General features: G+C 71.0%; 54 protein-coding genes, 3 tRNA genes and 1 pseudogene (2 of these 58 running past the window's edge). 33 read left to right on the plus strand and 25 right to left on the minus strand.

Going from position 1 to position 56,577, the window contains the following annotated elements:
* On the minus strand, positions 1-836 hold the 5' portion of the coding sequence (locus ACFY2A_RS20925) for a PfkB family carbohydrate kinase (RefSeq protein ID WP_387173816.1). It extends 118 nt beyond the left edge of the window; the window shows 836 of its 954 coding nt (coding positions 1-836); it begins with the start codon at positions 834-836; the stop codon falls past the left edge of the window.
* 449 nt (positions 837-1,285) lie between these two features.
* Positions 1,286-1,636 (minus strand): hypothetical protein, encoded by a 351-nt coding sequence (locus ACFY2A_RS20930; protein WP_387173818.1) that lies wholly within the window; start codon positions 1,634-1,636, stop codon positions 1,286-1,288.
* Between the two features lie 85 nt (positions 1,637-1,721).
* Here ACFY2A_RS20930 and ACFY2A_RS20935 point away from each other — a divergent pair, with 85 nt between their 5' ends.
* The 6 genes from ACFY2A_RS20935 (at position 1,722) to ACFY2A_RS20960 (ending at position 9,324) form a co-directional block, all read left to right on the plus strand.
* Positions 1,722-2,435: a transporter substrate-binding domain-containing protein gene (locus tag ACFY2A_RS20935; RefSeq protein ID WP_387173820.1), complete on the plus strand. Its 714-nt coding sequence runs from the start codon at positions 1,722-1,724 to the stop codon at positions 2,433-2,435.
* On the plus strand, positions 2,432-3,484 hold the full coding sequence (locus tag ACFY2A_RS20940) for a cation diffusion facilitator family transporter (protein WP_387173822.1): 1,053 nt from the start codon (positions 2,432-2,434) through the stop codon (positions 3,482-3,484). The genes ACFY2A_RS20935 and ACFY2A_RS20940 overlap by 4 nt, the downstream gene beginning before the upstream one ends.
* A gap of 253 nt (positions 3,485-3,737) precedes the next feature.
* Positions 3,738-4,964, plus strand: a complete 1,227-nt coding sequence (locus ACFY2A_RS20945) for an MFS transporter (protein WP_387173824.1) — start codon at positions 3,738-3,740, stop codon at positions 4,962-4,964.
* Positions 4,965-5,207: 243 nt separating this feature from the next.
* On the plus strand, positions 5,208-6,206 hold the full coding sequence (locus tag ACFY2A_RS20950; protein ID WP_387173826.1) for a trehalose-6-phosphate synthase: 999 nt from the start codon (positions 5,208-5,210) through the stop codon (positions 6,204-6,206).
* A gap of 546 nt (positions 6,207-6,752) precedes the next feature.
* Positions 6,753-7,331, plus strand: coding sequence for a hypothetical protein (locus ACFY2A_RS20955; RefSeq protein WP_387173828.1), 579 nt, complete (start codon positions 6,753-6,755; stop codon positions 7,329-7,331).
* Between the two features lie 565 nt (positions 7,332-7,896).
* Entirely contained in the window at positions 7,897-9,324 is a 1,428-nt protein-coding gene (locus ACFY2A_RS20960) for a tyrosine-type recombinase/integrase (protein ID WP_387173830.1), read from the plus strand.
* Positions 9,325-9,360: 36 nt separating this feature from the next.
* Here the strand turns inward: ACFY2A_RS20960 and ACFY2A_RS20965 are convergent.
* The 3 genes from ACFY2A_RS20965 to ACFY2A_RS20975 form a co-directional block, all read right to left on the minus strand.
* A tRNA-Arg gene (locus tag ACFY2A_RS20965) sits at positions 9,361-9,433 on the minus strand.
* 35 nt (positions 9,434-9,468) lie between these two features.
* Positions 9,469-9,559: transfer RNA gene (locus ACFY2A_RS20970), tRNA-Ser, on the minus strand.
* 505 nt (positions 9,560-10,064) lie between these two features.
* Positions 10,065-10,769 (minus strand): hypothetical protein, encoded by a 705-nt coding sequence (locus ACFY2A_RS20975; protein WP_387173832.1) that lies wholly within the window; start codon positions 10,767-10,769, stop codon positions 10,065-10,067.
* 82 nt (positions 10,770-10,851) lie between these two features.
* Here ACFY2A_RS20975 and ACFY2A_RS20980 point away from each other — a divergent pair, with 82 nt between their 5' ends.
* Entirely contained in the window at positions 10,852-11,577 is a 726-nt protein-coding gene (locus tag ACFY2A_RS20980; RefSeq protein ID WP_387173834.1) for a hypothetical protein, read from the plus strand.
* Between the two features lie 216 nt (positions 11,578-11,793).
* Here the strand turns inward: ACFY2A_RS20980 and ACFY2A_RS20985 are convergent, their stop codons facing one another.
* Positions 11,794-12,564 carry a CPBP family intramembrane glutamic endopeptidase gene (locus tag ACFY2A_RS20985; protein WP_387173836.1) on the minus strand — a complete coding sequence of 257 codons (771 nt, stop codon included), beginning with the start codon at positions 12,562-12,564 and terminating at the stop codon, positions 11,794-11,796.
* A 153-nt stretch (positions 12,565-12,717) separates the two neighbouring features.
* Between ACFY2A_RS20985 and ACFY2A_RS20990 the strand changes: the two genes are divergently transcribed.
* On the plus strand, positions 12,718-13,839 hold the full coding sequence (locus ACFY2A_RS20990; protein WP_387173838.1) for a globin domain-containing protein: 1,122 nt from the start codon (positions 12,718-12,720) through the stop codon (positions 13,837-13,839).
* 159 nt (positions 13,840-13,998) lie between these two features.
* On the opposite strand, the gene ACFY2A_RS20995 is transcribed toward ACFY2A_RS20990, so the two are convergent.
* On the minus strand, positions 13,999-15,513 hold the full coding sequence (locus ACFY2A_RS20995) for a peptide deformylase (protein WP_363924845.1): 1,515 nt from the start codon (positions 15,511-15,513) through the stop codon (positions 13,999-14,001).
* A 357-nt stretch (positions 15,514-15,870) separates the two neighbouring features.
* Between ACFY2A_RS20995 and ACFY2A_RS21000 the strand changes: the two genes are divergently transcribed.
* Entirely contained in the window at positions 15,871-16,587 is a 717-nt protein-coding gene (locus ACFY2A_RS21000) for a hypothetical protein (protein ID WP_387173952.1), read from the plus strand.
* Positions 16,588-16,599: 12 nt separating this feature from the next.
* On the opposite strand, the gene ACFY2A_RS21005 is transcribed toward ACFY2A_RS21000, so the two are convergent.
* Positions 16,600-18,267, minus strand: a complete 1,668-nt coding sequence (locus ACFY2A_RS21005) for a hypothetical protein (protein WP_387173954.1) — start codon at positions 18,265-18,267, stop codon at positions 16,600-16,602.
* 363 nt (positions 18,268-18,630) lie between these two features.
* On the opposite strand from ACFY2A_RS21005, the gene ACFY2A_RS21010 reads away from it, so the two are divergent.
* Complete coding sequence (locus tag ACFY2A_RS21010) at positions 18,631-19,341, plus strand: class I SAM-dependent methyltransferase (RefSeq protein WP_387173840.1); 711 nt, start codon at positions 18,631-18,633, stop codon at positions 19,339-19,341.
* Between the two features lie 117 nt (positions 19,342-19,458).
* Here the strand turns inward: ACFY2A_RS21010 and ACFY2A_RS21015 are convergent, their stop codons facing one another.
* Entirely contained in the window at positions 19,459-19,992 is a 534-nt protein-coding gene (locus tag ACFY2A_RS21015; protein WP_387173842.1) for a YbhB/YbcL family Raf kinase inhibitor-like protein, read from the minus strand.
* 149 nt (positions 19,993-20,141) lie between these two features.
* Between ACFY2A_RS21015 and ACFY2A_RS21020 the strand changes: the two genes are divergently transcribed.
* Both ACFY2A_RS21020 and ACFY2A_RS21025 read left to right on the plus strand, forming a co-directional pair.
* The gene (locus tag ACFY2A_RS21020; protein ID WP_387173844.1) at positions 20,142-20,300 is read left to right on the plus strand and encodes a hypothetical protein; all 159 of its coding nucleotides are present in this window, start codon (positions 20,142-20,144) and stop codon (positions 20,298-20,300) included.
* A 598-nt stretch (positions 20,301-20,898) separates the two neighbouring features.
* On the plus strand, positions 20,899-21,129 hold the full coding sequence (locus ACFY2A_RS21025; RefSeq protein WP_204009039.1) for a winged helix-turn-helix domain-containing protein: 231 nt from the start codon (positions 20,899-20,901) through the stop codon (positions 21,127-21,129).
* A 107-nt stretch (positions 21,130-21,236) separates the two neighbouring features.
* On the opposite strand, the gene ACFY2A_RS21030 is transcribed toward ACFY2A_RS21025, so the two are convergent.
* Positions 21,237-21,323, minus strand: a tRNA-Ser gene (locus ACFY2A_RS21030).
* A 149-nt stretch (positions 21,324-21,472) separates the two neighbouring features.
* On the opposite strand from ACFY2A_RS21030, the gene ACFY2A_RS21035 reads away from it, so the two are divergent.
* A complete protein-coding gene (locus tag ACFY2A_RS21035) occupies positions 21,473-22,450 on the plus strand; it encodes an NAD(P)H-quinone oxidoreductase (RefSeq protein ID WP_387173847.1) in 978 nt (325 codons plus the stop codon).
* A gap of 88 nt (positions 22,451-22,538) precedes the next feature.
* Here ACFY2A_RS21035 and soxR read toward each other — a convergent pair whose 3' ends face one another.
* A complete protein-coding gene (gene soxR, locus ACFY2A_RS21040; RefSeq protein WP_387173849.1) occupies positions 22,539-22,976 on the minus strand; it encodes a redox-sensitive transcriptional activator SoxR in 438 nt (145 codons plus the stop codon).
* Positions 22,977-23,022: 46 nt separating this feature from the next.
* On the opposite strand from soxR, the gene ACFY2A_RS21045 reads away from it, so the two are divergent.
* Complete coding sequence (locus ACFY2A_RS21045) at positions 23,023-23,748, plus strand: transketolase (RefSeq protein ID WP_363924821.1); 726 nt, start codon at positions 23,023-23,025, stop codon at positions 23,746-23,748.
* Positions 23,749-23,750: 2 nt separating this feature from the next.
* Positions 23,751-24,638: a transketolase family protein gene (locus tag ACFY2A_RS21050; protein WP_387173956.1), complete on the plus strand. Its 888-nt coding sequence runs from the start codon at positions 23,751-23,753 to the stop codon at positions 24,636-24,638.
* A gap of 100 nt (positions 24,639-24,738) precedes the next feature.
* On the opposite strand, the gene ACFY2A_RS21055 is transcribed toward ACFY2A_RS21050, so the two are convergent.
* Positions 24,739-25,443 carry a glycosyltransferase family 2 protein gene (locus tag ACFY2A_RS21055; protein WP_363924820.1) on the minus strand — a complete coding sequence of 235 codons (705 nt, stop codon included), beginning with the start codon at positions 25,441-25,443 and terminating at the stop codon, positions 24,739-24,741.
* 125 nt (positions 25,444-25,568) lie between these two features.
* On the opposite strand from ACFY2A_RS21055, the gene ACFY2A_RS21060 reads away from it, so the two are divergent.
* Complete coding sequence (locus ACFY2A_RS21060; protein WP_387173852.1) at positions 25,569-27,851, plus strand: hypothetical protein; 2,283 nt, start codon at positions 25,569-25,571, stop codon at positions 27,849-27,851.
* A gap of 164 nt (positions 27,852-28,015) precedes the next feature.
* A complete protein-coding gene (locus ACFY2A_RS21065; protein WP_387173854.1) occupies positions 28,016-29,614 on the plus strand; it encodes a ricin-type beta-trefoil lectin domain protein in 1,599 nt (532 codons plus the stop codon).
* A 79-nt stretch (positions 29,615-29,693) separates the two neighbouring features.
* Here ACFY2A_RS21065 and ACFY2A_RS21070 read toward each other — a convergent pair whose 3' ends face one another.
* The 5 genes and pseudogenes from ACFY2A_RS21070 to ACFY2A_RS21090 all read right to left on the minus strand — a co-directional run bounded on the left by ACFY2A_RS21070 (position 29,694) and on the right by ACFY2A_RS21090 (position 34,381).
* Complete coding sequence (locus tag ACFY2A_RS21070) at positions 29,694-30,284, minus strand: hypothetical protein (protein WP_387173856.1); 591 nt, start codon at positions 30,282-30,284, stop codon at positions 29,694-29,696.
* A gap of 104 nt (positions 30,285-30,388) precedes the next feature.
* A pseudogene (locus ACFY2A_RS21075) lies at positions 30,389-31,776 on the minus strand (sensor histidine kinase).
* A complete protein-coding gene (locus tag ACFY2A_RS21080; protein WP_363924817.1) occupies positions 31,769-32,461 on the minus strand; it encodes a response regulator transcription factor in 693 nt (230 codons plus the stop codon). Before ACFY2A_RS21080 ends, ACFY2A_RS21075 begins: the two are co-directional and overlap by 8 nt.
* A gap of 70 nt (positions 32,462-32,531) precedes the next feature.
* Positions 32,532-33,041 (minus strand): hypothetical protein, encoded by a 510-nt coding sequence (locus ACFY2A_RS21085; protein WP_387173858.1) that lies wholly within the window; start codon positions 33,039-33,041, stop codon positions 32,532-32,534.
* Between the two features lie 167 nt (positions 33,042-33,208).
* Positions 33,209-34,381 carry an acetyl-CoA C-acyltransferase gene (locus ACFY2A_RS21090; protein ID WP_363924815.1) on the minus strand — a complete coding sequence of 391 codons (1,173 nt, stop codon included), beginning with the start codon at positions 34,379-34,381 and terminating at the stop codon, positions 33,209-33,211.
* A 122-nt stretch (positions 34,382-34,503) separates the two neighbouring features.
* Between ACFY2A_RS21090 and ACFY2A_RS21095 the strand changes: the two genes are divergently transcribed.
* Positions 34,504-34,947: a PH domain-containing protein gene (locus ACFY2A_RS21095; protein WP_387173860.1), complete on the plus strand. Its 444-nt coding sequence runs from the start codon at positions 34,504-34,506 to the stop codon at positions 34,945-34,947.
* A 61-nt stretch (positions 34,948-35,008) separates the two neighbouring features.
* Here ACFY2A_RS21095 and ACFY2A_RS21100 read toward each other — a convergent pair whose 3' ends face one another.
* The 3 genes from ACFY2A_RS21100 to ACFY2A_RS21110 are packed head-to-tail and all read right to left on the minus strand — an operon-like array spanning position 35,009 to position 36,838.
* Positions 35,009-35,920: a rhomboid family intramembrane serine protease gene (locus tag ACFY2A_RS21100; RefSeq protein ID WP_387173862.1), complete on the minus strand. Its 912-nt coding sequence runs from the start codon at positions 35,918-35,920 to the stop codon at positions 35,009-35,011.
* Between the two features lie 55 nt (positions 35,921-35,975).
* Entirely contained in the window at positions 35,976-36,293 is a 318-nt protein-coding gene (locus tag ACFY2A_RS21105) for a hypothetical protein (protein ID WP_387173864.1), read from the minus strand.
* A 17-nt stretch (positions 36,294-36,310) separates the two neighbouring features.
* Positions 36,311-36,838, minus strand: coding sequence for a peptidylprolyl isomerase (locus tag ACFY2A_RS21110; protein WP_093410764.1), 528 nt, complete (start codon positions 36,836-36,838; stop codon positions 36,311-36,313).
* 84 nt (positions 36,839-36,922) lie between these two features.
* On the opposite strand from ACFY2A_RS21110, the gene ACFY2A_RS21115 reads away from it, so the two are divergent.
* Positions 36,923-37,696, plus strand: coding sequence for a hypothetical protein (locus ACFY2A_RS21115; RefSeq protein ID WP_387173866.1), 774 nt, complete (start codon positions 36,923-36,925; stop codon positions 37,694-37,696).
* A 139-nt stretch (positions 37,697-37,835) separates the two neighbouring features.
* Here the strand turns inward: ACFY2A_RS21115 and corA are convergent, their stop codons facing one another.
* From corA to ACFY2A_RS21135, 4 genes are all read right to left on the minus strand, one after another.
* Positions 37,836-38,894, minus strand: coding sequence for a magnesium/cobalt transporter CorA (gene corA, locus ACFY2A_RS21120; RefSeq protein ID WP_363924894.1), 1,059 nt, complete (start codon positions 38,892-38,894; stop codon positions 37,836-37,838).
* A gap of 460 nt (positions 38,895-39,354) precedes the next feature.
* Entirely contained in the window at positions 39,355-40,449 is a 1,095-nt protein-coding gene (locus ACFY2A_RS21125) for a PLP-dependent aminotransferase family protein (RefSeq protein WP_363924812.1), read from the minus strand.
* A 127-nt stretch (positions 40,450-40,576) separates the two neighbouring features.
* Entirely contained in the window at positions 40,577-41,035 is a 459-nt protein-coding gene (locus tag ACFY2A_RS21130) for an ester cyclase (protein ID WP_363924811.1), read from the minus strand.
* Positions 41,036-41,141: 106 nt separating this feature from the next.
* Positions 41,142-41,534 carry a cyclic nucleotide-binding/CBS domain-containing protein gene (locus ACFY2A_RS21135; RefSeq protein WP_221086736.1) on the minus strand — a complete coding sequence of 131 codons (393 nt, stop codon included), beginning with the start codon at positions 41,532-41,534 and terminating at the stop codon, positions 41,142-41,144.
* Between the two features lie 117 nt (positions 41,535-41,651).
* Between ACFY2A_RS21135 and ACFY2A_RS21140 the strand changes: the two genes are divergently transcribed.
* The 5 genes from ACFY2A_RS21140 (at position 41,652) to ACFY2A_RS21160 (ending at position 45,431) form a co-directional block, all read left to right on the plus strand.
* On the plus strand, positions 41,652-42,101 hold the full coding sequence (locus ACFY2A_RS21140) for an NUDIX domain-containing protein (protein ID WP_387173869.1): 450 nt from the start codon (positions 41,652-41,654) through the stop codon (positions 42,099-42,101).
* Positions 42,098-42,841, plus strand: coding sequence for a hypothetical protein (locus tag ACFY2A_RS21145; protein WP_363924809.1), 744 nt, complete (start codon positions 42,098-42,100; stop codon positions 42,839-42,841). The genes ACFY2A_RS21140 and ACFY2A_RS21145 overlap by 4 nt, the downstream gene beginning before the upstream one ends.
* A 103-nt stretch (positions 42,842-42,944) precedes the next feature.
* A complete protein-coding gene (locus ACFY2A_RS21150) occupies positions 42,945-43,676 on the plus strand; it encodes a phosphocholine cytidylyltransferase family protein (RefSeq protein ID WP_363924808.1) in 732 nt (243 codons plus the stop codon).
* Positions 43,664-44,731: an iron-containing alcohol dehydrogenase family protein gene (locus ACFY2A_RS21155; protein WP_363924807.1), complete on the plus strand. Its 1,068-nt coding sequence runs from the start codon at positions 43,664-43,666 to the stop codon at positions 44,729-44,731. The genes ACFY2A_RS21150 and ACFY2A_RS21155 overlap by 13 nt, the downstream gene beginning before the upstream one ends.
* Positions 44,715-45,431, plus strand: coding sequence for a CDP-alcohol phosphatidyltransferase family protein (locus tag ACFY2A_RS21160; RefSeq protein ID WP_387173871.1), 717 nt, complete (start codon positions 44,715-44,717; stop codon positions 45,429-45,431). The genes ACFY2A_RS21155 and ACFY2A_RS21160 overlap by 17 nt, the downstream gene beginning before the upstream one ends.
* A gap of 78 nt (positions 45,432-45,509) precedes the next feature.
* On the opposite strand, the gene ACFY2A_RS21165 is transcribed toward ACFY2A_RS21160, so the two are convergent.
* Positions 45,510-46,847, minus strand: a complete 1,338-nt coding sequence (locus ACFY2A_RS21165) for a glycosyltransferase family 4 protein (RefSeq protein WP_387173873.1) — start codon at positions 46,845-46,847, stop codon at positions 45,510-45,512.
* A gap of 24 nt (positions 46,848-46,871) precedes the next feature.
* Here ACFY2A_RS21165 and ACFY2A_RS21170 point away from each other — a divergent pair, with 24 nt between their 5' ends.
* The 9 genes from ACFY2A_RS21170 to ACFY2A_RS21210 form a co-directional block, all read left to right on the plus strand.
* Positions 46,872-47,732, plus strand: a complete 861-nt coding sequence (locus ACFY2A_RS21170; RefSeq protein ID WP_387173875.1) for an Fpg/Nei family DNA glycosylase — start codon at positions 46,872-46,874, stop codon at positions 47,730-47,732.
* Positions 47,733-47,998: 266 nt separating this feature from the next.
* Complete coding sequence (locus ACFY2A_RS21175) at positions 47,999-49,576, plus strand: sugar transferase (RefSeq protein WP_387173958.1); 1,578 nt, start codon at positions 47,999-48,001, stop codon at positions 49,574-49,576.
* Positions 49,577-49,626: 50 nt separating this feature from the next.
* Complete coding sequence (locus ACFY2A_RS21180; RefSeq protein ID WP_363924803.1) at positions 49,627-50,853, plus strand: histidine kinase; 1,227 nt, start codon at positions 49,627-49,629, stop codon at positions 50,851-50,853.
* The gene (locus tag ACFY2A_RS21185; RefSeq protein ID WP_363924802.1) at positions 50,850-51,629 is read left to right on the plus strand and encodes a LytTR family DNA-binding domain-containing protein; all 780 of its coding nucleotides are present in this window, start codon (positions 50,850-50,852) and stop codon (positions 51,627-51,629) included. Before ACFY2A_RS21180 ends, ACFY2A_RS21185 begins: the two co-directional genes overlap by 4 nt.
* Positions 51,630-51,731: 102 nt before the next feature.
* Positions 51,732-52,178, plus strand: coding sequence for a hypothetical protein (locus ACFY2A_RS21190; RefSeq protein ID WP_387173878.1), 447 nt, complete (start codon positions 51,732-51,734; stop codon positions 52,176-52,178).
* Between the two features lies 1 nt (position 52,179).
* Positions 52,180-53,820, plus strand: a complete 1,641-nt coding sequence (locus tag ACFY2A_RS21195; RefSeq protein ID WP_363924800.1) for a cation acetate symporter — start codon at positions 52,180-52,182, stop codon at positions 53,818-53,820.
* Between the two features lie 108 nt (positions 53,821-53,928).
* Complete coding sequence (locus ACFY2A_RS21200; protein ID WP_363924799.1) at positions 53,929-54,693, plus strand: ABC transporter ATP-binding protein; 765 nt, start codon at positions 53,929-53,931, stop codon at positions 54,691-54,693.
* Positions 54,678-56,369 (plus strand): ABC transporter permease, encoded by a 1,692-nt coding sequence (locus tag ACFY2A_RS21205; protein WP_387173880.1) that lies wholly within the window; start codon positions 54,678-54,680, stop codon positions 56,367-56,369. The genes ACFY2A_RS21200 and ACFY2A_RS21205 overlap by 16 nt, the downstream gene beginning before the upstream one ends.
* A gap of 106 nt (positions 56,370-56,475) precedes the next feature.
* On the plus strand, positions 56,476-56,577 hold the start of the coding sequence (locus ACFY2A_RS21210; protein WP_387173882.1) for a flavin reductase family protein. It continues 429 nt past the right edge of the window; the window shows 102 of its 531 coding nt (coding positions 1-102); the start codon lies at positions 56,476-56,478; the stop codon falls past the right edge of the window.

Genomic DNA, 56,577 nt, shown 5'->3' on the forward strand with positions numbered 1-56,577 from the left:
GCGGACGCCGGTGTGTCACCGCGTAGCAGCGCTACTGTCAGCGCGGCGGTGAGGGCGTCGCCGGCACCCGTGGTGTCGACCGCCTCGTCGCTGCTCAGCGGGGTCAGGAGGCTTCCCGAACCCCAGTGCTGATGCCGCCAGACGAAAAGGTTTCCGATCGGTCCCAGCCCGAGCACGATCAGTGCCGGACCTGTGTCGAGCATATCCATGGCCGCCTTTCGGACCATGTCCGGATTGTCGCTGCGGACTCCGGTCAGCAGCTCTGTCTCCCGGTCGTCGGCCCGTACCACGTCGGCTGCCGCGAGTAGGGATCGCCGGTGTTCGTCGTCGGCGGGAGCACCGTCGAGCACCACCAGGGAGCCTGCTGTCTGTCCCTGACGTGCGGCGGCCAGCGCCGCCGCAGGTCGCTGCTGCAACTGCACCAGCACCGCGTCCATCCGCTGGAAGGCATTGGCTGCGGCTGCGATGTCGGCCTCGGTGAGCAGCGTCGCCTCTGGCAGATGCTGGAGATAACGCCATCGTCCCTGCGGCTCCAGCACTTCGATGATCAGCCCGGTCGGTATCCCGCTGCGCCGGACGACATAGGTGACGTCGATACCGTCCCGGCGTGCCCGAGCCAGCAGATCATCGCCGACATCGTCGTCGCCTGCCACCGCGAGTAGCGTCGCCGCGGCTCCCAGTTGGCTCAGCGCGACCGCCTGGTTGGCGCCCTTGCCGCCGAGTACTTCACGGCGCCGCCCCACGTCAGTCGCCTGATGCGGTCCGGGAAGCCGGTTCACGGTCAGTACCACGTCCCGGGCCAGTTGACCCATCACCAGTACACGCGGCGGCGACACGTCGACTCCCGTACCCAGGATGGGCGCTGGTTATCCTCAGGAGGCGGGCCGCCTCGGTGGCGGGCGGCGCGTCCCTGTTGGCTGTCGGAACGTAGTCGTCACCGTCGGGGGCCTGGGACGGAGCGGGTCTCGGATACATCGGCGATCACCGTCACGGCGCCGCACGACACGACACCGCCGACCCCGGCGTTCCGCCAGAGCCCCCTCGGGGCGACGGTTGGTCGCCGCGCCGGTGTTCCACCTCGACATTCGAGGCGGCGAGTTCATCGACGCGAACCCGGGTGAGTAGCGCGTCGACCGCAGTTCGGTTACTCGCGCCGGGATGTCGCACGATCGGTGTAGATCACGATGGTCCCGGGGGCGACATCAGTTCGCGCCACTGGTCTCCTCCTTCGGTTCGGAGGGCGCGACGCCCACCGGGGTCGGCGTCACGCGAGGTGGTAGGTGGTTCAGGTGGTCAGGGCAACCTTCAGCCAGCCGGGGTCACGGTCCTGAAACTCGCGGTACGCCTGCAGTACGTCGGTCATCGGTTCGTGCTTGGTCAGCAGCTGGGCCGGGTCGACCGTGCCATTGGTGACCAGCCGCAACAGCTCCGGAATGTAGCGACGGTGGTGGCAGTTGCCGCTACGAACGGTCAGGTTCTTCATCATCGCCTCGCCGAACGGCCAGGTCGTGACGGTCTGCGGGTAGACGCCGATGACGCCGACGGTGCCCGCCTTCACCACCGCCTGCACGGCCCACTGCGCGGCGAGGCTCGGCGCCCACGCCGGATCGGTCTCCGAAGCGTGCTCCGCTGCCATCGTCCAGAACGCGGCCACTCGACGACCGGTGCGTGTCGGCGAGTGACTGCCGGGGTAGGAGGTGTGCAAACCGCAGGAGGTCCGGATGCGCCGAATGGTGGTCTTGGTTGTGGTGCTGATGCTGGCGACCGGTTGCGGATGGCCGCGGGATGTCGGCACGACCAGAGACGATGTTCATGGCGGCGTGTTGCGGGTGGGGGTGAGTGAGGCGCCGCCGTGGACGCGGGTCGCCGACGAGGGAGCGGTGACCGGGGCCGAGGCGGAGCTGGTGCGGCGTCTGGCGCGGCGGCTCGACGCTCGGGTGGAGTGGTTTCCGGGCTCGGAGTCGGAGCTGATGGCGGCGTTGCACGGCCGAGTTCTTGATCTGGTTGTCGGCGGGCTCGACGCGAAGGCGCCGTGGACGACGCAGGCCGCATTGACCCGCTCGTACGTCACCATGCGGACGGTCGTGGCGGTGCCCACCGGCGTTTCCGCCCCAGGTGAGTTGTCCGGGGTACGGGTTGCGGTACGGGCCGGTACCGCCGAGGTGGCCGCGCTGCGCGGCGAGGGCGCACTGCCGGTGCCGGTGCCGGAGGTGAGCGGTCGGGAAGGGCTGCCCGTGGTGGTGGGCCAGTGGCGACTTGCGGAACTGGGGCTGCGGGAGACCGGGCACGAACTTGCCGTCCACGATCACGTGTGGGCGGTGCCGGCGGGTGAAAACGGGTGGCAGGTCGAGGTGGAACGGTTCCTGCTGGCCCTGTCACACCCCGAGATCGAGCAACTGCTGGCCGACGCCGAGCGGGCGGAGGCGACCGCATGAGGGTGTACGACCGGTTCGAGTTGCCTGCGGACAAGGCCGCACTGCACCGGCAGGCGATCCGGCTGGAGTGGTGGACGATCGGATTCTTCGTCGCGGCGGTCGCCCTGCTCGCGCTCACTCTCGGACAGTCGCAGGCGATGAAGGCCGCCTGGATCGAGGACATGCTCGGCCTGGTGCCGCCGGCGGCGTTCCTGATCGCCGCCCGGTACCGAAACCGCCGGCCGAACGACCGGTTCCCGTACGGCTATCACCGTTCGGTCAGCGTCGCGTTCCTGGCCGGCGCGGTCGCGCTGCTCGGCCTCGGCGGCTACGTCGTCTACGACTCCCTCGTCCGGTTGCTCACCCGGGAACGCCCACCGATCGGATTGATCGAGGTCCTCGGTCACCAGGTGTGGCTGGGCTGGGTAATGATCGCCGCGCTGTGCGTGACGATGGTGCCGGCGATCCTGCTCGGCCGGGCCAAGCAGCGCCTCGCCCAGCAGCTGCACGACAAGGTGCTCTACGCGGACGCCGAGATGAACCGTGCCGACTGGTTGACCGCCAGTGCGGCGATCCTCGGCATTCTCGGCATCGGCGCCGGGCTGTGGTGGGCCGACGCCGTCGCCGCGCTGGTCATCGGCGCGGACATCGTCCGCGACGGTCTCCGCACCTCCCGCAGCGCGGTGGCCAACCTGATGGACAACCGCCCCCGCGTCGTCGACGGTAGCCGCCCCCACCCGCTGCGGGACGACCTGCTGACCGCCGTACTCGACCACGACTGGGTCGCCGACGCGTGGCTACGCCTCCGAGAAGAGGGCCACGTGTTCGTCGGTGAACTGCTCGTCGTCCCAGTGCCCGACACCGACCGCCTGGTCCAACGAATTGAGGACCTGGGGACTTTCGCCCGGACCTTCGACTGGCGGATGCACGACCTCATCGTCGCCCCGGCCAGTCGCATCGACGGCGTCACCGAGGGCCGGGACCCCTCCGCGACAATCGGGCCACCCTGCCCACGGGTACGCCATGAGACCTGTCGGCCGACCGAGTCTGACCCCGCACAACCACAGTGACACCAGCCGACCCGACATCGCCCGCCAGTCGCCCCGACCGGCACCGGGCCTGACACCAGCGGCAGCATTGCCGCCGGTTCAGCGGAGGACGACTGCGAATTCACGTTCGTGGCCACCGATGGGCACCTGTACGGCGATTGCCAACCGGCTGCGCCAGCAGGCCGACTACCAGCAAGGGCAGGACCAAGCGGTGGAGCCGACGTAGCGGGCGATCGACGATCACGTCTATCTCCCGCCGGAGAGGGGCCGACAGGTGCGTACGAGGGCAGTTCCGGTGTTCATCGTCTTCCTGCTCAACGGGATCATCGCCGGCTCGTGGGCGCCCCGTATGCCGAGCCTCGCCGAACAGATCGGCGCCGGTCCGGGGGTGCTCGGTCTCGTCCTGCTGGGTGCGAGCGTCGGGCTGGCGGCGGCGGCCTCGGTCGCGGGCCGGTTGTGTGCCCGCTTCGGTGCCCGGGTGATGATCCTGGTGTCGGCCGTCGCGGCCGCGGGTCTGCTTCCCGTCCTCGCGCTGGTCAGCTCGCCGGTGCAACTCGGTCTCGTTCTGGTGTTGCTCGGCGCGTCCTTCGGTGTGTTCGACGTGTCGATGAACGTGGCCGCCGTGACCGTCATCCGTCGCGTGGAGCGGCCGCTCATGGCGGTCTTCCACGCCGCGTTCAGCTTCGGCGCGTTGGGCGGCTCGCTGGCCGCCGCGATCGCCGCCGGGCACCGCGTGGACCTGCTTACATACTTCGCCGTGGTCGCGCTCGTCTCGTGCGCCATCACCGCTGCCGTGATCCGGTTCGTGCCGACGGAAAAACCGACCACCGGCAACCCCCTGGAGCGCGGCGGACTCGACCGAAGCATGCTGCGCCGCCCGGTGCTGTGGCTTCTCGGCGGCGTCGCATTCCTCTCCGCCGTTGTCGAGGGCTCCAACGCCGACTGGTCGGCATTGTTCGCGGTCCGCGAGCGAGGCATGTCCGAGGCAGCCGGCGCGCTCATGTACTCCGTCTTCTGCCTTGCCATGGGAATGATGCGGCTCTTCGGCGAACGGATCCAACGCCGCTTCGGTGCCATCCGGATCCTGGTAGCCGGCTCGGTGCTCGCCGGCGTCGGTCTGCTGACGGCGGCCATCGTGCCGGTGGCCTGGCTCACTTACGCCGGCTACGCGCTGGCCGGCGGTGGCGTCGCGTTCGCTTTCCCGGTGGTGATCGATCTGGCCGGTGCCGTCGGACGGCGCAGCGACGGTACCGGCGGCGAACGGGAGATCGGGTTCGTCACGGCCATCGCCTACTCGGGGTTTCTCATCGGCCCGCCCATGATCGGCGGGGTGGCGGAACTGACGAACCTGTCGGTCGCCGTCGGGTTCATCGGGGTTGTCGCGATGCTCATGGCGCCGGTCGCACTCGCTGCGGCCGCCGCCCGGCGCCGCGAGGACCGCGGCCGGCGCACGCAAACCGAACCCCCTCGCGACTACGCGCACACCGAACGTCGCGGATAGGAGCACGACCCCACGTCCTTTCCGCCAGCATCCGTCCAATCGGCACGGGAGGAATCGGCATGAGTCAGCGTCACCTGTTTTTGGCAAGTAAACGGGCCGCCGTGAGCTTCGCGCCCGACCCCGACACCGGCGAGCTGCGCCCCGCGTTGGCCCCCGGCGGCACCGGAAAGGTAGTGGCCGACCAAGCCGGTGTGCTCGGCGTCTCCCGGATCGCCAGCGCCGAACACCAAGGGCGATCGCCAAGTGGCCGCCGAGCACCCGGACGGTCTGGAGGTGCAACTACCATCCGGCGGCGGCGTCACCATCCGGCTGCTGCGCCACGACCAAGAGACGTTCGGCGTGGTGCAGGATTTCGTCACCGCCGAGCTGCTGTGGGCGGCCAACAACTACGGCTGGGACCGCTGGACGACGCCCACCTTCACCGAGCGGACCTACACGGCGATGGACCACTTCGCCGCGTTCAACAAGGACTTTTCGACGGCACTGCTAGACGCCTCCGACAAAGTCGCTGACCCGGTGTACCTCGTGCACGACTACCAACTCCTCGGTGTGCCGGCGCTGCTCCGCGAGCGCCGGCCGGACGCGCCGGTGCTGCTCTTTGTCCACATCCCGTGGCCTTCACCGGACTACTGGCGGGTCCTGCAACTTCCTCGACTGCGTCGCCGACCTGCTGCCAGACGCCAAGGTCGACCGGGACGGCGGGGTGGTGCGATGGCGCGGCAACCAATGCGGGGTGCGGACAATGCCCCTCGGCTACAGTCCGCTCACCTGCGGGGCCGCCAGCCCCGATTGCCGGACGGCGTAGCGGAGTGGGTTGGCAACGACCCGCTCGTGGTGCACGCGGGTCGGACCGACCCGGCGAAGAACGCCGAGCGGGCCGTGCGCGCGTTCCTCCGCGCGGTGCGCTCCGATCAGAGGCTCGCCGCTGCGCCGACGCCACCGCCCAACTGGTCCTCAACGCCGCCCGCCGCACCCGCAAAAAGATCAAGACCAAGGCCCGCAAGAACCGGCCCGACCGCGGCCCCAAAGCCGGCACCCCGGCACCGACGAAACCGAAAACAGGTGCTCCGACCCCGGCGAAGCGCAAGCAGGCCGCGAAGCCGCAGGTCACATCCCGACAAACCCGCGAGCAGGCCGCTTCCGGGGCCGCACCCACATCGCACCCACGTGACACCCACCGTCCACATGGCCGGACAGCACAAAGGGCCTGACCCGCGTTCCGGCAGGCCAGGCCTTCTATGATCTTGCGCGCCCGAAGGGACTCGAACCCCTAACCTTCTGATCCGTAGGGCCGGTTCCGGGGATCGACGCCAACGACGCTGACGCGCCGAGGCAACGGGCAGGCGTACGCACTGTCGAGATCGGACACTTGTCATCCTTTAATTCGCATACATCCTTACGGCTGACATCCATTTTGACATCAACCGGGGCGCTCAACCATGACCATCAGCGGCGCCGACACCAATACCGCGCCAGAACAGCCCACTACCAGCGAAGACTCCAACTCCACCAGGTGCGGCTGGAGTACTAGCCCGTGCCGTCGAGGTCGCCAGCCCCCGGCATCCCTCACGAGCGACAGGGCGTGAGCCACCAAGCAGGCCAATCAGGCAGGCCGGACACCGCCGCGCCTGGGCACCAACGTGCCAGCTGGCGTGGAGGGCACCGCAAGGAGTCCCTCGCACGGTGTTGGCGAGACCGAGTACACGCGCCACCGGCGCGGCCAACGCGAAGCAGTCACACCCCTGAGACGGGGCCACCCATCGGACGACGCCATGCCATGATTCGCGCGTGTCCACACCAGCTGCCCGGCGGAACGCCTCCGCGCTCGCCCTTACGCTCCTGCTGACTGGCTGCGCCAACCAGGCCGCCCCGGTGCAGGCCAAGCCGACACCCCCGACCTACCAACTGGTCGACGACCTGTGCGAGCGCCTCGACCACAGCTGGATGACCGACCTCGCCACAACGCCCCCCAGGCACAGATCAATCCCATCGCTACCTGCTGGCAAGGACCATCGACGGTGTTTCACCACGGCACTCGACAAAGATCGGCGCACCCTGATCCAAGTGCAAATTGACACCTCAACGCCATCGGACGGCCAGGCCGCCCTGCCCGGATCCTCGCAGCCAATTGACGGCCTAGGAGACCAGGCGCGGATCCAGTTCGGGGAGCCCGTCACAGGCCCGAACGAACACCTGGGGGGCCAGATCACCACCCGCATCGACCGCCTCGCAACAGTCCACGGAACCGCGAAGGTGGGGGTGACTCTTACAGTCCACGCGCCAGCGGTTCCCGAAAAGACAGCAACCGAAGCAGTACTGACCGACTACGTGAACGAGATCCTTACGTTCATGGCGGCCGTTCAGTAACGGTAGGCGGTCCTGGACCGCGTTGGGGGCGCCCGCATCTGAACGTCCACGTCGAAGCGGCCAACGGCGAGTTCAGCGACGCCGGCACCAACGGCCTCTCAGCCAAGCCGTTCGCTTGCGAGGGAGCCTGCAGTATTCAGTTGGTCGAGCCGCCAAGGTCTCCTTCGATGCGCAACAAGCCGTGGCCGCTGACTGTGGAAACAGGCGCGTCGCTTTCCGTATTCGCATCGCGATCCAGAAATCCGAGATGGTGGACCGCGAGCCCGGAGCAATGGCCCATCGACTCTGACCTCGACGCACTGGAGATGCCCAGCAGCCGGGCTCCGGCCTTCGACGGCAGCCACTACCCAGCCCTCGGGTGGTCCGCCGCCCCGCCAGCCGGCGGATCGCCGGAAGCACATGTGGCGAGCGCCGGTCGATAGGCCCGTATCGGCAGGTTGGTCGGCGTCGGTGGAACAGGTGACTCCACAAGAAGGGCACGGTCATGGCGAGGTCAGAGGTGATTTTCAAACGGTGCGGGTGCCGGGACGACCAGCGGCGGCGATTGGAGCAGTCCTGCCCCCGATTGGGCGAACGTGGCCACGGCACCTGGTACTTCCACTGCTCCGCCACGAATCTGCTCGGCCAGCGGGAGCGGGCCCGTCGTGGTGGCTACCCCTCGCAGGCCGCCGCCCGCCACGCCCGCGACGAATGGCTGAACAGCACCGAGGCGGACCGGACGACACAGGGCTGGACGGTCGAGCGGTGGCTGCGTCACTGGCTCGACAACCGCACGAAGATCCGACCCACCACCCGCTTCCACTACAATCGCGACGTCGACACCGTCCTCATCCCGCAGCTCGGCCACTACCGCCTGGCCGACCTCGACGCCCCGCTCCTGCGCACCGTGTTCGCGCACATAGCGACCACCAGGAACAGCAAGGGCCGCCCCCAGTCCGCCTCGGCGATGCACCACCTGCGCACCACCCTGCGGGCCGCCCTCAACCTCGCGGTCAAGGAAGGCGTCCTGGACTGCAACCCGGCCCGGCACATCGAGATCACCGGCTACCAGCAACCCCACGCCACGGTCTGGACCGACGCCCGCGTCGCCTCCTGGGAACAGACCGGCGCCCGACCCGCCGTGGCCGTCTGGACCGCCGACCAGCTCGCCGAGTTCCTCAGCGCCGTGAACGACGACCCCCTGTTCGCCCTCTGGTGGCTCGCCGGCCTACGCGGACTGCGCCGCGGTGAGCTGTGCGGGCTGCGGTGGTCCGACATCGACCTCGACCGCGGCACCCTGACCATCGAGCGGAACCGCACCACCGCCGGCTACCACGTCGTTGAGGGCGCGCCCAAGACCCCGGCCGGACGGCGAACGGTCGCCCTCGACAAACGCAGCGTGCAGATCCTGCGCGTGCACCGCCGCTACGAGCAGGACCGAAAGGCGGAGGCGGCGGAGAACGGCAGGCCCTGGACCGACAGCGGATACGTGTTCACCCGCTCCGACGGCAAGCCAATCAACCCGAACTACGCCACCACCCGCTTCCGGATCCTCGTGCGCCGGGCCGGGTTGCCCCCGGTACGCCTGCACGACCTGCGCCACGGCGCCGCGTCCCTCGCCCACGAAGCCGGCGCCGACCTGAAGACCCTGCAGGACCTCCTCGGGCACTCCAGCATCGTGGTCACCGCCGACACCTACACCAGCGTCCTGCCGCAGATCCAGCGCCGCTGCGCCGACGCCACCGCCCAACTGATCCTCAACGCCGCCCGCCGCACCCGCAAAAAGATCAAGACCAAGGCCCGCAAGAACCGGCCCGACCGCGGCCCCAAAGCCGGCACCCCGGCACCGACGAAACCGAAAACAGGTGCTCCGACCCCGGCGAAGCGCAAGCAGGCCGCGAAGCCGCAGGTCACATCCCGACAAACCCGCGAGCAGGCCGCTTCCGGGGCCGCACCCACATCGCACCCACGTGACACCCACCGTCCACATGGCCGGACAGCACAAAGGGCCTGACCCGCGTTCCGGCAGGCCAGGCCTTCTATGATCTTGCGCGCCCGAAGGGACTCGAACCCCTAACCTTCTGATCCGTAGTCAGATGCTCTATCCGTTGAGCTACGGGCGCTGGTGCTCGGCCAGTCTACACACCCGGCCTTCGCGCGGAGACTCCGGGATTCGAACCCGGGAGGGGCTTTAAGACCCCAACCGCATTAGCAGTGCGGCGCCATAGACCAGACTAGGCGAAGTCTCCCAGGTGGCCCGCAGACCACCGCGCCCGAGGATACAGGCCGCGCCCGGCCGGGAGCAAAGCGACTACCGGAACGAGCCGCAGCGAGGGTCCGGGACGTCTCCCGCTGTGCGTTGCTGTGATCAGGACTACGCTCCATCGACATGCAGGAGCAGCCGCCCAGCGAGCAGAACCGCCGTGAGCCTGCTGAGGGAGCCCGCCGACGCTCCCCGAAGGCGACCTTCACGCCGCCTCCGGCGCCGGCACCGCCGCCCCCGGAGGAACAGGAGGACCCCGTGGGGTCCCGTCCTCGACGGTCGAAGGCGGCACCGAGCGTGCTCTTTCAGCCGCCACCGACGCCAGAGCAGCCGTTACCGCGCCGGTCCGGGCCGGCCGCATCCGGGCCTTCGACCGCCCCGGTGCCGCCTTTCACTGGCGGCACCGGGGCGACGGGGCCGAGCGAGCGCCCGGCGTCGCCGGCCGCCGGGAAGGGCGACGCGACGTCGATACCTGCGTCGCGTCGCCGTGGTCACCCCGGCCGGGCGGCGGCAGCGGGTTCGGACTCCGCTGAAGCGGACGTGGCTCCGGCTGACGCCCGACCCGCCCGCCGGACGTCGACCACGAACAAGGCACTGCCGACGCAGGTGAGGGCTTCCGAGCCCACGGTTGGATCTGCCGGTTCCGGTATCGAAGATTCGACGGTCGACGACCGGCCCGTCGACACCGTGAAGACGAACACCGGGACTACCGACAGCGAAACGACCGTCGGGACAAGCGATACCCGCCCCGTCGACACTGGCAAGGCTGACGCCGAGCAGATGGACGGCGAAGCGGCCGACCCCGCAGCGGCCGACCCCGGAAAGGCTCCGGCGCGGAAAGCGGCTGCCAGGACGACAGCGGCGCGAAGAAGGGCCGGGGCGAGCGACGAGAAGGCATCGGTGCCGACCAGTGAGGCGACCGGCGTCAAAAAACCGACGCGGAAGGCCACGCGGCGAACGGCAACCAGCGCGGCTACCCGCCCGGGCGAGGCTGCTCCGGCCGCTACCGAGACGGCGGCGGCCGCTACCGAGACAGTACCGGTCAAGGCGGCCCGGAAAGCCACGAAGAAGGCTGCCCGTAGAACGGCCACCACTGAACCGGTCACCAGCGCGACAGCCACCAGCGACACGACCAACAGCGACACGACCACGAGCGGACCGGTCACCGGCGACACGACCACGAGCGGAACCACCACGAGCGGAACCACCACGAGCGGGACGGCCACGGACAGGGCGGCCGGTGAGCCCGGGTCCGGAGTGCCGGGCAGTGTCGTCGTGGTGCCTGCGGCCGGGGCCGTACCGCTCAGCGACGGCACCGGGCGCGGCATTTCGGGGCGTACGCCCGAATCGGAGCTGGGGGTGCTCGTGGCGCGGGTGGTCGACCACCCGGGCTTCGCTCCGGAGCTGCTGGCCCTGACCGCGGTGGAGGTCCTCGGACCCGGTGCGGCCGCATGGGTCCGGCGGCTGCGGGAGTTGTACCCGGGGGCGGGTGCGGACGGGCTGGCCCGGCTGGCCACCCGGCGCTTCGTCCGGCAGGCCGGCGTCGGTGGGGCGACGGCCGCGTTGACCGGGATCTTCGCGCCGGTGATCGAACTGGCAGCGGTGCTCTGGTCGCAGGCGAACCTGGTGCTGCACCTGGCGGCGGCGTACGGCCACGATCCGGCGCATCCGGATCGGGCGGCGGAGTTGCTGACGCTGACCCAGGTGCACCCGGACGTGGCGAGCGCGGGGTCGGCGGTGGCGGCGGCACGGGCGGCGCAGGGACCGGAGGAGGAGCCCGGACTCCGGGCGGTCGAGGCGGCCTGGCGACTGGCGGCCCCGCTGGCTGCTCAGGCGGGTGGTTGGCTGGCGCTGCGGCTGGTCTCCCGGCTGCTGCCGGGTACGGCGGCGTTGACCGCGGCGGCCGGCAACTCGGCGGGGGCCGAACGCCTGGCCGCCCGAGCCGCCACCCTCTACCGCCCACCCCGCCGCCCCGTCAGCGAAACGCCCACCTCAGCCCACTGACCGACTGCCCGTGAGCCGTGAGCCGTGAGCCGCCGACGAGAGCCGGTTGACCAAGGAGCTTTCGTCACGACACGCCGGTCGGGCAGACGCAAACCTCTTGATCGACTACGAGGGGCCGCACGAGGGCTGCCGAGGGCTGCACGAGGGGCTGCACGGGGGGCTGGCGGGACCGAGGGTGCCGGGAGCTGCGGCGAAGCGCGGGCGGCCAGGGGCCGGTCAGAGCCAGGTGAACCATTCTCGGGGTAGCAGGGCGTAACCGAGGAAGGCGACTATGTCGAGCAGGGCGTGGGCCACGATCAGTGGCATCACCCGGCGGGTACGCAGGTAGAAGAGGCTGAACACGACCCCCATCACCGCGTTGCCGATGAACGCGCCGAACCCCTGGTAGAGGTGGTACGAGGCGCGCAGTAGCGCGCTGGTGGCGATGATCGCGCCGACCCGCCACTGGAGCTGGCGCAGCCGGGTCATCAGGTAGCCGACCACGATCACCTCCTCCAGGATGCTGTTCTGGAACGCGGCGAGGATCAGCACCGGCACCGTCCACCACAGGTCGGGCAGGGCCGCCGGCACCAGGGTGGCGTTGATGCCGAGCTGGGCCGCCGCCCAGAACAGTGCCAGGCCGGGGAGTCCGATCAGCGCCGCCAGCCCGGCGCCCCGGGCCAGGTCGGACCCGGGCCGTCCGGCGTCCAGGCCGAGGGTCCGCACCGGATCGTCGGGGTCCCGCGCCAGCAGGTGTACGGCGAGCAGCACCGGCAGCAGCGCGAAGACGATGCCGAGCAGCTGGTACGTCAGGTCCAGGTAGGGACGGGCCGATGCGGAGGTGTTCAACGCGGCGGTCTGCCGCGACAGGCCACCCTCCGCGGTCAACTTCGCGATGATCGACACAGTGGCGTAGACGGCCGACTGGCCGAGTGAGAGGCCGAGTACCAGCATCGTCTCGGTGCCGAGCGTCCGGCGGGACACCGGACGGGTGAGCTCAACTGTCACCGGACCACTCTGCCCGACCGGACGCCCCTGGTGGCATCCGCCCTCCGGCGAGCAGCCCTCACGATGCGATCGCACATTCTGTGCGACCTTCATACACGCTCCGTGGAGATTCTGTCTGGGCCCGATCCGCCGTCAGAAGAAGGAGCGCCCCCGGTGGACAACTTCGCGCGGCTGCTGAAGGAGAGCTGGACCCTGGTCGAGGAGGACCGGGTCCGGCTGAGCGGTCACTTCTACGCCCGGCTATTCCTCCTCGACCCCGAGTTGCGCAAGCTCTTCCCGGTGCAGATGACCGGCCAGGGTGACCGGCTGCTCGAAGCGATCATCGCGGCGATCCACACGGTGGACGATCCGGAGGGCTTCGACGAGTTCCTCCGTGCGCTCGGCCGGGACCACCGCAAGTACCACGTCGAGGCGGCCCACTACGACACGATGGGCGTGGCGCTGTTGGACGCGTTACGCAGCACTGCCGGCGACGGCTGGAACCTGGAGTACGACCAGGCGTGGCGGGACGCGTACGCGGCGATCGCCGAGAGGATGCTCGCCGGGGCGGCGGCGGACAACGACCCGCCGTTCTGGCACGCCGAGGTGCTGACCCACAAGCGGTACGGCCCGGACACGGCCGTCCTCACCTGCCGCGCGCTGCAACACCCGCTGACCTGGAAGGCGGGTCAGTACGTAAGCGTGGAGGCGCCGCGTCACCACCCCCGGGTGTGGCGGACGTACTCGATCGCCAACGCGCCGAACGACGACAACGTGCTGGAGTTCCACATCCGTACGCCGGCCGACGCCGCCGGTTGGGTCTCCGGCGCGTTGGTCCGCCGGACCGGGCCGGGCGACCTGCTTCGGGTGGCCGCGCCGATGGGTTCGATGACGGTGGACCGCTCCTCGGAGCGGGACATTCTCTGCGTCGCCGGTGGCGTCGGGCTCGCCCCGATCAAGGCGCTCGTCGAGGAGTTGGCCGGTTACAACCGGGCCCGCTGGGTGCACGTCTTCTACGGCGCCCGGACCGAGGCGGACCTCTACGGTCTGGACCGGCTGCGGGAGCTGGTCGCCGCCCACCCGTGGCTCTCGGTGACTCCGGCCTGCAGCGACGACCCGGACTTCGACGGCGAGCAGGGCGACATCTCCGACGTGGTGGCCCGGTACGGGCCATGGACGACGCACGACTGCTTCGTCTCCGGATCGGCATCGATGGTGCGCGCCACGCTCCGAGTGCTCGCCGCCGACGACGTACCGCCGCAGCGGACCCGGTACGACACGTTCGGCAACCTGTAGAGCTTTGTTCCCCCCGAACCGGGGCGCGTGCCCCTGCCCCCTGGGGCACGCGCCCCGGTCCCCCCGATCGGGCGGCCCGGCACCGCCCCGCGCCACCTCGCCCGTCCGGCCGTCGTTCCCACCCGGGCGGGCGGGGTCGCGCACCGGCGTCGAGCCCGGTCAGTAGCGCCACGGGTGGCCGGATTCGCGGTACTCCTCGATTGGCACCAGCGGCACTCCGGGTGCCATCCGGTCGACGTAGAGCCGGCCTTCCAGGTGGTCGATCTCGTGCGCGACCAGCCGCGCCATGCCGAACTCGAAGGACGTGATGATCCGACCACCGTCGAACTGCGCGTGTTCGACGTCCAGTCGCAGCGGTCGCGGCACCAGACCGCGATGGTCGAAGAAGGAGAGGCACCCCTCGTACTGCTCGTCGGTGTGTGGCGCCGCGTCGACCACCCGGGGGTTGAGCAGTACGACCGGTTCGGCGGTGCGGTCCGGCGGGCGGACCACCGCGGCAGCCCGGTCGATGTCGAGCTGCGGGGCGGCGATCCCCACCCCCTTGGTGAAGGGGTGCAGTTCGTCCAGCCGGGCCAGCGCGGTGACCAGCCGGTCGACGACCTCCCGGGCGACCGGTTCCTCGCGTGGCAGGTCGAACGGGCGAGCCGGCTGCCGCAGCAGGTCGGCGCCGCGCTGCACGATGCCGAGCCCACGCATCCGGTCCGACGGTCGGACACGGCCACTGTCGGCGTCGGGCTCCGGTTGCGTCCGGAATCGCCACTGCAACCGGTACCGGGCGTTAAGCGGCGGCTCGTCGGTCGCCCAGTCGAAGATCGCCCGATCACCCTCGTCGCTACGGGTCACCGCCGTCCGCAGCGGGCCCTCCTCCGCCGAGAGCGAGGTCTCCGCGCCCCAGACCTGTGGATCCAGTGCCACCGGCAGGTCCAGGCGTACGGCGAGGTGCCGGGTCGGTACGCGCACCGCGCGCTGGAACCACGGCCCCCACTTGTCCTGCCCGACGGTGTACGCGTACTCGATGGTGGCGCGGCGGCCGGGGTAGAGCGGGAAGCGGCGTTCGCCGTTCTCGAAGAGCAGCCAGATCTCCTTGAACGCGTCCCGGTCGTGCTTGGCACGCCAGTGCATGGCCTCGCGCTCGCCGGACTCCTCGCGGCACGCGACCAGTTGCAGCTCGGCGAAGCTGAGCGGGTGTTCCCGGTGGTGGCGGTTGGAACGGCCCGGATCGCTGGGGTAACGGTCCACGGCGACGCGGATCAGATAACGGGTGACCGGCTCGACACCGGCGTTGTACAGCTCACGGCGGATCACGCAGCGGTAGGCGTCGTCGGTGTGGGTGAGGACGGCTGTTTCGCGTTCGACGATCAGACCGGTGCCGGGGGGCATCCACTGGCCGGGCAGGCTGGCTTCCCGGTGGCTGCGTTCGCTGCGGGCGTGGCGAAGGTCGTCGTACTCCCGGAAGCGCTGCCAGATCGCGCCGCTGGCCTCCAGGACGGCCTCGGCGCGGCGGGCGAAGTCCTCCGTCGGTCGGTGCCGGCGTCCCTCGACGTGACTGACGTACGAGGGGTCGAATCCCATCAGGGTGGCGAGTTGTTTCTTGGACAGCCCCCGCTCCGTCCGGTGCCGGGCGAGTTCGGCGGCGAAGGAGTCGGCAGCCCGATCGAGCGGTGAGGTCGTCATCAGCTTCCTCGTGGCCGGGAGTACCAAGTTTCACGTTGAGTCGCCGGCCGCACACACATCTGGCACCTAGTCGACAGGAACCTTGACTGTTGAGTGATTCATACCGATACTGCCCCGAGTCCCCAGGTCGACACCGTGCGTAGTTTTCATGCTGCCCGTGACCCGGGTCGCCCACCTCATCCCACCGTCGGGTTCCGCTGCGCCCAAAGTGTGGTTAGGCTAGCCTTAGTGCAAGCCATGGAAGCTTCGGGATCGGGTGGGTCAGGTGACGCGGGGGTGGATCAGGTGACAGCGGTGCTGCCCCTCCAGGACCCGGCCACCACACCCCTGGCCCCGGTCACCGCGACCCTGCGGGCCATGTTCGGCACCGACGATCTCCCCGGGCTGGCGGCGGGCCTGCTGGTCGTCGACGAGGCCGGTTGGGCCCCGGCGACCACCCTGACCGGTACGCGACTGCCGGAACTGCTCGACTCGGCCGCCCGGCTCTGGGGTGGCACCCCACATGCCTCCGCCGCGCTCGCCTGGAAGGCGTACAGCTACTGGGCGGCGCTGCCGGTGGCGCTCGGCTGGGCCGCCGCTCGGCGGGTGCCGTTGCTCGACCACACCGAGACGCTGATCCACTTCGCCGACCGACGCGCCCTGGTGACCGTCGGACTACGCGAGTCGATCCCGGTCGCGGTGCTGCCCAACGATCCGCTGGCGCTCGCCGGGCTGCCCCAGGTCCGAGTGGTGGCCGACGAGCGGGAGCTGCTCGCCGCACTGCGCGCCACGCTCCTGGACGGGCACCTGTCGCCGGTGGTCTCCGCGATCCAGGGCGAGGTCCGGATCGGTGCGCGTACCCTCCTCGGCTCGGTGGCCTCCGGCATCGCCCACGGGCTGCTCCGTGCCGCCGACGGCTTGCCCGGTTCCACGGTCGGGGCGATCGACACACTGCTCGACGCGCTCGGCCTGGCCGACCTGGTGGAGCTGGTGCCCGGGCCGAACGGCGAGCCGATCGTCCAGCGCCGCACCTGCTGCCTGGCCTTCACCCTGCCCAAGCCGAAAGTCTGCCAGGGCTGCTGCATCCGCAGTTGAGCTGCCCGTCGCTCATCCTGTCAGCGGGCGCACATCCCAGATCCAGACGCCGCCGGCGTACCCGGGCTCGATGCCGGTCAGCTCGGTCATCCCCGTACGCAACGCGTCGGCGTGCTCGTGCGGCCCGAGGATCACCACGCCGGCCCGCCAGTACCGCAGGTCCTCCACCGCCTCCCGGCGGGTCCGCTCGCTGATCGGCGGCACCTCACCGGTGCGCCGGATGGTGCCGAAGAAGTTGCTGGTGGGCCGAGGGGGCGCGGAGAACAGGGCGACCCGGTCCCGGCCCGGCCGGGTGTCCGGGCCGAGGAAGTAGCCACGGGCGATCGGCATCTCCTGCCGGGTACGGGCGGACCAGCGCAGCGGTTCGGCGTACTCGGTGTCGGGCAGCGGCAGGGTCACCACGCTGCGCCCGCCGGCCAGGTAGGGACGCCAGGCGCCGGAGGTGACGAACTCGGGGACCGGTTCGAGCTGTTTCGTCGGCAGCGGCGTGGGCAGCACCGGTACCAGCGCCATCGCCAGCCCGGTCACCGCGGCGAAGCGGATCTGCGACCGGCGGTCCGGATGCCGGGCCGCCAACTCGCGGACCTTCTCCGCGCCGTACGCCAGAATCAGCCCGATGATCGGGGTGATGGCCAGCGCCCAGCGGGTCGGCACCACCGAGTGCAGCACCGGCAGGTCCTCCAGCAGCGCCCACGGCCCGGGTACGCCGGTTCCGCGGCGGTCGAAGCGGATCTCCCGGCCGAGCGAGAGCACCGCGAAGAGCAGCCCGAGGACGGCCAGGCCGATCACCACGGCGTTGCGCCGCAGCCACCACACCAGCGCCATCACGAGGATCACCAGCGGCCAGCCGAAGAAGGCGTTCTCCTCGGTCGGGTTCTTGGCCAGTCCGGCGGCGCCGCGGGCGTCACCGGCCAACGACTCGCGGGAGTAGGCGAAGAACGAGGCCAGGTCCGTGGAGTAGCCGCGGATCAGCCGAGGCAGCCCGTGGTAGGCGCCGGGACCGAAGAACTGCACGTACAGCGGGTAGGCCAGCAGCACGGCGGAGACGAAGGCGGCGATGCCGAGCCCGGCGGAGAACGGCCGGACCCCGGCCCGCAGCTCGGGCCGACCGATCACCATCGCGACGATCACCACGGCGAGGCCGATCGCGGTCATCAGCAGGATCTCCAGGTTCAGGAACGCCTGCCAGACGATCACCAGGGCCAGCAGCAGACCGTTGCGCAGCCAACGCCCGGGTTCGGCGAGCCGCAGGGTACGCCAGATGATCAGCGGCACCACGTACTGCGACACGATGTTCGGATGCGCGTTGGCGTGGGAGACCATGGCTGGCGCGTACGCGCAGAACGTCGCGCCCAGCCAGGCCGGCCAGCGCGAACCGGGCACCACCACGCGGGAGAGCAGGAAATACCAGGCGGTGGCAGTGGCGATCATGCCGAGGGTGAGAAAGAGCAGGAACGCGGCACGGGTGCCGAACAGCACTGTTATCGGTGTCATCGGCAGCGAGACGGACAGAACCGACGTATTCGCCATCAGATTGACCGATTCCGGCACATTCATCCGGTCCGACGAGAACGGGTAGGCGAATTCCGTGACAACCCGAGCACCGTGCGCGAGCATCCATTCGAACTGCGCCATGTCGGTCGGATTGTCCCGAATGCCGTCGTCGGGATTGAGCCACATCCTGGCGGTGATCCAGAAGCCGAATGCGGCGAAGCTCGCCACCGCCACGGCGTCCTTCCACCAGCCACGCCCGCCGGACACGCGCCCCGGTCGGCCCGCAGCACTCCCCGCCTCGGACTGCGCGTCAGGTCGGCCCGAATCGGGAGTAGTCATAACAATTCGGAGCGTAGTCGGCCAATGTCGCCAGCGTGCGGGGTTCCGGCCACTGGCGTAGTATCGGTCGAGTTCGCTGGCCACCACCGATCGTGCACCTACCCCGACCGTTAATCGGCTATCGCGGGCCCCGATATCCCCGCCGTCCGGGCGGATGGTTCACTCAGTCGGTCCCGGCGCGGGTCGAGTCGTATCGTGAGGAATCGACGCATGGCAGAAATCACTGGGGATCAGCGCGTGCAGTCCGAGGTCCTGGAGGGCCTCGCCACGGCGGTCAATCACCGGCGCTGGTTCGTCGAGCTGGCCGTGCCCTACCTGGGTGACAACCCCATCGAGATCGGTAGCGGCCTCGGCGACTACGCCCTGGAGTGGAGCGAGAACTTCCCCCGGTTCACCGCCACCGAGGCCGACCCGGACCGCCTCATCGCCCTCAAGGAGCGCCTCGCCGACCGGCCCTCGATCGAGGTACGCCAGATGCTGCTGCCCAACCCGGAGCGGGGTGACTACAGCGCCGCGGTCTCGTACAACGTGCTGGAGCACATCGAGGACCACATCGGAGCGCTGCGCAGCATGGGCCAGTTGGTCCGGCCCGGCGGAGCCGTCGTCATCATCGTGCCGGCGTTCCAGTTCGCGATGAGCCCGGCGGACATCGCCACCGGCCACGTCCGGCGGTACACGAAGAAGACCCTCGCCGACGCGATGACCGAGGCGGGCCTGCGGGTGGAGAAGATCCACTACGCGAACGCGCTCGGCCTGATCGGCTACTTCATGGCCACCAAGGTCTTCCGCCTGATGCCGAAGGAGGGCCCGATGGTGAAGGTCTACGACACCCTGGTCCTCCCCGCCACCAAGGCCGCCGAGCAGCTCGTCCGCCCGCCCTTCGGCCAGTCCGTCTTCGCCGTAGCCCGCACCCCCGCCTGAACCCGCTCCCCACCCCCGAACCCGCCCCGTTGATCATGAGGTTAGCGGCACTTTTGAAGATCGAGTCCGCCGCTAACCTCATGATCGACCGAGGATGGGGGCCGGGACCGGGGTGGGTCAGCCGGTGATCTGGTAGGTGGGGCGGGTGGTGGCTCGGGCCAGGGTGTGGAAGGCCAGGTTGAAGCCGACGTAGGCGGGGGTCGCCTCCGGTGTGACGTCGAGACGTTCGACGTCGAGGGCGTGCACCGCGAAGACGTACCGGTGCGGACGGTCACCGGGCGGCGGCGCGGCGCCGCCGAAGCCGTGCTCCCCGTAGTCGTTGCGTACGGTGAACGCGCCCTTCAGATCGTTCTCGGTCGCGCCGCGCGGCAACTCCGTCACATCGGCCGGCAGGTTGACAAGCACCCAGTGCCAGAAACCACTGCCGGTCGGTGCGTCCGGGTCGAAACAGGTCACCACGAAACCCTTGGTCTCCGCCGGGAAGCCCGACCAGGCCAGATGCGGCGAGACGTTGTCGCCACCGGTGCTGCCGTGCGCGTGAGCGGCGTCCATCGGCTCACCGTTCTGTACATCGTCACTGGTCAGCGTGAAGGAGGCGACGGTCGGCAGCAGCTCGTACGGGTCCGGAGCGATGGGACGTTCCAGGGTCATCGACACAGGTCCTTCCGGTGGAAGTGGTGTTCTGCGCCCCTTTCATACCCTGTGACGCGCTGACATTCGACAGAACCGGCCCCAAGTCCGCCGTAACCGAGAGCACCTCACAGCGGTTGTCACCCTGCAACATCTAGCGAAGGAGTCTCTTGGCCGGGGTCTGGCGTGACTTCATCACCGCCGTCATCGATGCCGTGCGTCGCCGTGACGAGGCGGCCCTCAGCGACGAACGCCGCCGGGCACTGGACCGGCTCGCCGACGAGAAGATCCGCGAGGAGCAGCGGAAACGCCCCCCGGAGAACACCTGAGGCGGGTGGCGTGCACATCGACCGCGCCGCGTCGTGGGCGACCCTCGCCCACTCCCGCTCCCACGCGTCCACCACCGGCCCTGCCCACTCCAGATCCGGGCATCCGGCCGGCCCGCACACCTCGCACTGACCGTCGCGATGCCGGCTCAGGACGACGCCCGCCGCCAGTGCCACCTCCCGCATCCCGGCCTCGTCGTACCTGGATGTCACGGGATACACCCAGCGATCCCGGCCACCAGTAGGACCAGAACGATGCCGGCGGCGATCCAGCCGACAACCAGTTGCCTGCGGACGATGGGTTGAGATGGGGCTGGCATCGGGTAGCGGATCGCCGTCCGGGATAGGCGGCCGGCCGCCGTGGATCGGATGCGTACCGTCGGGTCCGCGCTCGTTTTGCATCGGTGCCTCCTCGGCGGCAGGAGGGGGTGCCGGTGCGGAGACGGGAAGGGGGACCACCTCCGCACCGTCCGGGGCCTCGCTAGCCGACGAGTGGCCCCGATAGAGCAAACTTAGGTACTCAGCAACCTCAGTCAACACAGCCGACACAGTGCGAGTGTCGGGCTGGCAACCTGAAAGGGCCGACGAGAGGTGGCCCGCCATGAACCACCGCCGCAAGCCGCTGTACGAACAGGTCGTGGACGACATCACCACTTCAATCCAGGCCGGGACGCTCAAGCCCGGCGACAAGCTGCCGTCGATCGCCCAGCTCACCGTCCAGTACGGCATCTCCAACACTATGATCAAATTCGCCCTACGGATCCTCGGCGAACGCGGCCTGATCGAGACCCATCAGGGCAAGGGATCCTTCGTGGCGTCTCCGCCGCAGTGAGGGCGCCGAACTTGCCCCGCTTGCCGCTCCCAGCGACAGGATCGGCCCTCAAGGCCGGCACCCCGGACAGACATAGCAATCGGCCAGAAGTGCGCTTCCAGTACGCGCGGAGGGTGTGGGATTCGAACCCACGAAGACATCGCTGCCTTACCGGTTTTCAAGACCAGCGCCATCGGCCACTAGGCGAACCCTCCCGGACCACGCGGTGCGCGGCCGTGCCTAGTCTGCCACGCCGCGTACATCGGTGAACGGCCGAGCTACCCGGTGCCCCGGGACCACTGACGCTGGGTGGTGACCCGGGGCACCGACGTGGAGCCGGCCCGGGATCGGGTAAGACTGGGCCATGCGAGCGATCACCATTGCGGAGCCCGGCGGACCCGACGTACTGGCCTGGAGCGAGGTGCCGGACCCGCGGCCGGGTCCGGGTGAGGTCGTCGTGGACGTACGGGCCACCGCGGTGAATCGGGCCGACCTGTTGCAGCGGCAGGGGCACTACCCGCCCCCGCCGGGCGCGCCCGCGTACCCCGGGTTGGAATGCTCCGGGGTGGTGAGCGCGACGGGCCCCGACGTGGTCGGCGTGCGGGTGGGTGACCAGGTCTGCGCGCTGCTGGTCGGCGGCGGGTACGCCGAACGGGTGGCCGTGCCCGCCGGGCAGTTGCTGCCGGTGCCGGCCGGCGTCGACCTGGTCGACGCCGCCGGGTTGCCGGAGGTGGCGTGCACGGTGTGGTCGAACGTGGTGCAGGTGGCCCGCCTGGCGGCGGGAGAGACGTTGCTGGTGCACGGCGGTGGCAGCGGAATCGGCACGTTCGCGATCCAGCTCGCTGCGGCGCTCGGCGCGACAGTGGTGGCGACCGCCCGGGCCAGCAAGCACGAGCGGCTGCGCGAGTTGGGCGCCGATCTGCTTGTCGACTACCGGGAGCAGGATTTCGTCGAGGAGATCCGTCGGGCCACCGACGGCCGGGGCGCAGACGTCGTCCTGGACATCATGGGCGCGTCGTACCTGGGCCGGAACGTGGCCGCCCTGGCCGCCGACGGTCGGCTTGTGGTGATCGGCATGCAGGGCGGTCGTAAGGGTGAGTTGGACCTGGGTGCGCTGTTGGCCAAGCGCGGCACGGTCGCGGCCACCGCGCTGCGCTCCCGGCCGCTGGAGCAGAAGGCGGCGATCGTACGCGGGGTACGCGAGCAGGTCTGGCCGCTTGTCGAGGCGGGCCGGGTGCGTCCGGTGATCGACCGACGGCTGCCGATCACCGATGCGGCGCAGGCGCATCGGCTCGTGGAGTCGAACGAGCACGTCGGCAAGGTGCTGCTCACCGTCGGCTGAGCCCCGGCGACATACCCGCCACCGGCAGCCGGGCAGCCAGGCAACCGGGCAACCGGGCAACCGGGCAACCGGGCAACAGGGCGGGAAGCTAGCCGGGCAGCACGAGGCGGGCTCCGGGGCCCTCACCGCCCAGGTTGTCCTCCGGGTTGTAGAGGGTGCAGCGGCGCAGCGAGAGGCAGCCGCAGCCGATGCAGGCGTCCAGGTCGTCGCGGAGCCGGCTCATCAGCCGGATCTTCTCGTCCAGTCGAGCACGCCAGGTCGTCGAGAGCTCGGCCCAGTCCTCGGCGGTGGGGGTACGGGCGGCGGGCAGCGAGTCGAGCGCGGCACGGATCTCCTCCAGCGAGATGCCGACCTGCTGGGCGATCCGGATGAACGCCACCCGCCGCAGCTCGCCGCGGTGGTAGCGGCGCTGGTTGCCGCTCGTCCGCTCGGCCCGGATGAGCCCCAGCCGCTCGTAGTAGCGCAGGGCGGACTGCGCCACCCCGCTGCGGGCGGAGAGTTGGCCGATGGTCAATGCTTCCTGCATCACGTCGCCTTGAGTTGAACCTCGCTTCAACTTGCAGGCTATCCGTATGACCACACTCGCCACCACGGCCCGGGTCGCCGAGGCCGCCGCGCCGCTCGACGGGCGCGATCCGGTCGCACCGCTGCTGGAGCGCGTTCGCGCCGGTCGGCAGTTCGGTGCGAACGTCCTGTCGACCCTCGACGTGCTTCAGGTGCTCTACGACCGGGTGCTGCGGATCACCCCGGAGACCGTCGACGACCCCGACCGCGACCGCTTCCTGCTCTCCAAGGGCCACGCAGTGGCCGGCTACTACGCGCTGCTCGCCGCGAAGGGCTTCATCCCGCCCGACTGGCTGGACGACCAGGGCGGGCCGGGGAGTCGACTCGGCGACCACCCGGACCGCACCCTGATCCCCGGCGTGGAGATCGGCTCCGGCTCGCTCGGGCACGGCCTGGGGCTGGGCGTCGGCACCGCACTCGGGCTACGTGCCCAGGGCCGGCACGAACCACGGGTGTACGTGCTGCTCGGCGACGCCGAACTGGACGAGGGCTCCAACCACGAGGCGATCGCGTACGCCGGAGCGGTCGGCCTGGGCAACCTGACCGCGATCGTGGTGGACAACTCCTCCGCCACCCACGGCTGGCCGGGCGGAGTGGCCACCCGGTTCACCGTCAACGGGTGGACCGCCGCGACGGTCGACGGGCGGGACCGGGACGCCCTCCACCCGGCACTGACCGGACACCACGGCCACCGGCCGCACGCCGTCGTCGCGCTCATCAGGGACGGTGAGTGATCGTGCGGGACACCTTCGTGGCCACCACGACCGCGTTCCTGGGCGACCCACGGACCGTCGTCGTGCTGGCCGACATCTCCGCCGCGGCGTTCGCTCCGGCCGCTGCCCGGCATCCCGACCGGGTGCTCAACGTCGGTATCCGGGAGCAGCTCATGTTGGGGGTGGCCGGGGGCCTGGCACTGACCGGGCTGCGCCCCATCGTGCACAGCTATGCGCCGTTCCTCGTCGAGCGGACGTACGAGCAGATCAAGCTGGACCTCGACCACCAAGGGGTGGGAGCGGTGCTGGTAAGCGTCGGGGCGTCGTACGACCGCGCGGCAGCGGGCCGCACCCACCTCGGCCCGGCGGACGTCGCACTGATCGACACCCTGCAGGACTGGACGGTGCACGTACCCGGCCATCGGGACGAGATCCCCGGGCTGCTGCGCGACGTGGTCTGCGGCCGGGACTCGGCATACGTGCGGCTCTCCATCCAGAGCAACGCGCAGGCGTACCCGGAGGCGGGCGGTCTGCGGGTACTCCGGGACGCCGGACCGGGGGCGGCGCTGCTGGTCGCGGTCGGTCCCACGGTGGACGCGGTCCTCGACGCGACCTCGGACCTGCCGGTCACCGTGGCGTACACCCACCGGCCACGCCCGTTCGACACCACCGGCCTGCGGGCGCTCGTGGACAGTGAGGTGATCCTGGTCGAGCCGTACCTGGCGGGCACCTCGGCCCGGCTGGTCTCGGCCGCGCTGACCGACCGGCCGCACCGGTTGTTGGCGCTCGGGGTCCGTCGCGAGGAGCTGCGCCGGTACGGTTCGGCGGCGGACCACGCGCGGTGGCACGGGCTGGACGCGGCCGGACTACGCCACTCGATCACCGAGTTCCTGTCTCCGGCGCTGGTCTGATCGCTCGCCGGTTCGCGGCATGTCGCGGTTTCCGGGGCCGTGATACGGCCGGCATGCCGCAACCGGCGCCGTGTCATCGGCGGGGCGGTCAGCGGGGCGGTCAGCGGGGCGAGGCGTCGGGGTTTCGACGGGTGCGCTCGCGGCCGAGGATCCAGAGTGCCTCGACGCCGTCCCGCCAGGTGATCTTCTTGCCTTCCTCGCGGCCCCGGGCCCGGTAGCTGATCGGCACCTCGTAGGGCCGGATGCGGCGACGCAGCAGCTTGCCGGTCACCTCGGCCTCCATGCCGAACCCTCGGGAACGGACGTCCAACGAGCGGTAGAGCGCGACCGGCATCAGCTTGAAACAGGTCTCCAGGTCTCCGATGTAGGAGTTGAACAGCACGTTCGCCGCCATGGTGACGCCCTTGTTGCCGATCACGTACCAGAAGCTGTAGGCGCTGTGGCTGCCGAATGTGCGGTTGCCGTAGACCACCGTCGCCCGCCCGTCCAGCACCGGGGCCAGCAGCTTGGGGATGTCCTGTGGGTCGTACTCCAGATCGGCGTCGAGGATGACCATGTACTCGCCCTCGGCGTTGGCCACCGCCGTGCGAATGGCCGCGCCCTTGCCCGCGTTGCGCTGGTGCGTGATGACCCGCAGCCGGGCGTCGTCGGCACGCCCGAGGATCTCCCCGGTGCCGTCGCGGCTGCCGTCGTCGACCACCACGAGCTCGATCTCGCACGGGTATTCGACCGCCAGCGCCTGCTTGAGGGCATCCGCGATGCGTTCCTCCTCGTTGTAGACCGGCATGAGGATCGACAGCTTCACGGGAATCTCCACGAGGGCGGGTAATGTGTCGGCCATAGCCTAGCCCGGCAGCTCAGTCAGGTGGCGACGACCACCGACGGCGATCCACGGTCGGACACCCAGGATGATGGTGTTTACTTCCGGCCATGTCGGCCGCCGGCTTCCCGTTCGTCCTGGTTCCCGTCGCCGCGCTCGTTCTGCTCAGCGTGGCACTACGGCCACGCAAGGTGGACGTCGTGGCACCACGGCGACTCGCAGTGCTCCGGGCGGCCCTCGTCGTCGGTGCCTTCGCGGTGGCGACCGTCGAGGCGCTGGGCGCGTTGCGGCTGCTCACCGCGCCCGCCTTCGGCCTGGCCTGGCTGCTCTTTCTCGCCGTGGCGGCAGTGGCTGTGGCGTGGCGTCGGCGGGTCGACACCCGGCTCCGCGAGCATGACGCGACCGGGCGCCGGGGCACCGCAGCGGTCGGCGGTCCCACGCCACAGTCGCTGCCCGGCCCCGCCCGCGCCGACGCGCCGGAACCGATGGCGGAGGTCCTCGGTGAAGCGTCGAGGGGGGCGGCCACCGCGACGGTCGTCGCGGGGCCGGATCGTCCGGCGGTACCTTCCGCTTCGGACACCACGCCGGGCACCCCCGCGACCGGCGGCTGGCGCAACGCCGCCAGCGGTTTCTGGCGTACGGCGAGCCGAGGCGAACGGCTGCTCGCCGGTACGGTCGCCGGGCTGCTCCTGGTCGAACTGCTTATCGCCCTGCTGGCCGCACCGAACAACTTCGACTCGCAGACCTACCACCTGCCCAAGGTGGAACGCTGGGTGGCCCAGGGCGACCTGACGTTCTGGGCAACCGCGATCCACCGCCAGGTCACCATCCCGCCGGGCGCCGAGTACCTGCTGCTGCACCTGCGACTGCTCACCGGCGGCGACGCGCTGCACCACCTGGTGCAGTGGGCCGCCGGACTGGTCTGCCTGCTCGCGGTCGCCCGGGTGACCGCGCAACTCGGCGGTGGCCGGCGAGCCCAGTTGCTCACCGTGTTCGTGCTGGCCAGCACGCCGATGGTGGCCCTACAGGCGACCAGCACCCAGACCGACCTGGTCTGCGCCGCCTGGGTGCTCTGCGCCGGCACGCTCGCGCTGGACGGGCTGCGCCGACGTGCGCACCTGGGTGACCTGCTCGTGCTCGGGGCGGCCACCGGGCTGACCGCGGTCACCAAGACCAGCGGGCTGCTGGCGGTCGGTCCGCTGCTGGTGCTCTGGGGGCTCGGCCAGCTACGCCTGGCGTACGTCGACCGGCCGGCCACACACCGTCGGGCCCCGGTCGGCGGGATCACCCGCACCGTCGGCGCTTCCGTCCTGATCCTGCTGGTCGCCGCCGCGGTGGTCGGCCCCTTCCTGGGCCGGGTGTACGCCGAGTTCGGCCACCCGCTCGGACCGGAGCGGCTGCGCGAGTCGGTTCCGATGGAACGGCATGACCCGCCGTCGGTGCTGGTGAACGCGCTCCGGATCGGGCACACCGCGCTGGACACTCCGCTGGCACCGCTGCGCGAGGTGTCCGCCGAGGCGATCATCGGGGTGGCCGGACTGATCGGGGTCGACCCGCAGGACCGCGCGATCACGTTCGGCCGGGAGATCTTCCCGGTCGCGTCCTGGTATCCCGACGAGGACCGGGTCGCCTTCCCGCTGGCCGGTGCGCTGGCGCTTGTCGGTGCGGTGGCGGCGCTGCGCCGCCCCGCCCGGGTCAGCCCGGGTGCGGCGGGGGCGCTGCGCGCGTACGCCCTGGTGGTGGTCGTCGCCATGGTGCTGCACACCGCGACGATCAAGTGGCAGCCGTGGGGGAACCGCCTGATCCTCTACGCCCTGGCGGCTTCGGTGCCACTGGCCGGTCTCTGGCTCGACGCCCTCTTCCGTCGCTCGGGTCAGGTCGCGTCCCGCGTCCGCGAACGACGCGGTGGCCCGGCGGGTGGCGGCGGCAGGCGGCCGGTCGCCGCCGGGCTCGCGGTGACGGTGCTGGCCACCTGCGCGCTGGCCGGAGTGTTGTCGCTGTCGTACGGCTTCCCGCGCCGGCTGGTCGGGGCGGGCTCGGTCTTCACCACCTCCGACTGGGAGAGCCGTTTCGTCCGGCGTCCGCAGTGGGCGGCGGAGTACCGGTGGGCGGCCGACGCGGTCCGGGCTGCCGACGCGCGCCGGATCGGGCTGTCCCAGCGCAACGACGACTGGGAGTACCCCTGGTGGTTGCTGCTCCGCGACGCGGACGGTAGGCAGCCCGAACTGCTCGCGCTCCAGTCGGTGCTTGACGATCGACCACCGGCCGACCCGGCCTCGGTCGACGCGATCCTCTGTGTCGGCAGCCGGAAACTCTGCGCCGACCTGCTGCCCGCCGGCTGGCGGCTGGAGTTCCGCAGCTACGTCGGCTACGCCCTGCCCGAGCAGCGGTGACCGGTGACCGCAGGGCGCCGAGCGGTCCGGGCGGAAAAAGCACCATTGGCCCGGTTCGGCGCAGCACGTAAGTATCCCGAGACGTATTCACATACCTGCATCGCACGCGTTACCGTCCGGTAACCCGATCGACGTCCCGCGATCGGGCCGAAAGGAGTGCGTCGATGTCTGGTACCCACGCCAGGCGTGAACGGACACCTCGACGGCGACTTGCCGAGGTCGCCGTCCTCGCCACCGCTCTCGTCCTGCCGATGCTGGCCACGGCCTCACCCGCCGCCGCGGCCGACCGTCCCGCCGTCCAGCCGCTCCCCGCCCACCTCGAATCCATCCGCGCCGCCGAGGCCACCGCGCTCTACGGCGCCCCCGGCATCCGCCCGCTCGACCAGCGCCGGACCGCGCTGATCACCATGGGCGACAGCCAGATCTCCGGTGAGGGGGTCGGCAACTACGTGCCCGGCACCCACCAGCCGGGCAACTGGTGCGACCGCTCGTACGACCAGGCGGTCTTCCGCACCGGTATCGCCGCCGACGAGCGCTACAACATCGCCTGCTCGGGCGCCACGCCGTGGAATCTGATCGCCGGCGGTCCCACCCAGCACAACGAGCTGAACCAGGGCGACCACCTCGCGATCAAGGCACGCAACACGCACATCAAGCTGATCTGGGTGGTGGCCGGTGCCAACGGCGACGGCACGATCCAGTTCGGCCCGGTCGCCACCGACTGCGCGGTCCGCCGCGTCTTCTTCCAGGGCCCCTGCTGGCCCACCTACACCGAACAGTGGACGGTACGCACCGACGGCAGCCGCCGGGCCGTCGAGGAGGCACTCACCGACATCCGCCGGACCATGACGAACGCCGGCTACCTCAGCTCGGACTACGAGCTGGTGTTCATGTCGTACTCCAGCCCGGCCAGCCCGGACGTGGAGGACAATCCGAACTTCCCCGGCTGGTACTCCGGCGGGTGCCTGCTCTACCTCGCCGACGCCGCGTTCGCCCGGAACAAGGCGGTGCCGCTGTTCGAGTCGGCGCTGCGGGCGGCGGCGGCGAACACCGGCACCCGCTACCTCGACGCCAGCCGCCTCTTCCACGGCCACGAGGTGTGCACCGACAACACCTCGGTACGGGGGCTGTACATCGAGGTGGGGATCTGGGACGAGAACGCGGCCCGACAGTCGTTCCACCCGAACTACCGGGGGCACGGCATGTTCGCCCAGTGCATCACCCAGTTCCACACGTCCGGCCAGCAGCAGGGCACCTGCGTCGATCCGGCCAGCACCGGCAACGGGGTGCTCTACCCGGGGCTGATGGAGTTCAAGCAGCTGCGCAACGCCGCCACCGGCACCTGCGTGGACGGCAAGGGCTACAACTCGCGCAACGGCACCGTCCAGCAGTCGTACCGCTGCCACGGCGGACGCAACCAGGGCTTCTGGTACGACCCGACCCGGCAGTCGCTGCACTCCGAGCTCTCCCACGACCGCTGCCTCGACGTGGCCGGTGGTTCGCTGCGGTCGGGCACGGCGGTCAACATCCACGACTGCCACGGCGGCACCAACCAGAAGTTCACCTTCGCCGGCAACCAGCTCCGCGCCGCCGGTGACACCAACCTCTGCCTGGCCTTCGACAACCCGCTGCTCGGTACGCCCCGACTGCGGCTGGCCACCTGTTCCAGCAGTTCCCGACAGCAGTGGTCGTTCGAGTCGCGGTCGTTCGCCCAGCCCGTCGGCTACGGACGGGACGACTTCATCGGCTCCCGGGTCTACTGACACCTGGGACGGCAGGCCCGCCGGGCCCGGCACCGGGTGATCGAGCTTGATCACCCCACCTGGCCCGGCGGGCCCACGGTCACTTCTGGTTGACCGGAACGACGATCAGACGGGCCTGCGGCTGCTCGCCGTTCATGGTGCCGGCCACGCCCAGCTTGGTGCCGACCTTGATGTCCGTGGACGCGATCGACTTCCGCCGTTCGATCACCCGCAGGTCGTCGGCGAAGGTCCAGGTCCGGGTGAAGCCGTCGGTCGACTTGACCGTGATCTTGTCGTCGGCGAGGGCGGTCACCTCGCCGCGCTGCACCGAGACGGTCTTCGTGCCGCCGTCCTTGGTCTGCACCACGACGTCGCCGTGCAGGGTGTTCTTGCGCAGCAGCACCCGGGCCGCCCGACGCTTGCGCCACTCCTCGACCCGCTCCTTGCGCTTGTTGGCCGCGCTCGGGGTCGGCTCCACCGGCGCGGCCGTGCTCGGGTCGGCGTCCAGTTTCTCGGGGTCGAGACCGAGCGCGGCAAGTGCCTGACCCTCCGCGCCCATCGCGGCCACCACCTCGACCGCACCCTCCTGCATCGCGTCCCGCTCGGCCCGGCCCACCCCGCAGCCGGCGGCGGCCAACGCGACCGTCACCAGCAGCGCCCCGGTGGCGGTGAAGGATCTCCTGCGTGCCATGCCTCGTCCTCTCGTCGGTGCTGGTCTGCCGGATTCCGTCAGGCCGAGACGAGGCCGGGCGGAGATCCGGGTATCCAGCCTGGACCGACCGGATGAGCCGACCGTCAGGCCGATGTTCGGGTCAGGTAAGGAATCCCGGCAGCCGGATGGTGAACGCGGCCCCGCCCTCGGGAGCGTGCCCGGCGGTTATCTCACCGCCGAGCCGGCGGACCAGGCCGGCGGCGAGCGCGAGTCCGAGCCCGCTGCCGACCTTGCGTAGCCCTCGGTAGCGTTGGTGCAGCGCACCGCGCTCGAAGGCCACCGTCAGGTCGTCGTCGGTCAGCCCCGGTCCGCCGTCGCGGACCTCGATCACGCCACCCGCGGCCGGCTCGGCACCGGCCGGCCGGACCACCAGCACCACCGGTGCACCCGGTGGCACCACCCGCAGCGCGTTCTCCAGGAGGCCGTCGATCACCTGCCGGATCCGCCCCGGGTCGGTGTACGCCGGCACCGGCTGCCCCGGCAGCTCCATCCGGAACGTCACCCCCACCGAGGAGCATCGGTCTGCCCAGGTCCGGCCGGCGTCAGCGGCCAGGCCGGCCAGATCCACCGGCACCGGTTCGAGGGGGAAGTCGACCGCCTCCAGGCGGGCCAGGGCGAGCAGGTCGGCGACCAACCGGTCCAGGTGCTCCGCCTCGGCGAGCATGGTCCGGCCGGTCTCGGCCGCCGCCGACGGTCCGACCACCCCGTCGGCCAGCGCCTCGGCGTAGCCACGGATCGCGGTCAGCGGGGTGCGCAGTTCGTGCGAGACGGAGAGCAGGAACTCCCGCTGTCGTCCCTCACTCGTGGCCAGCGCGGCGGCCAGCCCGTTCAGCGCGTACGCCAGGTCGGCCACCTCGGCCGGCGACTCGACCGGCACCCGGACGGTGCGGTCGCCCGCCCGCAGCCGGGTTGCGACGAGGGCCGCCCGGCGGATCGGCCGGGCCAGCCGCCGGGCGAGCAGCGAGCCCGCGACCGCGCCCGCGGCCAACCCCGCCAGCAGTGGCAGCCAGAGGCCGCGCAGCACCTGACGCCACACTCCGGCCCCGAGCGGGCGGGTCAGCACCACCCCGTCGCCGCCGGGCAGTGCCCGGCCCTCGACGAGTGCCCGTTCCCCGTCGACCAGCCGCCGGCCGGAGAAATTCCGGCCGTTGGACACCCGCTTCACCACCTGGGCAGGCAGGCCGGCACGGTCGACGTCACCGCCCGAGATCAGGTAGATGGTGGTGCCCTGGTTGCCGAGTTGGCGGATCAACCGCTCGCCGGCCAGTTCCCGGACCCGGCCGGGCCGCGCCCGCAGCAGCTCGGCGGCGACCTGCGCCTGCGCGGCGAGCGCCTGCCGGTCCCGCCGCTCGGCGGCGCGGACCGCCACCGGCACCGCCACCACCGCGGTGACCAGCACCGACACCAGTGCCACCGCGCAGGTCACCAGCACCGCGCGGGCGGTCAGCGTGCGGCCGGGACGATCAGCCATCGGCGGCGTACCCGACTCCGCGATGGGTCCGGATCACGCTCGCAGCGCCGAGCTTCGCCCGGACCTGCGCCACGTGCACGTCGACGGTACGGGTGCCGGCGTGCGCCGCGTATCCCCAGACCGCGGCCAGCAGTTCCTCCCGCGAGAAGACCCGACCCGGCCGACTCATCAGGTGAGCCAGCAGGTCGAACTCGGTGGAGGTCAGCTGCACCTGGGCACCGTCGGCGGTGACCGACCTGCGGTCGGGGTCGACGGTGACCCGGCCGAGCACGACGGGTTGCCCGGCACCGCCCGGCGGGCCGGCGGCCCGGCGCAACACCGCCCGCAGCCGGGCGACGAGTTCGCGGGGGCTGAACGGTTTGGTGACGTAGTCGTCGGCCCCCAGTTCCAGGCCGACGACGCGGTCCACCTCGTCGTCGCGAGCGGTGAGGAAGATGACCGGCGTCCAGTCGCCGGCCTCGCGCAACCGACGGCAGATCTCGGTGCCGGCCAGCCCGGGTAATGCGATGTCGAGCACGCAGGCCACCGGACGCAACCGGCGGGCGGCCGCGAGGCCGGCGCTGCCGTCCCGTTCGACGTGTACGCCGAAGCCGTCCCGGCTGAGGTAGAGCCGGACCAGGTCGGCGATGCTCGGTTCGTCCTCCACCACGAGGACCAGCCCGCGTTGCGGGTTCTCGGCGGTCACTGGGCCATGATTGCCGATCGACGGGATCCGGCAGCGTCAGGCTTTGTTCGGATTCGGTAAGAAGACCCGGTCAGTGGGCCACGACGGGCTGGAAGGTGCCAGGTCTGGCGGCGGGCGCCTCGGCGACGGTGGCCACGATCCGCGGCTGTGCGCTGCGTACCCGGGCGCGGAAGGCGTGATTGAGCAGCGCGTCCAGCTGCCACACCTGCTTCGGGTGCTGGGTGCGGATCAGGAAGCGCTCGCGGATACCGTCGATCGCGGTAGCGGCCAGCTCCACGCAGTGCAGTCGCGGGTCGGGGCTCCAGGTGACGTGGCTCAACTCGCGGAGTTCCGTGTTGAGATGCAGGCGAAGCCGATGCAGCACCCGGGTCTGCCGGGTGACCACCAGCCGCCGGTGGGTGAGCAGCAGCAGATACTCCCCGTTCACCTGCCGGTCGGGCCGGCTGCACCGGGTGACCAGGATGGTGGCGTCGCCGGAACCCACGCAGCGACGAAACACCGGCATGTGCCGGCTGGCGGTCTGCACCGCCAGCCCGGCCTCGGCGGCGGCCGGAAGGAACGTTCGGGAGAAGACGTCCATGACCTGCCCAACGACCCTGCCCCCACGGTGACATGGCCCATGGACATGCTTTCTGCAATTTCCACCCCGCCCAACCCCACCCCCGAACCCGAAGAGTTGATCAAGAAGTTTTGGTCTCTGACCGGCGCCCAGGAGACCAAAACTTCTTGATCGACTTCTTCAGGGGGTCAGAGGAGTTCGAGGATGGTGGTGTTGGCCATTCCACCGCCCTCGCACATGGTTTGCAGGCCGTAGCGGATGTTGTTGTCACGCATGTGGGCGAGCATCGTGGTCATGATCCGGGCACCGGAGCCGCCGAGCGGATGCCCCAGGGCGATCGCACCGCCGCGCGGATTGAGCCGCTCCGGGTCCGCCTCGGTCTCCGCCAACCAGGCCAGTGGTACGGGGGCGAACGCCTCGTTCACCTCGTACACCCCGATCTCCTCGATGCCCAGCCCCGCGCGACGCAGCGCCTTCGCGGTGGCCGGGATCGGCGCGGTCAGCATCGCCACCGGGTCGTCGGCCGCGACCACGGCGGTGTGGACCCGGGCCAGCGGACGCAGCCCGTGCCGGCTGGCCCACTCGCTCGTGGTGACCGCGAGTGCGGCGGCACCGTCGGAGATCTGCGAGGCCGAACCGGCGGTGACCACACCGTCGGGCCGGAACGGAGTGGGCAGCTCGCCCAGTTTCTCCAGCGAGGTGTCGCGCCGGATGCCCTCGTCCACCGCGAACTTTCCGCCGTCGGCGAGCGCCACCGGGGCGAGTTCGGCCTCGAACGCGCCCGCGTCCTGCGCGGCGGCGGCCTTCTCGTGGCTGGCCAGCGCGAACTCGTCGAGCTGAGTGCGGGACAGGCGCCACCGCTGGGCGATCAGCTCCGCCCCGACGCCCTGGTTGAAGGGGAGCGGGGAGTCCTCGGCGACTCCCTCGACCCCCCGGTAGCGGGTCAGGATCTGCTCGCTGAACGGCATCCCACCGGCCACGCTGGAGCCCATCGGCACCCGGGTCATCGACTCGACGCCGCCCGCGACGACCAGGTCCGCCTGGCCGGAGAGCACGGTGGCCGCGGCGAAGTGCAGGGCCTGCTGGCTGGAACCGCACTGCCGGTCCAGGGTGGTGCCGGGCACCGACTCGGGCCAGCCGGCGGCCAGTACGGCGTTCCGGGCGACGTTCCACGACTGCTCGCCGACCTGGGAGACGCAGCCCCAGACCACGTCGTCCACCTGAGCCGGATCGATTCCGGTGCGTTCGGCGAGGGCGCGCAGTACGTGCGCGGACAGATCCACCGGGTGCACCGTGGCCAGGCTGCCCTTGCGTCGCCCGACCGGGGTGCGCACCGCACCGACGATAACCGCGTCACTCATATCTACTCCCCGGTAACTTGGGCTGCTCCGATCCTACGCCCACCCCGGCCGACCGCCACGCCCCCGCCGGCCGACGCTTCGGGGCGGATGCCGGTGACCGGCGGCGCTGGCATGCTGGTGCCGTGGCGTACGACACCATCGCACAGCAATGGCGGGTGCCCCTGGCCCTACCGGTCCTCAAGCTGGCCGCCGCAGCCAGCTTGCTCGCCCTGGGGATCCTGCTCGCCGAGGGTGACCCGCTCCGACCGGTGCTCGGCGGGTTGGCCGCGGCGGTCCTCACCGGGTGGGGCCTGCGGGATCTGGTCGCGCCGGTGCGGTTGGCGGTGGACGCGACCGGCATCACCGTACCGGCCGGGTTGCTGAGCCGGCGGCACCTGCCCTGGCCGATGGTGGAGACCGTCCAGGTGCACCGTCGGTCCGGGCGCGGACTGGCCGGCCCGACCCTGGAGATCGATGCGGGCGATTCACTGCACCTGTTCAGCCGACTCGATCTCAACGCGGATCCGGCCGAGGTCGCCGACGCGTTGCGTACCGCCCGGGCGGGAAGTCCCGGCGGCACCAGTTGATCCACGCCCTGCGCCGGCGACGTGACCGGGTCTGCGTCGCCGGTGCCGGGCCGGGCAGCGGTCAGCCCAGCAGCGCGGCCGTGCGGACCAGGGCCATCCCGAGCAGCGCCACCACGATGATCGCGCCACCGCCGAACTGCACAAGCGTCCGGCGCGACCGCGGCGCGTAGGCCAGCACCAGAGCCATCAGCGCGCCGAACACCAGACCGCCCAGGTGACCGGCGATCGAGATCTGCGGCACGGTGAAGGTGAAGATCAGATTGATCACCAGGATGGGGAGGATGGCCGAGGTGTCCCGACCCAGTCGCCGCATGATCACGAAGATCGCCGCGAAGAGGCCGAAGATGGCGGTCGACGCTCCCGCCGACATCTGGTTGGGCGCGCTGAACACGTAGACCGCGACGTTGCCGCCGAAGCCGGCGATGAAATACAGGACGGCGAACCGCAGCGGCCCGAGCACCGCCTCCAGCGAGCGGCCGAGCACCCAGAGCGCCCACATGTTCAGCAGCAGGTGCACCACGCCGTAGTGCAGGAACATCGCGGTGACCAGGCGGTACCACTGGCCCTCGGCGACACCGCCGACGGTGCCGTCGAGGAACATCGCCCGGCCCAACACCGCACCCCACTCGGTCAACGGGGTGCTGCCGCCCATCAGCCCGCCGAAGCCGTTACCGCCAGCCGCCGCATCCCCGCCCCGGTCGGAGGCGATCGAGATCAGCATCACCAGCAGGTTGAGGGCGATCAGAGTCTTGGTCACGTAACCGTGTCGGCCGACCACCCCGCCACCGAAGGCGGTACGCGCCGGCCGCACGCTGCGGCGTCCCTCCGACACGCACTCCGGGCACTGGAACCCGACCGACGCCTCGTTCATGCAGTCCGGGCAGATCGAACGGTCGCAGCGGGTGCAGCGGACGTACGTTTCCCGGCCGGGGTGGCGGTAGCAGGCCGGCGTGGTCGGCGGGGACTCGCTCATCGCTGGCCCCAGACACCCGAGCGCTCAGTCATGCGAGCAAAGGTACCCCGAGCCATCACTCAGGCGGGTCGAGGCGTACCCCGCCAATCCGGCTCACCGCGGTCGACCTCGGCCGGCGGGCCCGGGGACGCGTCGGATCTTCGTCCAGCCGTGGCGGAGTGCTGGCGGCCGACCGTGGCGGAGTGCTGGCGGCCGGGGCGGAGTGCTGGCGGCCCGCCGGCAGAGCGAAGACCGGTCCGGATACCGGTGGGGTATCCGGACCGGTCTGCAACGCCGCCGGTCGCCGTCCGGTCCCGTCGGCGTGCCCGAACTGGCCCTCGGCGAGCCGGTCGACCAGACCATGAAACCGCAGGCCGGCGAGGGCCTTCGGCACCGTGCGCGGACGCCCGGTCAGGCCGAGCGCTCGATCTCGACGCGCTCGATGACGACGTCCTGGAGCGGCCGGTCGCTGGGGCCGGTCGGGGTGTTGGCGATCGCCTCGACGATCTTCGCGGACTGCTCGTCGGCGACCTGCCCGAAGATGGTGTGCCGGTTGTTCAGGTGCGGCGTCGGCGAGACGGTGATGAAGAACTGCGAGCCGTTGGTGCCGGGTCCCGCGTTCGCCATCGCCAGCAGGTACGGCCGGTCGAACCGCAGCTCGGGGTGGAACTCGTCGGCGAAGGTGTAGCCCGGCCCGCCCCGGCCGGTTCCCGTCGGGTCACCCATCTGAATCATGAACCCGCTGATCACCCGGTGCGAGATGGTGCCGTCGTAGTACGGACCACTGCCCGGCTGCCCGGTCCGCGGGTCGGTGTACTCGCGGGTGCCCTCGGCCAACTCGACGAAGTTGCGGACGGTCTTCGGGGCGTGGTTGCCGAAGAGCTCCAGCCGGATCGGGCCGGCGTTGGTGTGCAGGGTGGCGTAGACAGCCTCGGCCACGGGTACTCCTTACTCGTTGGTCAGTTCCATGCGGATCCTCCCATGTGCCCGATCTGGACATGCGGAGGCATCCGAAGGTGGAGGATGAGACAGAGCAAACTCCCAGGAGGTGGGACCGTGTTTGGAAACTGGCGGCGCAAGACCCAGGCGCAGTTGGCCCGGGCCGAATTGAACCGCAGCATCGGTCACCTGAGGCAGGCCGCCACGCATGCGGCGAGGGGAGCCGGCGACACGGTCGGTCCACGATTCCAGACCGCCCGCGGTGCGGTGGCACCGACCGCCGTCGTGGTCCGGGACCGGGCATCGAGCGGCCTCGCGTCGACGGCCGCCGCCCTCGCGCCGCTTGCTCTGGCCGTACGTCATGCGCAGTCCGACGCGGCCGATCGGGCCGTCAAGGGGAAGAAGGCCGCAGTTGCCAAGCAGGCCGCGGTCAGCAGGAAGGCGAAGAAGATGAAGGCGAAGAAGAAGTCCCGCCGGAGCGGGACCATGATCGGCCTGCTCGCCGCCGGCACGGTGGCCGGGCTGGCCGGCGCGATGGCCCTGCGGCGGCACCGCGAGCAGCAGGAGTGGGCAGAGTACGACGCGGGTGCCGCGCTCGAGCCGATGCACGAGGAGGTGGAGACCATCGAGGTGCGTACGACCGGCCCGGCCGGTGCCGGCAAGGTCTCGACCGGAGCGGGCAGCTCGGCGGTGGCCGGCGGCGACAGCGCCTCCACCACCCCCACCGCGACCGCACCGTCCGGGGTAGCCGCCACCGGGAAGGTCCCCTCGGTGGCCGAGGGTGCCCGCACCAGTACCGGACGCCCCGCCGACGACCTGAGCAAGGCCACCAACCACAAATCCAACACCCGCGCCTAACCCCACCCCACCCCCAACCCCCACCCTCGCCCGAGTTGATCATGAAGTTGTTGCCGCGCACACCGGTGTGTCGTGGCAACAACTTCATGGTCAACGCAGACCGAGAAGCGGGCGGTGGGTGGGGAGGGGGTGGGTGGGGTCAGAGCCAGTCGTTGCGGCGGAACCAGCGGTAGAGGGCCAGCGAGATGCTGAGCATCAGCGCCAGCACCACGGGGTAGCCGTAGGTCACCCTCAGCTCCGGCATGAAGTCGAAGTTCATGCCGTAGATGCCGGCGATCGCGGTCCACACGGCGGCGATGGCCGCCCAGGCCGCGATCTTGCGCATGTCGTTGTTCTGGTCGACCGTCACCTGGGCCAGTCGCGCCTGGAGGATCGAATTGAGCAGGTCGTCGTAGGAGTTGACCAGCTCGACGGTGCGGCTGAGGTGATCCTGCACGTCGCGGAAGTAGCGGCGCACCTCCTTGGGCACGTCCCGGTTCATCTGCGTGGTCAGCGACAGCAGTGGACGCTGCAACGGCATCACCGCCCGCTTGAACTCGACCAGTTCCCGCTTCATCTGGTAGATCCGCTGGATCCGGCCGCTGGTCTGGCGGTCGAACACCTCCGTCTCCAGCACGTCCATGTCGTCCTCAAGCTGGTCGGCAACCTCCAGGTAGAGATCGACGACTCGGTCCGTGATCGCGTACGCGACCGCCCAGGGACCGTTGAGCAGCAGTTCCTGGCGAGCCTCCAACTCCTCGCGTACGGGCGCGAGCCGGCAGGCGTCGCCGTGCCGGACACTGATCACGAACTGTGGGCCGATGAAGAGCATCACCTGCCCGGTCTCCACCACCTCGGAGTTCTCCGTCAGCTCGGTGTGCTCGCAGTAGCGGGCGGTGCGCAGCACCAGGAAGCTGACCTCGCCGAAACGTTCCAGCTTCGGACGCTGCTGGGCCTTCACCGCGTCCTCAACGGCCAGCTCGTGCAGCCCGTACGTGGTGGCGATCTCGGTCATCTCGGCGAGCTCCGGCTCGTGCAGGCCGAGCCAGACGAAACCTGCTTCGGCGCCGCGAGCCGCGGCCAGCGCGTCGGCGTAGTCCCAGTCTCCGGCCTGCCGCTTACCGTCGAGATAGAGCGCGCAGTCGACCACCGCGTTGCGTCGCTGGGCGGCCGACGTCTGATCGGCCTGCGATCCGTCCGGGCTGAGCCGGCGCGTCACGGCCCGCACGGGTGACCAGTTCCGAGGCCGCAGAGCGCGGCTCCCGTTGGCGCTCGCACTCCGGGTGCCAGCGGCGGCCGGGCCGTCCGCGGAGGTCGTCCCCGCAGGCTGCGTCCGCTCCGTCATCACGCCCTCCCCCCGTCGGCTGCGGTTTGCAGGTTACGCCGCCGCCGCGATCATGGCCGGGCGGCAGGGGTGGCGCCGGACGGACCGGACCGCATCGGGGGGTGAGGGGCGATCCGGCCCGCCCGGCGCCGTGGGGGCGGGGGGTTGTGCTGTCGCGTCACACCAGCGCGTGGGCGGCCGGGCCGCGCCGGTACCGGAATCGCGACGGGTGCGGTCGCCCCGATCTCCTGGTACGCGTGCTGAGTGACGCTCGCAGCATTGTGGGCCCCGAGTCGCTTCAGCGGGAGACCCGGGCCGGCCGGTATCGCCGTTCTGTCGGAAAGCCGACAGAAACTCAGCCACGCACCGCCTTCATCGCCTCGGCCAGCCGCCGAACTCCCTCGTCGATCCGATCCGCGGTGACCGCCGAATAGGCGAGCCGCAGCGCGTGTCGGCCGCCGTCGACCACGAAGTCGCTGCCCTTGACCACCGCGACGCCACGCTCGGCCGCCGCCGGGGCGAGCCGGTCGACCGCTACGTCCTCCGGCAACTCGACCCAGAGGAAGTAGCCGCCGTCCGGCTCCACGAACCGGGCCTCCGGAATGTGCCGGCGCAGCGACTCGGCGAGCACGGTGGCGCGCTCACCGAGGGCCGCCCGGACCGTCTCGATCGAACGCCCGATGTCCCCCGACACGCAGAACTGGTGCACGATGGCCTGGGACACCATGCCGGGAGAGATGTAGAGGCTGGTCGCCTTCTTCGCGATGTCGCCGATCAGGTCCGCCGGGCCCACCAGGTAGCCCACCCGAACGCCAGGGCAGACGGTCTTGGTGAAGCTGGAGGCGTGCACGACCACGTTGCGGGTGTCCATCGACAGCATCGATGGCAGCGCCTCGCCCCGGAACCGGATGTCCGCGTACGGGTCGTCCTCGAAGATCGTGAAACCGAACTCCGCGGCCAGGTCCAGCAGTTCGCGCCGCTTTTCCAGGGACAACGTCACGCCGGCCGGGTTCTGGTAGTTCGGGATGACGTGGGCCAGCCGGGGGCGTACCCCGGACTCCAGCAGCTTGCGCAGCTCGGCGGTGTCCAGGCCGTCCGGCTGGATGGTGACAGCGTGCAGCTCACTGCCCAGGTTCCGCAGGTTCAGCAGGGTGCGGTCGTAGGTGGGACGCTCCACCACCACCGCGTCGCCGGGACGGACCAGGTGATCGAAGAGAAAGGCGTCGGCCTGCAACGAGCCGTTGGTGACCAGCACCTGCTCCGCCTCGACACCGTGCTTCTCGGCGATCCACTTCCGGAGCGGGACGTAACCGACGGAGGTGCCGTACGCCGTCACCCCGGCGGGGTCGGCGTCGAAGGCGCGGACGGCGGCGGCCTTGAGCCCCTCGACATCGACGATGTCCAGTGAGGGGGCGCCACGGGCAAAGGAGATCAGCTGCTCGGCGGTCATGGCTGTTCAGCGTACGGGCGGAGGTGGGGCGTGCGCGGAAGGCACGGCGATGTCCGCATCCTGAGCCACCGGGTCGGGTGAACGGTCGCGTCCGGGGCCGACCCGTACCCGCCGACTGTGTGGCAGGTCAGGCCGGAAGGCCTACCGGTTCGTCCTGCGGCCGGCGCGACGTCCCCGCGACCCGCAGGCCCAGCAGCGTCATCAGCTCCCCCCAGTCGAAGTAGGACCGCCAGGCGGCGATCCGGCCCCGACGCACCCGGACCACGTCCACCACTTCCCAGGCGACGTCCCGTCCGGTGGGCGCGACGGTCCCGAAAGGGGTGTGCAGCACGCCGGTGTGGGTGCCGGTCAGCAGGTGCTCGACCGCCGCGCCGCCGGCCGTGCGCACCGCACCGAGCGGATCGACCCGCAGGTCGGGAAAGGCACCCGTCCAGGTACGCAGCAGGGCCGGCAACTCGGTCGGACGCACCGTGACGCCGGGCATGGCGTAACGGGCGTCCGGCGCGTACAGCTCCGGCAGGCGAGCCACGTCGCGCCGCAGCAGCATCTCGTACTGCTGCTGGATCAACCGGTCCGCGCCACGCATCACGCCTCCCCGCGGGGCACGGTCGGCCCGTGCCCGCAGCAGGGGTACTACCCGCCGACCAGCCCGCCCAACCCGGACGGATCGACCGACCGCCGATCGGCGTCGGTCAGCCGGTGCCGACCATCCGGCTGGCCGCCCACACCCGCATGATGTCGCGTACGGAGATGACGCCGGCGACCTCACGACCGTCGAGGACGACGAGGTGCCGGAAGCCACCCCGGGCCATCGCCGCCGCGGCTTCCTCGATCGTCCATTCCGGCCCGGCATAGACGACGTCCCAGGTCAGATGGGCTCCGGTCCGCTCGACGTCGCAGTCAAGACCGGCACCGATCGCGTTGAGCACGTCGCGCTCGGTCATGATCCCGATGCCCTCGGAATCCGGGTCGATCACCACCGCCGACCCGATGCCGCGCTCCGACATCATCCGCGCCGCCTGCCGCAGCGTGTGCTCCGGACCGACCACGAGGATCTCACTGGACATAGCTTCCCGAACCTGCATGACACATCACCCCTTTGGGACGGCTGCACCCGGTTACCCGCAATGGTGAGCCCCGTAGGTTTCCAGGACAAGACCGGACATCGTCGCGGCGGGACGGTCACGGCTACTGTTCTTGACGTGTCCACCGAGCCGCTGCGCTGCGCGGGAGCGCTGATCGTCGCCCCCGACGGACGCCTGTTCTTCCAACGCCGCTCGCCGCACCGGCGGCTCTTCCCCAACTGCTGGGACATCGTCGGCGGGCACCTCGAACCGGGCGAGTCCGTGCAGGACGCGCTGCACCGGGAGGTCACCGAGGAGACCGGCTGGCGCGTGTCCGAGGTGATCGCCGAAATCGGCGAGTACCGCTACGTCGGGGACGACGGCCTGGCCCGGATCGAGAGCGACTGGCTGGTCCGGGTCGACGGCGAGCTGACCGCACCCGTGCTGGAGACAGGCAAGCACACCGAGTACCGCTGGCTCGGCCCCGACGATCTCGATCTGCTCGACGAGCACCGTGAGGTCAACGACGGGTTGATTCGGCACATCGCCGAGCGGGCCTTCGCCGTCCTGCGGTCCATCGGTTCGTGAGCGACACGGTCGGGCTTGCTCCGCACCGGTACGCGGCGTTGGTGGCGCCCGCCGTGGACCGGGTCTTCACCGCGGCAATGCAGGCCGGTGGGCACGGTGGCGCAGCCGAGCTGAGCCAGCGGTACGGCGGACCGCCCGCCACCGGCTTCCTGGTGGAACTGCGTACCCGGCTGGCCGCGCCGGGTGGCACGGTCGACGGCCCGGGGTTCGCCGCGGTGACCCGCTACCGGGACCCGACCGCCTGCCGGCGGAGTCTTGATCGGCACGTCGCGTACGGAATGGTCCACCGCCGGCCGGACGGCGGGCTCACCGCCACCGAGCGGGGTCTGGCCTTCCTCGCCGAGCTGTACCAGGTGCACGCCGAGGTGACCGAGGAGTTGTGGGCCGGCCACCACGACCGGGTGCTGCGACTGGTGCAGGTCGCCGGTCGGCTGCTGGCCGTCGCGGAGGGCGGCGGGGCGTTCCACGCGGTGGCGCCCCCGTACGAGCCGGACGGCATCCCACCCGTTGTGCTGCTGCTCAACCGGCTCGGCGCCCTGCGGTACCACCGCGCCGACGCGCACGCCGACGCGTGGCACGCCGCCGGGCACACCGCGACGAGCATCGTGGCGCTGCCCGACGGACCGCAGCGCCAGGCCATCGAGCTGGAGACCGACCGCCGAGCGGCCGGACCGTACGCCGTGCTGACCGCCGAGGAGCGGCTGACGATGCTCGCTGACCTGGCGGCTCTGCCCGGCTGACCGAGGTGCCCGCCGGCTGCTCACCGCTGACCGGCGGCAGCGCCGCCACGGGCGGCGCTATCCTCCTTCGGTGAACGCCGCGAGAACAGGAAACGATGCCGGCATGGTCGGAATGGTGCTGGCAGCGGGCGCAGGCCGCCGGCTGCGCCCGTACACCGACACGCTGCCCAAGGCGCTGGTGCCGGTGGATGGCGAGATCACCATCCTCGACATCGCGTTGCGCAACCTGGCCGAGGTGGGGCTCACCGAGGTCGTGGTGGTGGTCGGCTACGCCGCCGACGCCGTCCGCGAACGCCAGGCCGAGTTGGAGAGCCGGTACGGCGTCACGATCACCCTGGTCCCCAACGACAAGGCCGAGGAGTGGAACAACGCGTACTCCCTCTGGCTGGCGCGTGACTGGTTCTCCCGGGGCGTCCTGCTGGTCAACGGTGACACCGTGCACCCGGTGAGCATCGAGAAGACCCTGCTGGCCGAGCGGGGGCCCGGCGTGCTGCTGGCGATCGACACTCTCAAGCCGCTGGCCGAGGAGGAGATGAAGACCACCTTCGACGCCGCCGGCCAGCTCACCCGGATCACCAAGCTGATGGACCCGGGCGAGGCGTACGGCGAGTACATCGGGGCCACGCTCATCGAGCCGCAGGTGGCCGAGGCGCTCGCCGACGCCCTGGAGGCGACCTGGCGGCGCGACCCGAACCTGTACTACGAGGACGGGTACCAGGAGTTCGCCGACCGTGGCGGCGAGGTCCGGGCCGCGCCGATCGGCGACGTGGCGTGGGTCGAGGTCGACAACCACGCCGACCTGACCCGGGCGCGGGAGATCGCGTGCCGCTACTAGCCCGTACCGTCGCGACGCCGCTGTCGATCGAGGTCCGCCGGGGTGCCGTGGCCGACCTCGGCTCGCTGCTGGCCGACCGCCGGATCTCCAGCGGCGGCGACGTCGCGGTGGTGGTCGGCCCGGGTCAGGGCGAGAAGATCGTCGAGCTGTGCCGGCCCTCGCTCGGGTCGGCCGACGTGTTCACCGTCGCCGGTGGCAGCGTCGACTCCGCCATCGAGCTCGGCGACCAGCTACGCCGCCGCAGCTACGACGCGGTCGTCGGCATCGGCGGCGGGAAGACCATCGACACGGCCAAGTACGCCGCCACCCGCTACGGCATCCCGATGGTCACCGTGGCGACAAGCCTCGCCAACGACGGGATCGCCTCTCCGGTGGCGTCGCTGACCCACGAGGGCGGCAAGGGCTCGTACGGGGTGCACATCCCGATCGCCGTACTTGTCGATCTCGACTTCGTGGAGAACGGGCCGGACCGGCAGACCCAGGCCGGCATCGGCGACGCGGTGAGCAATCTCAGCGCCTGCGCCGACTGGGAGCTGGCCCACGAGGTGCGCGGCGAGCCGATCGACGGCCTCGCCGTGACGCTGGCCCGCACCGGGGCGGAGGCCCTGGTCAACCATCCCGGCAAGATCACCGACGACGGGTTCCTGACCACGCTGGCCGAGGCGCTGATCCTGGGCGGCATCTCGATGTCGATCTGCGGTTCCAGCCGGCCGGCCAGCGGCGGCGACCACGAGATCTCGCACGCCATCGACCACCTCTTCCCGAGCACCGCCTCGCACGGCGAGCAGGCCGGGCTCGGTGCGCTGTTCTGCACCTTCCTCCGGGGCGACCTGGAACGGTTCGGCCAGCTCGCCCGCTGCCTGCACCGACACGGGCTGTCCACCCGACCCGCCGACCTCGGGCTCACCGACGAGCAGTTCGTCGAGGCGGTGGCCTTCGCCCCGCACACCCGGCCCGACCGTTACACGATCCTCGAACACCTGGCGCTGTCCGCCGACGACCTTCGTACCCGGCTGGGAGACTACGTTGACGCCCTCCGTGAGCACCTTGGCTGAGCCGTCCCACCCCACGGTCGCCGACTTCCACCGGGTGAACCGGGGCGGTGGTCTGTTCAGCGAGTCGGTCAGTCAGTGGATCGGCGCGGTCTTCGCGCTTGTCGCCCAGCGTGTCGGGCTCCGACCGACCGCGCTGACCATCACCAACCTGCTGCTCGGGCTGGCCACCTCGGTCACCGTGGTCGCCCTCGCCGGCCCGGTCGCCGCCGGGGACGTGCCGGCTCCGGTGGTCGGGCTGGTCGCGCTGTTCGGCTGGCAGATCGCGTACGCCCTGGACTGCGCCGACGGTCAACTGGCCCGGGTGACCGGGCAGGGCAGCGTGGCCGGTGCCCGAGTCGACGTGCTCTGTGACGTGGCCGCCCAGATCGCCCTGGTCGCCGCCCTGTCCGCCACCGCCGTGGCGCAGCAACCGGCAACGCCGACCTGGCTGGTGGCGACGTTCGCCGGCACCTGGATGGTCAACCTGGTCACCTCGGTGATGCAGTCCGGCCCGAACGCGGCGAGCATGGTCACCTCCACCAGCCTGCCGGTACGCCTGGTCAAGCTGGTCCGCGACTACGGCGCGGTGATCTTCGTGGCCGCCCTGGTCCTGGCCCTAGCCCCAGCCCTCACCCTCTGGGTCATGACCGCCTTCACCGTCGTCAACGGCGGCTTCCTCCTAACCAGCATCGCCTTCTCCGCCCACGCCTCCCTCCGCTGACCGCCCACCCCGCACCCCTGACCCTCCCGTTGATCATGAGGTTAACGGGAGGGTCAGGGGGTGGGGTCGGGGGTGGGGTCAGGGGTGGGTCAGGGAGGTGTAGACGTCCAGGAGGTGGTTGGTGACCACGTCGGGGTGGAAGGTGCGCTCGTAGCGGGTGCGGGCGGAGGCGGACAGTGCGGCGGCCCCCGCTGCGGCCATCGGCAGGGCGGCGGCCAGGGCTGCCGGGTCCGGAGGCACGACCCAGCCCGCCTCGCCGGTCACCACACCGGCCGGCACCGCCGACGTTCCCCCGGTACCAGTGGCGGCACCGACCGACCCGGCGTCGGCGGAGGAGTTCGGAGCCGAGGAGCCGGGCACGGCACCGGAGACGGCGGGGGCGGACGCCGAGGCGGACGCCGCCGGACCGGTGCCGGCGGGCTCCCGAGGGGTGTCCGCGCCGATTAGGTAGGGAATGCCGCCGAGTGCAGTGCCGAGCACCGGTCGGCCGCTGGCCAACGCCTCGATGATCACGGTCGGCAGCACGTCGTGCCAGGTGGACGTCGCCAGCACCACGGCACTGGCGGCCAGCGCCTGCCGGACGCCGGCCCGGTCCAGTGGTCCGAGGTAGCTGACGTCGGAGCGCTCTGCCGCCACCGCTTCGACAAGCGGGCGCAGTTCGCCATCCCCGGCGACGCGAAGCGGGCCCAGCGCGCCGTCCGGATGTCGCCGCCAGGCCTCCACAAGCAGGTCAAGGCCCTTCTCGGGGGAGAGCCGGCCGAGGAAGAGGAAGCCCTGGCCGAGCGGTGCGGGCACGCCGGGGTCGGGGATCCCGTTCGGTTTCACGACGATTCGCGAATCGGGGATGCCGTAGTCACGCAGGTGATCGGCGACCGCGGTGGTCAGGGCGATGAACCTGTCCACCGACTTCCAGGTACCCCGGTGCACGGCCAGGGTGGTGGCCATCAGCGCGCTCTGCGCCCGTGACCCCCGGTAGCAGCGATGCACCACCGCCGGCACACCCAGTGCCCGGCCCCGGCAGTCCTGGCAGATCATGCCGTCCCGGAAGTACAGCCCCGAGGAGCAGACCTGTCGGTAGTTGTGCACCGTCTGGACCACGGGCACCCGGTGCCGGTGCGCGGTCCGCACCACCCAGGGCGACAGCAGTGGGTACGGATTGTGCAGGTGCAGCACGTCCGGGCGATGCTCGGTGAGCAGCCGGGCCAACTCCTGCTGGGCGCGTGGTGCGTAGATCGGGGAGATCGGCAGCAGCGCCTTCGCCGTCTTCGGCATTGTCGGGATCTCGTCGGAGCTGCGCAGGAACGGCAGCACCTCCACCCCGGCGGCGGTGAGCTGGGCGATCTCGGCGTCGACGATGGTGTTCTCACCGGAGGGCTGAGCTTCCCGGTACCGGTTGTGCGCCACCACGATTCTCACGGGAAAGAAGGCTACCGTTGGACGATGCCCGAACTACCGGAGGTGGAGGCGCTCGCCGGTTACCTGCGACAGCGCGCGGTGGGCCGGCGGGTCGACCGCCTGGAGGTCGCCGCGATCAGCGCCCTGAAGACGTACGACCCGGCACCGACCGCCGTCGCGGGCCGGGCGGTGACCGACGCCCGGCGGTACGGCAAGTTCCTCGACGTGGTCTTCGACGGCGGCCTGCACCTGGTGGTCCACCTGGCGCGCGCCGGCTGGCTGCACTACCGGGAGGCGTTCGCCTCGACCGTTCCGTTGCGGCCCGGCAAGGGGCCGATCGCGATCCGGGTACGCCTCGACGACGGCTCCGGCTTCGACCTGACCGAGGCCGGTACGCAGAAGAAACTCGCCGCCTACCTGGTGACTGATCCGCAGGCGGTGCCCGGGGTGGCCAAGCTCGGGCCGGACGCGCTCTCGGCCGACCTCGCCACCTTCGCCGGCGCCCTGCGTGGCCGCCGGGGCCAGGTCAAGGGGGTGCTCACCGACCAGGCGGTGCTCGGCGGGGTCGGCAACGCGTACTCGGACGAGATCCTGCACGCCGCGAAGCTGTCACCGTTCGCGTTGACCGACCGGCTGACCGACGACCAGATGGCGACCCTGCACGCGGCGACCCGTCGGGTGCTCGGCGACGCGGTGACCCGGTCGCTCGGGCAGCGGGCCGCGGAGTTGAAGGGCGAGAAACGCTCGGGGCTCAAGGTGCACGCGCGGACCGGCCTGCCCTGTCCGGTCTGCGGGGACATCGTTCGGGAGGTCTCGTTCGCCGACTCCAGCCTCCAGTACTGCCCGACGTGCCAGACCGGCGGAAAGCCCCTTGCTGACCGACGGTTGTCCCGGCTTGTACGGTGAGTAACGCCACTCGCTGATTACGGAGCGGAATCGGACGCGCGGTGCGCAACCGCCGGTCCGGCGCTCTACCCGGGCCGTCATCCATCGGTATAGTGGCCCGGTCCCCGGCTTCCAAACGGCACGGGGCCGGCCAGATCCCAGGCGGTAGGTGGCCGCCGCGCAATGTCCCTCGGGTCGGCGACGGAACGGAACTCGCGTGGGAAACTGGAACGGTGGGCGACCCGAGCGGTCACCGCGAGTGAACGCGACGGGTCATGCGGGAGGACATGGGTGAGGTGACGGCTAGCCTCCAGCGCCCGGTGACCAACGAAGGCCGGAGCAGACTCGTGCGGCACGTCGACAGCTTCGAGATCCAGCCGCCGAACCCGTCGTCGCCGAACGGCGTACCTCGATCGGCGTGGGCCCGGGCCCGACGACGCGTGTCGCGCTGGCACCGGCCCTACACGGCGATCCTGCTGCTGCTCGACTTCGCCGCCGCGGCCTTCGCCAGCTACACCGCGATCCGCACCTTCGACCAGGCCACCGCGGGTTTCCACCAGGCACAGAACGAGAACGACCCGACCTGGTTCTACACGGTAGCGTTCCTGCTGCTGCCGCTCAGCTGGCTGGTCATCCTCTGGTTCAACGGCGCCTACGACCGACGCTGCCTCGGGCTCGGGCCGGACGAGTTCAAGCGGGTGATCCGGGCCGGGGTGACCGTCTGCGCGGCGTTGTCGTTCCTCGCCTTCGCCACCAAGACCGACCTGTCCCGGTTCACCGTCGGCACGGCGCTGCTGCTGGCGCTGCTGCTGATCCTGCTGGGCCGGATCCTGGCCCGTTTCGTGCTGCACACCGTCCGGCGCAACATCCAGCAGGCAGCGCACCGGATGGTGCTGGTCGGCACCCTGCCGGAGTGCCTGGAGGTGTACACGGCGGTCACCCGTACCCCGGCCGCCGGGCTCGTCCCGGTCGCCATCCACATCACCGACGGGTACGCGGCGGCCAAGGGCGTGCAGACCCCGGTTCCGGTGTACGCGGGCCGCGACGTGCTGGCCCTGGTACGCGAGGTGGGCGCGGACACCATCGCGGTCTGTGGCTCGGCCAGCGCTGAGCCCGGTGAACTGCGCCGCCTGGCCTGGCAGTTGGAGGGCTCCGGGGTAGACCTGGTGGTGGCTCCGCAACTGACCGACATCGCCGGGCCCCGGGTGCACATCCGCCCGATCGAGGGCCTGCCGCTGCTGCACGTCGAGGAGCCCACCCTGTCCGGGCCGGCACTGCTGGCCAAGAACATGATGGACCGCGTCGCCGCAGGGCTCGGGCTGCTCGCGCTGGTCCCGGTCTTCATCGCGATCGCCATCGCCATCCGGATCTCCGATCCGGGTCCGGTCTTCTTTCGTCAACCCCGGGTGGGGCATGAGGGACGCACGTTCCGGGTGTGGAAGTTCCGGACCATGTACGTCGACGCGGAGGACCGGCTGGCCAGCCTGGTCGACCAGAACGAGACCGACGGCATGCTGTTCAAGATGAAGCAGGATCCCCGGGTCTTCCCGGTGGGCCGCTTCCTGCGCGCCTCGTCGCTGGACGAGCTGCCGCAGCTGATCAACGTACTCAAGGGTGAGATGTCGCTGGTCGGGCCGCGCCCGCTGCCCGCCGACGACGGCGACTTCCTGGGTGATGTCCGACGCCGGCTGCTGGTCCGTCCGGGTATGACCGGGTTGTGGCAGGTGTCCGGCCGCTCCGATCTCTCCTGGGACGAGGCCGTTCGGTTGGACCTGTACTACGTCGACAACTGGTCGCTGGCGTACGACCTGAGCATCCTGTGGCGCACGGTCGGCGTGGTGGTGGCGCGCAAGGGCGCGTACTGACCGGTGCCCACCCCTTTCCCACAGCGTCCGCAACCAGCAGGATCGTCGACGTGGGTGGCAACCTCTCCGCCGTGATCGGCGTCTTCTCACTGGTCAGTGTGCTGGCCGGGGCGCTGTTCGCGGTCGGCCGGCTGCGGGGGCGGCGCGGCATCGCCACGCCCGGCCAACGGGCCACCTACGAGGTGCTGCACACCGCCGGGCTGGCCGCCGAACCGCTGCGGGCCGGGCTGAACCCGGCCGGCGCGGCGAAGGCCGCCCGCCACCTGCGCACCCTGGTCGGCGCGGAAGGGCTGGCGTTGACCGACACCGACGACCTGCTCGCGCTCGACGGACGCGGCGCGCACCACCGGGAGCAGCTGCGGACCGCCGCCCGGCGGGTGATCACATCCGAACGTTCCACCGTGCTGGGCGAGGCGGAGCTGACCTGCGACCGGATCGACTGCCCGGTCCGGGGCGCGGTGGTGGCCCCGCTCGGTGGGGCGTCCGGCCGGATCACCGGCGCGCTTGTCGCCGTCACCGACGGCGCACCGGCACCCGGTCTGGTCCAGGCCACCCTGGAGACCGCCCACTGGGCCGGCAGCCAGCTGGCTCTGGCGGAGCTGGACTCGTCCCGGGAGCGGTTGGCCCGGGCCGAGGTACGCGCTTTGCGCGCCCAGATCAGTCCGCATTTCATCTACAACGCGTTGACCGCGATCGGTTCCTTCGTCCGCACCGACCCGGAGCGGGCCCGAGAGCTGATCCTGGAGTTCGCCGAGTTCACCCGGTACTCGTTCCGGGCGCACGGCGAGTTCACCACGCTGGCCGAGGAGCTGCGCTCGATCGACCGCTACCTGACCATCGAGCGGGCCCGGTTCGGCGACCGGCTTCAGGTGCGGCTCCAGATCGCCCCCGAGGTGCTGCCGGTGACCCTGCCGTTCCTGTGCCTGCAACCACTTGTCGAGAACGCGGTACGCCACGGGTTGTCGCGCAAGCCGGGCACGGGCATGGTGAGCATCGAGGCCCGGGATGCGGGCGCCGAATGCCACATAACGGTGGAGGACGACGGAGTGGGGATGGATCCGGCCACGCTGACCGCGGGAATCGCCGAGCTGGCCGGGTCGACCGGCGACCCGGGGGACGACCCGGGCCAGCACGTCGGGTTGTCGAACGTCGACGAGCGGCTGCGCTCGGTCTTCGGTGACGGCTTCGGCCTGGTCGTCGAGACCGGTGTCGGCTCGGGTACGAGGGTGAGCATGCGGGTGCCGAAGTTCCACCCCGGCGTACGGGCGGGTTCGTGACCGGCTCCGGCCCGGCCGCCGCCAGCGGCTTCCTGCGGGTGCTCGCGGTCGACGACGAGCCACCGGCGCTTGACGAGTTGGCGTACCACCTGCGGGCCGACCCCCGGGTGGCCCGGCTGCACACGGCCGGCGACGCCACCGAGGCGCTGCGGGTCCTCCGCGACGACGACGTGGACGTGGTCTTCCTGGACATCCGGATGCCCGGCCTGGACGGCATGGAGCTGGCCCGGGTGCTGCGGCGCTTCGCCCGACCTCCGGCGATCGTCTTCGTGACCGCGTACGACGACGGTGCTGCGGACGCTTTCGACGTGGGCGCCACCGACTACGTGCGCAAGCCGGTACGCGCGGAGCGGCTGGCCGAGGCGCTGCGCCGGGTGGTCGGCTCGCGGGTGGTACCCACCCATCCCGCCGCGTTGGCCCGGGCCGAGGAGGATCCCACGATCCCGGTCGAGCTGGCCGGTACCACCCGGATGCTGCCCCGGTCCGCCGTGCGGTGGGTCGAGGCACAGGGCGACTACGCCCGACTGCACACGGCGGATGGATCGCACCTGGTGCGGGTGTCGCTGGCCACGCTCGCCGAACGGTGGGCCGACGCCGGGTTCGTCCGGATCCACCGGTCGTACCTGGTGCAGCTACGGCTGATCGCCGAACTCCGCCTGGTCAACTCCGGCTACGTGGTGGTCATCGACGGCACCGAGCTGCCGGTGAGCCGCCGGCACACCCGGGAGTTGAAGGACAAGTTGGTCCGGGCCGCCAAGCAGGAGTGGAGCCGCTGATCGGCGACGTTGTCCACCGGGTTGTCCACAGGCCGGACCCGTTGTCCACATCGTTGTCCACAGGCCGCTTGACATTCCCGTCGGGCGGACGAGACTGCCGGGATGGCCGCCGAGGATGCACTGCCGGCACCCCGCCGACCCGATCCGACCGGGACCGTCGACCAGCGCGTCGGGTCCGAGCCGCCCGCGCGTACCCGGGTGGTGTTGGCCGAGGTGTCCCGCCGGCCGCACTGGCCCGCGGGTACCCACACCGAGCTGACCCAGCAGACCCGGGTCGGTGAGGCACTCGTCCGCGGCCTGGTCCGCGCTCAACTGGCCCTGGCCCTGCAACTGTCGGCGGTGGTGATGGTCGGGCTGGGCGGGCTGCCCTGGCTGTTCGCCATCGCGCCCTCGGTCGGCCGGATGACCGTGCTCGGCGTCAACCTGCCGTGGCTGCTGCTCGGGGTGCTCTCCTTCCCGTTCCTGGTCGCCGTCGGGTGGACGTACGTCCGCCTGGCCGAACGCAACGAGCAGGACTTCACCGACCTGGTCCAGCGGCCGGAGCGCTGACGTGGGCAACGACCTCGTCGTACCGGCGATCGTGGCGGTCACCCTGGTCACCGTCGCCATCGGCTTCTACGGGCTGCGGCTGGCCCGCACCACCTCCGACTTCCTGGTCGCCTCCCGGGTGGTCAGCCCCACCTGGAACGCTGCCGCGATCGGCGGCGAGTACCTGTCGGCGGCGAGTTTCCTCGGCGTCGCCGGGCTGATCCTCAAGTACGGCGTGGACGTGCTCTGGTACCCGGTCGGGTTCGCCGCCGGATATCTGGCCCTGCTGCTCTTCGTGGCCGCGCCGCTGCGCCGCTCCGGCGCGTTCACCCTGCCCGACTTCTGCGAGCTGCGGCTCGGGTCCCGCCGGCTACGGACGCTGGCCACCGTCTTCGTGATCTTCATCGGCTGGCTCTACCTGGTGCCGCAACTCCAGGGTGCCGGCCTGACGCTGGCCACGCTGGCCGGCTCGCCGTACCCGGTCGGCGCGCTTGTGGTGGCCGCCGTCGTGACCGCGAACGTGGCCCTGGGTGGGATGCGGGCGGTCACCTTCGTGCAGGCGTTCCAGTACTGGCTCAAGCTGACCGCGCTCGCCGTACCGGCGATCTTCCTGGCCCTGCAGTGGCAGTCCGACGGCCGTCCTGCGGTGACACCGCCGGACGGATCCACGTTCCGGACGGCGACCACCGTCGTGGTCGAGCAGCGGGCGGTGCTCACCCTCGCCGACGGCCAGACCCTGGAGGTACGCCCCGGCGACGAGCTGAGCTTCGCCGAGGGTGAACCGGTCCCGGAGGTCTCCGGTGTGGCGAACGGGGCGACCGACTGGCTGCTGCCCAGCGCCGCGGGATCCGACGACCGGGGGCTGTTCGGCACGTACTCGCTGATCCTGGCCACCTTCCTGGGCACCATGGGGTTGCCGCACGTCCTGGTGCGCTTCTACACCAACCCCGACGGGGCCTCGGCCCGCCGGACCACGCTTGTGGTGCTTGCCCTGGTCGGCGTCTTCTACCTGCTGCCCACCATCTACGGCGTGCTGGGCCGGATCTACACACCGCAGCTGCTGGTCACCGGCCAGACCGACGCGGTGGTGGTACTGCTGCCCGAGGCGGCGCTCGGTGCCGGGACCACCGGCCGGCTACTGGCGGCGCTGGTCGCCGCCGGGGCGTTCGCGGCGTTCCTGTCCACCTCGTCCGGGCTGCTCACCAGCGTCGCCGGGGTGATCTCCACCGACGTGCTCGGTCGAGGCTCGGTGCGCGGCTTCCGACTGGCCACGGTGATCGCCGGGGTGGTGCCGACGATCCTCGCCCTCAACGTCTCCGGCCTGGACGTCTCGCAGGTGGTGGGGCTGGCGTTCGCGGTCGCCGCGTCCAGCTTCTGCCCGCTGCTGGTGCTCGGCATCTGGTGGCGGGGCCTCACCGACGCGGGCGCCGCCGCCGGGATCCTCGTCGGCGGTGGCGCCGCCGTGACGTCGGTCCTGATCACCGTCCTCGGCCCGCCCATGACCGGTTGGCCGGCCGCCCTCATCGCCCAGCCGGCAGCGTGGACGGTGCCGCTGGCCTTCACGGTGATGATCGCGGTCTCGCTGGCCACCCGCCGCCGTGCCCCGGCCGACATCGGCCGCACCATGCTCCGCCTGCACGCCCCCGACGCCCTCCGTTCGTGAGGAGAGGCTCCTCCGGCACCGGCTCGGCGCTGGTCCGACTCGGGGATGAGCTGCGGATCCTCCTTCGGTCGGGCGGCGGGCTGGTCGGAACGGGATACGGTCGGGCGCATGACTGGTGAGCATTCGGCGCTGGCGCTGCGCGGCCTGGCCAAGAGCTTCGACGGCAAGGTCGCGGTGGCCGGCGTGGATCTCGACGTCCCGGCCGGCTCCTTCTACGGGCTGCTCGGCCCGAACGGCGCCGGCAAGACCACCACCCTGTCCATGGCGGTCGGGCTGCTCCGCCCCGACGCCGGAGGGGCCTGGGTGCTCGGCCGCGACGTGTGGGCCGACCCGGTCACCGCGAAGCAGTTGCTCGGCGTCATGCCGGACGGGGTACGCCTGTTCGACCGGCTCAGCGGGGCCGAGCTGCTGGCGTACCACGGTCTGCTGCGCGGCATGGACCCCACCGTGGTCGACCAGCGGGCGGCGGAGCTGCTCGACGTGCTGGCTCTCGCCGATGCCGGCCGGACGATGGTGGTCGACTACTCCGCCGGCATGAAGAAGAAGATCGGTCTGGCCTGCGCGTTGTTGCACGGGCCTCGGCTGCTCGTGCTGGACGAGCCGTTCGAGGCGGTCGACCCGGTCTCGGCGGCACTGATCCGGGACATCCTCAAGCGGTACGTGGCCGGGGGCGGAACGGTGGTCTTCTCCAGCCACGTCATGGAGGTCGTGCAACGGCTCTGCTCGCACGTGGCGATCCTCGCCGGGGGCACCATCAAGCGGGTCGGCACGCTGGAGCAGGTACGCGGCGACCGTTCGCTGGAGGACGTCTTCGTCGAGGTGGTCGGCGGGCGTACCGCCACCGGTGAGGAGCTGGCGTGGCTGTCCCGGTGACCGTGCCGGCGGACCAGGCGCGGCCGGTCTCGGCGCGTCACTTCGTCCGGCTCAAGCTGCGGGTGATGGGCAACAACTTCCGCGGTCAGGGCTGGCGGGTGGCGCTGTTCCTGGTCGGCTCGCTGATCGGGCTCTGGTTCGCGGTCGGTGCCTTCTTCGGCCTGGCCGCTCCCGGGCTGGTCGGCGACGACCGGTACGCCCTGCTGATCGCCGCGTTCGCCGGCGGGCTGACGGTGCTCGGTTGGCTGCTGCTGCCCCTGGTCTTCTTCGGCGTCGACGAGACCCTCGACCCGGCCCGGTTCGCGCTGCTGCCGCTGTCCCGGCGCACCCTGGTGACCGGGCTGTTCGCGGCGGCGCTGGTGAGCGTACCCGCGGTCGCCGTGCTGCTGGCCCTCTCCGGCCTGGTGGTCACCGCCGGGGTATTCGGCGGCTGGTCGGCCGCGCTGGTCACCGCCGTCGGGGTGGTCTGCGGGCTACTCCTCTGCGTCGCCGCTGCCCGAGCGGTGACCAGCGCATTCGCCTCCATGCTGCGCTCCCGCCGGGTACGCGACCTGGCCGCCGTCCTGCTCGCGGTGCTCGCCGCGTCGCTCGGCCCGTTGCAGCTCGCCGGCGTGGCCGCGATCCAGGACACCGACTGGGACCGGCTCACCGGCGTGGCGACGGTGATCGGCTGGACCCCCTTCGGTGCCCCCTGGACGGCGGGTATCGAGGTGGCACAGGGCCGGGCCTGGGCCGCACCCGTGAAGCTGCTGATCACCGTCCTGACGATCGTCGCGCTGCTGGCCTGGTGGTCACGCTCACTGGAGTCGGCGATGGTGGGCGCGGCGAGCGCCGGACCCACCCGGGCAAAGCCCGGAGTCACCGGCGGCGTGGTGGCCCAGCTCTTTCCCCGGGCCGCCGGCTGGCTGCGTCGGGACCGGTTCGGTGCTCTGGTCGCCCGGGAGGCCCGCTACTGGTGGCGAGACGCCCGTCGACGCGCCAATCTGATCACCATCGCGGTGGTCGGTCTCTTCGTGCCGGTGATGGTCAACTTCGGTGGGCAGGGCTTCACGATCGACAGCGAGCAGGGCTTCAGCCCCGCCGGGGACTCCTCACCGGTGCTGGTCAGCCTCTCGATGCTCTTCGTCGGTCTACTCGCCGCCGTGACGCTGGCCAACCAGTTCGGCTTCGACGGCAGCGCGTACGCGGCCAACGTGGTGGCCGGCGTGCCGGGTCGGCTGGAGTTGCGCGCCCGGATCACCGCGTTCTCGCTCTACGTGCTGCCGATGCTGGCGGTGGTCGCCGTGGTGATCGCGCTGGTGCTCGGCGAGCCGGCGTGGATCGGGTTCATGGCGGGTGCGCTGGTCGCCACCTACGGTGCCGGGCTGGCGGTCAACTCGTTCGTCTCCGTGCTGGGCGCGTACTCGCTGCCGGAGACGAGCAACCCGTTCGCGATGAACAGCGGGGCCGGGGTGGTGAAGGGGATGCTGACGCTGCTGGCCATGGTGGCCACCGCCGCGCTCGCCGCACCGATGGTGCTCGCCGCGGCACTGCTCGGCGACGCCTGGCTCTGGCTGGGCCTGCCGCTGGGCGTGGCCTACGGCGTCGGCGCGGCGCTGCTCGGCGCGTACCTGGCCGGCGACGTGCTGGACCGCCGCCAACCCGAACTGCTCGCCCTGGTCACCCCCCGCCGCTGACGGTCGCCACCACCTGCGGCATGTTGCGGCATCACTACCGCCGGATACCGCAACATGCCGCATCTCGCGAGGCTGCGGTCAAGGTTCGGCAGGCGGGCGGGTCACAATGTTTCACGTGAATCATGAGCCGGGTGCCCAGATCCACCACACCGACCCGTTCGCCGCGCCGGCCGACAAACGTTCGCCGGTACGCCGGCTGCGGGGGCGA

It is taken from the genome of Micromonospora sp. NPDC000442 (genome assembly GCF_042898635.1).
Classification (GTDB): Bacteria; Actinomycetota; Actinomycetes; order Mycobacteriales; family Micromonosporaceae; genus Micromonospora.

What these genes read in the sequence shown, in the direction of transcription:
- ACFY2A_RS21000 (WP_387173952.1), top strand. Translation starts at nt 15,871, where the DNA reads ATGTTCGGCACCGACGATCTCCCCGGGCTGGCGGCGGGCCTGCTGGTC.
- ACFY2A_RS21115 (WP_387173866.1), top strand. Translation starts at nt 36,923, where the DNA reads ATGAGACAGAGCAAACTCCCAGGAGGTGGGACCGTGTTTGGAAACTGG.
- ACFY2A_RS21125 (WP_363924812.1), bottom strand. Translation starts at nt 40,449, where the DNA reads ATGACCGCCGAGCAGCTGATCTCCTTTGCCCGTGGCGCCCCCTCACTG.
- ACFY2A_RS21090 (WP_363924815.1), bottom strand. Translation starts at nt 34,381, where the DNA reads ATGAGTGACGCGGTTATCGTCGGTGCGGTGCGCACCCCGGTCGGGCGA.
- ACFY2A_RS21175 (WP_387173958.1), top strand. Translation starts at nt 47,999, where the DNA reads ATGGGTGAGGTGACGGCTAGCCTCCAGCGCCCGGTGACCAACGAAGGC.
- ACFY2A_RS21045 (WP_363924821.1), top strand. Translation starts at nt 23,023, where the DNA reads ATGACCACACTCGCCACCACGGCCCGGGTCGCCGAGGCCGCCGCGCCG.
- soxR (WP_387173849.1), bottom strand. Translation starts at nt 22,976, where the DNA reads ATGCAGGAAGCATTGACCATCGGCCAACTCTCCGCCCGCAGCGGGGTG.
- ACFY2A_RS21065 (WP_387173854.1), top strand. Translation starts at nt 28,016, where the DNA reads ATGTCTGGTACCCACGCCAGGCGTGAACGGACACCTCGACGGCGACTT.
- ACFY2A_RS21200 (WP_363924799.1), top strand. Translation starts at nt 53,929, where the DNA reads ATGACTGGTGAGCATTCGGCGCTGGCGCTGCGCGGCCTGGCCAAGAGC.
- ACFY2A_RS21070 (WP_387173856.1), bottom strand. Translation starts at nt 30,284, where the DNA reads ATGGCACGCAGGAGATCCTTCACCGCCACCGGGGCGCTGCTGGTGACG.
- ACFY2A_RS21135 (WP_221086736.1), bottom strand. Translation starts at nt 41,534, where the DNA reads ATGCAGGTTCGGGAAGCTATGTCCAGTGAGATCCTCGTGGTCGGTCCG.
- ACFY2A_RS21100 (WP_387173862.1), bottom strand. Translation starts at nt 35,920, where the DNA reads ATGAGCGAGTCCCCGCCGACCACGCCGGCCTGCTACCGCCACCCCGGC.
- ACFY2A_RS21005 (WP_387173954.1), bottom strand. Translation starts at nt 18,267, where the DNA reads ATGTGGCTCAATCCCGACGACGGCATTCGGGACAATCCGACCGACATG.
- ACFY2A_RS20995 (WP_363924845.1), bottom strand. Translation starts at nt 15,513, where the DNA reads ATGACGACCTCACCGCTCGATCGGGCTGCCGACTCCTTCGCCGCCGAA.
- ACFY2A_RS20940 (WP_387173822.1), top strand. Translation starts at nt 2,432, where the DNA reads ATGAGGGTGTACGACCGGTTCGAGTTGCCTGCGGACAAGGCCGCACTG.
- ACFY2A_RS21130 (WP_363924811.1), bottom strand. Translation starts at nt 41,035, where the DNA reads ATGCGTGGCGCGGACCGGTTGATCCAGCAGCAGTACGAGATGCTGCTG.
- ACFY2A_RS21085 (WP_387173858.1), bottom strand. Translation starts at nt 33,041, where the DNA reads ATGGACGTCTTCTCCCGAACGTTCCTTCCGGCCGCCGCCGAGGCCGGG.
- ACFY2A_RS21190 (WP_387173878.1), top strand. Translation starts at nt 51,732, where the DNA reads ATGGCCGCCGAGGATGCACTGCCGGCACCCCGCCGACCCGATCCGACC.
- ACFY2A_RS21150 (WP_363924808.1), top strand. Translation starts at nt 42,945, where the DNA reads ATGGTCGGAATGGTGCTGGCAGCGGGCGCAGGCCGCCGGCTGCGCCCG.
- ACFY2A_RS20935 (WP_387173820.1), top strand. Translation starts at nt 1,722, where the DNA reads ATGCGCCGAATGGTGGTCTTGGTTGTGGTGCTGATGCTGGCGACCGGT.
- ACFY2A_RS21035 (WP_387173847.1), top strand. Translation starts at nt 21,473, where the DNA reads ATGCGAGCGATCACCATTGCGGAGCCCGGCGGACCCGACGTACTGGCC.
- ACFY2A_RS21060 (WP_387173852.1), top strand. Translation starts at nt 25,569, where the DNA reads ATGTCGGCCGCCGGCTTCCCGTTCGTCCTGGTTCCCGTCGCCGCGCTC.
- ACFY2A_RS21015 (WP_387173842.1), bottom strand. Translation starts at nt 19,992, where the DNA reads ATGACCCTGGAACGTCCCATCGCTCCGGACCCGTACGAGCTGCTGCCG.
- ACFY2A_RS21025 (WP_204009039.1), top strand. Translation starts at nt 20,899, where the DNA reads ATGAACCACCGCCGCAAGCCGCTGTACGAACAGGTCGTGGACGACATC.
- ACFY2A_RS20930 (WP_387173818.1), bottom strand. Translation starts at nt 1,636, where the DNA reads ATGGCAGCGGAGCACGCTTCGGAGACCGATCCGGCGTGGGCGCCGAGC.
- ACFY2A_RS21010 (WP_387173840.1), top strand. Translation starts at nt 18,631, where the DNA reads ATGGCAGAAATCACTGGGGATCAGCGCGTGCAGTCCGAGGTCCTGGAG.
- ACFY2A_RS21170 (WP_387173875.1), top strand. Translation starts at nt 46,872, where the DNA reads ATGCCCGAACTACCGGAGGTGGAGGCGCTCGCCGGTTACCTGCGACAG.